This window comes from Celeribacter indicus (genome assembly GCF_000819565.1).
GTDB lineage: Bacteria > Pseudomonadota > Alphaproteobacteria > Rhodobacterales > Rhodobacteraceae > Celeribacter > Celeribacter indicus.
This window is the reverse complement of record NZ_CP004393.1, coordinates 4,294,763-4,351,955: the sequence shown is the minus strand read 5'-3', so window position 1 is coordinate 4,351,955 and position 57,193 is coordinate 4,294,763. Positions and strand designations below refer to the sequence as shown.

At 65.5% G+C, this 57,193-nt stretch carries 52 protein-coding genes (2 of these 52 cut by a window edge); 41 read left to right on the top strand and 11 right to left on the bottom strand.

The window, feature by feature from the left end; translation table 11 throughout:
• Window positions 1–633 carry the 5' portion of an ABC transporter substrate-binding protein gene (locus P73_RS21220; protein ID WP_043871114.1) on the bottom strand. Its footprint begins 375 nt before the window's first position, so the window shows 633 of its 1,008 coding nt (coding positions 1–633); it begins with the start codon at window positions 631–633; its stop codon lies off the left edge, out of view.
• Between the two features lie 353 nt (window positions 634–986).
• Window positions 987–2,954: a bifunctional 2',3'-cyclic-nucleotide 2'-phosphodiesterase/3'-nucleotidase gene (locus P73_RS21215; RefSeq protein WP_043872065.1), complete on the bottom strand. Its 1,968-nt coding sequence runs from the start codon at window positions 2,952–2,954 to the stop codon at window positions 987–989.
• Window positions 2,955–3,203: 249 nt separating this feature from the next.
• Here P73_RS21215 and nudC point away from each other — a divergent pair, with 249 nt between their 5' ends.
• On the top strand, window positions 3,204–4,154 hold the full coding sequence (gene nudC, locus P73_RS21210) for an NAD(+) diphosphatase (protein ID WP_043871113.1): 951 nt from the start codon (window positions 3,204–3,206) through the stop codon (window positions 4,152–4,154).
• 44 nt (window positions 4,155–4,198) lie between these two features.
• Window positions 4,199–4,672 (top strand): SRPBCC family protein, encoded by a 474-nt coding sequence (locus P73_RS21205; RefSeq protein ID WP_043871112.1) that lies wholly within the window; start codon window positions 4,199–4,201, stop codon window positions 4,670–4,672.
• 2 nt (window positions 4,673–4,674) lie between these two features.
• On the opposite strand, the gene P73_RS21200 is transcribed toward P73_RS21205, so the two are convergent.
• Complete coding sequence (locus P73_RS21200; protein ID WP_043871111.1) at window positions 4,675–5,505, bottom strand: prephenate dehydratase; 831 nt, start codon at window positions 5,503–5,505, stop codon at window positions 4,675–4,677.
• A 123-nt stretch (window positions 5,506–5,628) separates the two neighbouring features.
• On the opposite strand from P73_RS21200, the gene P73_RS21195 reads away from it, so the two are divergent.
• The 5 genes from P73_RS21195 (at window position 5,629) to P73_RS21175 (ending at window position 12,067) form a co-directional block, all read left to right on the top strand.
• Window positions 5,629–6,150, top strand: coding sequence for a c-type cytochrome (locus P73_RS21195; RefSeq protein ID WP_043871110.1), 522 nt, complete (start codon window positions 5,629–5,631; stop codon window positions 6,148–6,150).
• Window positions 6,151–6,360: 210 nt separating this feature from the next.
• On the top strand, window positions 6,361–8,235 hold the full coding sequence (locus tag P73_RS21190; RefSeq protein ID WP_043871109.1) for an extracellular solute-binding protein: 1,875 nt from the start codon (window positions 6,361–6,363) through the stop codon (window positions 8,233–8,235).
• Window positions 8,236–8,256: 21 nt separating this feature from the next.
• A complete protein-coding gene (locus P73_RS21185; RefSeq protein WP_043871108.1) occupies window positions 8,257–9,360 on the top strand; it encodes a microcin C ABC transporter permease YejB in 1,104 nt (367 codons plus the stop codon).
• Window positions 9,357–10,463 carry an ABC transporter permease gene (locus P73_RS21180; protein WP_043871107.1) on the top strand — a complete coding sequence of 369 codons (1,107 nt, stop codon included), beginning with the start codon at window positions 9,357–9,359 and terminating at the stop codon, window positions 10,461–10,463. Before P73_RS21185 ends, P73_RS21180 begins: the two co-directional genes overlap by 4 nt.
• Entirely contained in the window at window positions 10,460–12,067 is a 1,608-nt protein-coding gene (locus P73_RS21175) for an ABC transporter ATP-binding protein (protein WP_043871106.1), read from the top strand. Before P73_RS21180 ends, P73_RS21175 begins: the two co-directional genes overlap by 4 nt.
• Before the next feature lie 105 nt (window positions 12,068–12,172).
• On the opposite strand, the gene P73_RS21170 is transcribed toward P73_RS21175, so the two are convergent.
• Both P73_RS21170 and P73_RS21165 read right to left on the bottom strand, forming a co-directional pair.
• Entirely contained in the window at window positions 12,173–13,747 is a 1,575-nt protein-coding gene (locus P73_RS21170; RefSeq protein WP_043872064.1) for a D-alanyl-D-alanine carboxypeptidase family protein, read from the bottom strand.
• 195 nt (window positions 13,748–13,942) lie between these two features.
• Window positions 13,943–14,647, bottom strand: a complete 705-nt coding sequence (locus P73_RS21165) for an HAD family hydrolase (protein ID WP_043871105.1) — start codon at window positions 14,645–14,647, stop codon at window positions 13,943–13,945.
• 140 nt (window positions 14,648–14,787) lie between these two features.
• On the opposite strand from P73_RS21165, the gene clpS reads away from it, so the two are divergent.
• Genes clpS through P73_RS21150 form a run of 3 tightly spaced genes read left to right on the top strand, consistent with a single transcriptional unit; the run spans window position 14,788 to window position 16,957 of the window.
• Window positions 14,788–15,111 (top strand): ATP-dependent Clp protease adapter ClpS, encoded by a 324-nt coding sequence (clpS, locus tag P73_RS21160; RefSeq protein ID WP_174446931.1) that lies wholly within the window; start codon window positions 14,788–14,790, stop codon window positions 15,109–15,111.
• A gap of 18 nt (window positions 15,112–15,129) precedes the next feature.
• On the top strand, window positions 15,130–16,110 hold the full coding sequence (locus P73_RS21155) for a class I SAM-dependent methyltransferase (RefSeq protein WP_043871103.1): 981 nt from the start codon (window positions 15,130–15,132) through the stop codon (window positions 16,108–16,110).
• A 31-nt stretch (window positions 16,111–16,141) separates the two neighbouring features.
• Window positions 16,142–16,957, top strand: coding sequence for an SDR family NAD(P)-dependent oxidoreductase (locus P73_RS21150; RefSeq protein WP_043871102.1), 816 nt, complete (start codon window positions 16,142–16,144; stop codon window positions 16,955–16,957).
• A gap of 9 nt (window positions 16,958–16,966) precedes the next feature.
• On the opposite strand, the gene P73_RS21145 is transcribed toward P73_RS21150, so the two are convergent.
• On the bottom strand, window positions 16,967–17,341 hold the full coding sequence (locus tag P73_RS21145) for a hypothetical protein (RefSeq protein WP_043871101.1): 375 nt from the start codon (window positions 17,339–17,341) through the stop codon (window positions 16,967–16,969).
• 139 nt (window positions 17,342–17,480) lie between these two features.
• On the opposite strand from P73_RS21145, the gene hemF reads away from it, so the two are divergent.
• Window positions 17,481–18,362, top strand: a complete 882-nt coding sequence (gene hemF, locus P73_RS21140; RefSeq protein WP_043872063.1) for an oxygen-dependent coproporphyrinogen oxidase — start codon at window positions 17,481–17,483, stop codon at window positions 18,360–18,362.
• Window positions 18,363–18,582: 220 nt separating this feature from the next.
• Window positions 18,583–19,143 (top strand): hypothetical protein, encoded by a 561-nt coding sequence (locus P73_RS25790; protein WP_139267081.1) that lies wholly within the window; start codon window positions 18,583–18,585, stop codon window positions 19,141–19,143.
• A 17-nt stretch (window positions 19,144–19,160) separates the two neighbouring features.
• Here P73_RS25790 and hemE read toward each other — a convergent pair whose 3' ends face one another.
• Window positions 19,161–20,195 (bottom strand): uroporphyrinogen decarboxylase, encoded by a 1,035-nt coding sequence (gene hemE, locus P73_RS21130; protein WP_043871099.1) that lies wholly within the window; start codon window positions 20,193–20,195, stop codon window positions 19,161–19,163.
• A gap of 115 nt (window positions 20,196–20,310) precedes the next feature.
• Here hemE and hemC point away from each other — a divergent pair, with 115 nt between their 5' ends.
• Window positions 20,311–21,255 (top strand): hydroxymethylbilane synthase, encoded by a 945-nt coding sequence (gene hemC / locus P73_RS21125; RefSeq protein ID WP_043871098.1) that lies wholly within the window; start codon window positions 20,311–20,313, stop codon window positions 21,253–21,255.
• Window positions 21,256–21,258: 3 nt separating this feature from the next.
• On the opposite strand, the gene P73_RS21120 is transcribed toward hemC, so the two are convergent.
• Together P73_RS21120 and hemN are read right to left on the bottom strand one after the other, a co-directional pair.
• A complete protein-coding gene (locus tag P73_RS21120; protein WP_043871097.1) occupies window positions 21,259–22,653 on the bottom strand; it encodes an FAD-binding oxidoreductase in 1,395 nt (464 codons plus the stop codon).
• 112 nt (window positions 22,654–22,765) lie between these two features.
• A complete protein-coding gene (hemN, locus tag P73_RS21115) occupies window positions 22,766–24,121 on the bottom strand; it encodes an oxygen-independent coproporphyrinogen III oxidase (RefSeq protein ID WP_043871096.1) in 1,356 nt (451 codons plus the stop codon).
• Between the two features lie 66 nt (window positions 24,122–24,187).
• Here hemN and fnrL point away from each other — a divergent pair, with 66 nt between their 5' ends.
• Window positions 24,188–24,928, top strand: a complete 741-nt coding sequence (gene fnrL, locus P73_RS21110) for a transcriptional regulator FnrL (protein ID WP_043871095.1) — start codon at window positions 24,188–24,190, stop codon at window positions 24,926–24,928.
• A gap of 111 nt (window positions 24,929–25,039) precedes the next feature.
• On the opposite strand, the gene P73_RS21105 is transcribed toward fnrL, so the two are convergent.
• Window positions 25,040–25,879 (bottom strand): universal stress protein, encoded by an 840-nt coding sequence (locus tag P73_RS21105; RefSeq protein ID WP_043871094.1) that lies wholly within the window; start codon window positions 25,877–25,879, stop codon window positions 25,040–25,042.
• Here P73_RS21105 and P73_RS26055 point away from each other — a divergent pair.
• From P73_RS26055 to ccoS, 9 genes are all read left to right on the top strand, one after another.
• Window positions 25,863–26,021, top strand: coding sequence for a hypothetical protein (locus P73_RS26055; RefSeq protein WP_158401968.1), 159 nt, complete (start codon window positions 25,863–25,865; stop codon window positions 26,019–26,021). The two genes, P73_RS21105 and P73_RS26055, sit on opposite strands and share 17 nt — an antisense overlap.
• 224 nt (window positions 26,022–26,245) lie before the next feature.
• Complete coding sequence (ccoN, locus tag P73_RS21100) at window positions 26,246–27,841, top strand: cytochrome-c oxidase, cbb3-type subunit I (RefSeq protein ID WP_043871093.1); 1,596 nt, start codon at window positions 26,246–26,248, stop codon at window positions 27,839–27,841.
• 15 nt (window positions 27,842–27,856) lie between these two features.
• Window positions 27,857–28,588, top strand: coding sequence for a cytochrome-c oxidase, cbb3-type subunit II (gene ccoO / locus P73_RS21095; RefSeq protein ID WP_043871092.1), 732 nt, complete (start codon window positions 27,857–27,859; stop codon window positions 28,586–28,588).
• 12 nt (window positions 28,589–28,600) lie between these two features.
• On the top strand, window positions 28,601–28,780 hold the full coding sequence (locus tag P73_RS21090; RefSeq protein WP_043871091.1) for a cbb3-type cytochrome c oxidase subunit 3: 180 nt from the start codon (window positions 28,601–28,603) through the stop codon (window positions 28,778–28,780).
• Window positions 28,777–29,661: a cytochrome-c oxidase, cbb3-type subunit III gene (gene ccoP, locus P73_RS21085; RefSeq protein WP_043871090.1), complete on the top strand. Its 885-nt coding sequence runs from the start codon at window positions 28,777–28,779 to the stop codon at window positions 29,659–29,661. Before P73_RS21090 ends, ccoP begins: the two co-directional genes overlap by 4 nt.
• 368 nt (window positions 29,662–30,029) lie before the next feature.
• A complete protein-coding gene (gene ccoG / locus P73_RS21080) occupies window positions 30,030–31,475 on the top strand; it encodes a cytochrome c oxidase accessory protein CcoG (protein WP_043871089.1) in 1,446 nt (481 codons plus the stop codon).
• 4 nt (window positions 31,476–31,479) lie between these two features.
• Window positions 31,480–31,935 (top strand): FixH family protein, encoded by a 456-nt coding sequence (locus tag P73_RS21075; RefSeq protein WP_420836143.1) that lies wholly within the window; start codon window positions 31,480–31,482, stop codon window positions 31,933–31,935.
• Between the two features lie 9 nt (window positions 31,936–31,944).
• Window positions 31,945–34,122 (top strand): heavy metal translocating P-type ATPase, encoded by a 2,178-nt coding sequence (locus P73_RS21070; RefSeq protein WP_043871087.1) that lies wholly within the window; start codon window positions 31,945–31,947, stop codon window positions 34,120–34,122.
• Entirely contained in the window at window positions 34,119–34,280 is a 162-nt protein-coding gene (gene ccoS / locus P73_RS21065) for a cbb3-type cytochrome oxidase assembly protein CcoS (protein ID WP_043871086.1), read from the top strand. The genes P73_RS21070 and ccoS overlap by 4 nt, the downstream gene beginning before the upstream one ends.
• Here the strand turns inward: ccoS and P73_RS21060 are convergent.
• Window positions 34,277–34,864, bottom strand: a complete 588-nt coding sequence (locus tag P73_RS21060; RefSeq protein WP_338032864.1) for an arylesterase — start codon at window positions 34,862–34,864, stop codon at window positions 34,277–34,279. The genes ccoS and P73_RS21060 overlap by 4 nt on opposite strands.
• A 109-nt stretch (window positions 34,865–34,973) precedes the next feature.
• Between P73_RS21060 and P73_RS21055 the strand changes: the two genes are divergently transcribed.
• The 18 genes from P73_RS21055 to P73_RS20970 form a co-directional block, all read left to right on the top strand.
• Window positions 34,974–35,660 (top strand): ABC transporter ATP-binding protein, encoded by a 687-nt coding sequence (locus tag P73_RS21055; protein WP_043871084.1) that lies wholly within the window; start codon window positions 34,974–34,976, stop codon window positions 35,658–35,660.
• Window positions 35,657–38,182, top strand: coding sequence for an ABC transporter permease (locus tag P73_RS21050; protein ID WP_043871083.1), 2,526 nt, complete (start codon window positions 35,657–35,659; stop codon window positions 38,180–38,182). Before P73_RS21055 ends, P73_RS21050 begins: the two co-directional genes overlap by 4 nt.
• Before the next feature lie 439 nt (window positions 38,183–38,621).
• Window positions 38,622–39,848 (top strand): urea ABC transporter substrate-binding protein, encoded by a 1,227-nt coding sequence (gene urtA / locus P73_RS21045; protein WP_245629296.1) that lies wholly within the window; start codon window positions 38,622–38,624, stop codon window positions 39,846–39,848.
• A gap of 69 nt (window positions 39,849–39,917) precedes the next feature.
• On the top strand, window positions 39,918–41,873 hold the full coding sequence (urtB, locus tag P73_RS21040; protein ID WP_043871081.1) for an urea ABC transporter permease subunit UrtB: 1,956 nt from the start codon (window positions 39,918–39,920) through the stop codon (window positions 41,871–41,873).
• Window positions 41,874–41,876: 3 nt separating this feature from the next.
• The gene (gene urtC, locus P73_RS21035; RefSeq protein ID WP_043871080.1) at window positions 41,877–43,103 is read left to right on the top strand and encodes an urea ABC transporter permease subunit UrtC; all 1,227 of its coding nucleotides are present in this window, start codon (window positions 41,877–41,879) and stop codon (window positions 43,101–43,103) included.
• Window positions 43,100–43,840 (top strand): urea ABC transporter ATP-binding protein UrtD, encoded by a 741-nt coding sequence (urtD, locus tag P73_RS21030; protein ID WP_043871079.1) that lies wholly within the window; start codon window positions 43,100–43,102, stop codon window positions 43,838–43,840. Before urtC ends, urtD begins: the two co-directional genes overlap by 4 nt.
• A gap of 13 nt (window positions 43,841–43,853) precedes the next feature.
• Window positions 43,854–44,552 carry an urea ABC transporter ATP-binding subunit UrtE gene (gene urtE, locus P73_RS21025; RefSeq protein ID WP_043871078.1) on the top strand — a complete coding sequence of 233 codons (699 nt, stop codon included), beginning with the start codon at window positions 43,854–43,856 and terminating at the stop codon, window positions 44,550–44,552.
• A 183-nt stretch (window positions 44,553–44,735) separates the two neighbouring features.
• Entirely contained in the window at window positions 44,736–45,800 is a 1,065-nt protein-coding gene (locus tag P73_RS21020; protein WP_217621809.1) for a LacI family DNA-binding transcriptional regulator, read from the top strand.
• Between the two features lie 20 nt (window positions 45,801–45,820).
• Window positions 45,821–47,170 (top strand): ABC transporter substrate-binding protein, encoded by a 1,350-nt coding sequence (locus P73_RS21015; RefSeq protein WP_043871076.1) that lies wholly within the window; start codon window positions 45,821–45,823, stop codon window positions 47,168–47,170.
• Window positions 47,171–47,242: 72 nt separating this feature from the next.
• Entirely contained in the window at window positions 47,243–48,490 is a 1,248-nt protein-coding gene (locus P73_RS21010) for a sugar ABC transporter permease (protein WP_043871075.1), read from the top strand.
• Window positions 48,491–48,569: 79 nt separating this feature from the next.
• Window positions 48,570–49,781, top strand: coding sequence for a carbohydrate ABC transporter permease (locus P73_RS21005; protein WP_043871074.1), 1,212 nt, complete (start codon window positions 48,570–48,572; stop codon window positions 49,779–49,781).
• Window positions 49,782–49,917: 136 nt separating this feature from the next.
• Window positions 49,918–50,931 carry an ABC transporter ATP-binding protein gene (locus P73_RS21000; RefSeq protein ID WP_043871073.1) on the top strand — a complete coding sequence of 338 codons (1,014 nt, stop codon included), beginning with the start codon at window positions 49,918–49,920 and terminating at the stop codon, window positions 50,929–50,931.
• 286 nt (window positions 50,932–51,217) lie between these two features.
• On the top strand, window positions 51,218–52,828 hold the full coding sequence (locus P73_RS20995; protein ID WP_043871072.1) for a peptide ABC transporter substrate-binding protein: 1,611 nt from the start codon (window positions 51,218–51,220) through the stop codon (window positions 52,826–52,828).
• 64 nt (window positions 52,829–52,892) lie between these two features.
• A complete protein-coding gene (gene oppB, locus P73_RS20990; RefSeq protein WP_043871071.1) occupies window positions 52,893–53,816 on the top strand; it encodes an oligopeptide ABC transporter permease OppB in 924 nt (307 codons plus the stop codon).
• Window positions 53,817–53,840: 24 nt separating this feature from the next.
• On the top strand, window positions 53,841–54,746 hold the full coding sequence (locus P73_RS20985) for an ABC transporter permease (RefSeq protein ID WP_043872062.1): 906 nt from the start codon (window positions 53,841–53,843) through the stop codon (window positions 54,744–54,746).
• A 4-nt stretch (window positions 54,747–54,750) separates the two neighbouring features.
• Window positions 54,751–55,719, top strand: coding sequence for an oligopeptide/dipeptide ABC transporter ATP-binding protein (locus tag P73_RS20980; protein ID WP_043871070.1), 969 nt, complete (start codon window positions 54,751–54,753; stop codon window positions 55,717–55,719).
• Entirely contained in the window at window positions 55,716–56,711 is a 996-nt protein-coding gene (locus tag P73_RS20975) for an oligopeptide/dipeptide ABC transporter ATP-binding protein (RefSeq protein WP_043871069.1), read from the top strand. The genes P73_RS20980 and P73_RS20975 overlap by 4 nt, the downstream gene beginning before the upstream one ends.
• Window positions 56,712–56,878: 167 nt before the next feature.
• Window positions 56,879–57,193, top strand: the 5' end (the start) of a protein-coding gene (locus P73_RS20970) for a catalase (RefSeq protein WP_043871068.1). The gene runs 1,764 nt beyond the window's last position; the window shows 315 of its 2,079 coding nt (coding positions 1–315); its start codon is at window positions 56,879–56,881; its stop codon lies beyond the right edge, outside the window.

Below are 57,193 nucleotides of genomic sequence, written 5' to 3'. Positions count from 1 at the left end.
GTCGACACCGTAATCGCTCATCATGATCGTGGAGATGTCCTCCTCCGGCACGCCGAGCCGGGCGAGGTTCAGGTAGGAGGAGAAGTTGTAGCCCGTGACCGAATCGACCTTGCCCTCCGCGAGCATCGGCTCGCGCGTCGGGAAGCCCACCGGCTCCACCGTGATCGCCTCCATGTCGAGGTCGTTGGCGGCGGCGAAGATCGGGAACTGCGCCCAGGCGCCATCGGGCGGCGGCGCGCCGAGCACCCGTCCCTCGAGATCCTTCGGCTCCTCGACGCCCAGCGACTTGCGCCCGACGATGGCAAAGGGCGGGGCGTCGTAGATCATCATCGCCATGGTCACCGGCGCGCCGGGATTCTGGTCGAGGAACTTGATGAGGGAGTTGATGTCGGCAAAGCCCACGGGAAAGGCGCCGGTGGCCACTTTCGGGATCGCGTCGAGCGAGCCCTGGCCGGCAGAGATCTCCACCGTCAGATCCTTGTCGGCGAAATATCCCTGTTCGAGCGCCGCGAAATAGGGCGCCGCCGGGCCCTCGAATTTCCAGTCGAGGGCGAAGGACATCGCGGTTTCGGCATGGGCCGCCGTCGCGCCGAGGACGAGGGTGGCGAGGATCGGAATGGGTTTCGTGAACATTTGGCTCCCCTGGATTGTTCGGCTCCACTCTGACCGCTCGCCGGGACGGCGGCGAGATCGGCGCGGGAACTTCCCGATCCGATCCCGCGCGCTGATCAAAAAACTTGCAGAAGAGTCAAGATTTGCCCATTTGGTAAACGAAAGGCGGCCACCCGCCGGGACGGCGGGGCAGGTCCGGGACCGGCGCCGTCACGCCCGGTGCCACAGGGCGCGTGGATCATGGCCTTGAGACGGAAAGGGGGCCGCTCCCGCCGCGACAGGAACGGGCCAAGGCGCCGTCCGATGGCGGGTTCCCCGCATGTTGGAGGCCCGGCGCCGCGTCTCCAACACGCCGGGGAAACCTGCCCGGCGGATCAGAGGGCGATGCGGAACTGCGCGAAGCCGTTCGCCCCTTCCCCGGCATCCTCGATGGTGAGGCCGTCGAGAGTGGCGAGATGGGGTCGCGCCGCCGGCCCCGTCTCGAACAGCACCGTGGCTCCGCCGAGCGGGGCGAGCGACCAGTTGTTGTCCGCCTTGGGGTCGATGGTGCCCATCTCGACGATGTACCGCACGATGATGTCGCGGTTCGTGTCCGGCCCTTCAAAGACGATGGTGGAGCCGTCCGCGCCGGGAAAGCTGCCGCCGCCGCCCGCGCGATAATTGTTCGTCGCGACGATGAATTCCATCCCGTCGGTCACCGGCACTCCCTCATGGGCGAGATCGACGATCCGCGCCGCCTCCGCGTTCACCACGTTGCCGTCCCGGTCGAACCGGGCGGGCTGGCTGATGTCGATGCGATAGGTCACGCCGTCCATCACGTCGAAATTGTAGGAGGCGAAGTCCGGGTTCAGCAGCGGCGCGTCGGTCGCGCCGGGCGCGACCTGGTTGAACATGCCCGCCGACCGTTCGAGCCACCCCCTGAGCTGCGTGCCGGTGATGCGCACGGCGCGGATCGTGTTCGGATAGAGGTAGAGGTCGGCGACATTCTTGATCGCCACATCGCCCACCGGCACGTCGGTGTAATAATCCGGCCCGCCGCGTCCGCCCGCCTTGAACGGCGCCGCCGCGGAAAGGATCGGAAGGCCCTCGTGCTCCGTCCCCGCCATCATCTCGGCGATATACCACGATTGCGCGTTCGACACGATCTGGACCGAAGGATCGTCGGCCACCAGCGCGAAATAGGAATGCAGCGGTGCCGCCGTCTTCCCCACCGCGCGGCGGACATAGGCGAGGGTCTCCTCGTGCACGTCCTGCACCGAGGCGAGAACCGGCGCGACGCTCTCCACCAGCGGCGTGACGGAGCGGTCCTCGCCGCGGTCGTAGATCGGGCGCGTCTCCACCGCGCTGGTGACCACGCGCCACGTCCCGCCCTCGTATTCGAGCAGCAGGTCGAGCACGCCCAGATGCGACCCCCAGTAGCCGCCCATCACCGCGGGCTTGCCGTGGATCGTGCCCTTGGCCGCGTCCACCGCCGCCATGCCGTCGAAATCGGGAGAGGGAAAGACGAGATGCGAATGCCCCGTCATCAGCCCGTCGATGCCCGCCACCGCGGCGAGCGGGACGGAGGCGTTCTCCATCCCCTCGCGGTGTTCGGCCGCGCCGATGCCCGAATGGTTCAGCGCGATCACGATATCGGCGCCCTCCTCCTTCATCTGGGGCAGATAGGCGCGGGCGGTCTCGACGATGTCGCGCGCCTCCACGTTGCCTTCGAGGTTCTTGCGGTCCCACAGCATGATCTGCGGCGGCACGAAGCCGATGAGGCCGATCCTGATCGGATGGGTGTCGCCCGCGCCATCGGTGATCTCGCGGTCGAGGATGACATAGGGCGGCACGAGGGTCTCGTCCTCGCGCGGGCTCGCGCCCCTCTTCCTGACGACATTGGCGGAAACGACAGGATACTCCGCGCCGGCGAGCGACTTCACCAGGAAATCAAGCCCGTAGTTGAATTCGTGATTGCCGAGCGTCGAGGCGTCGAAGCCCACGGTGTTCATCGCGGCGATGACCGGGTGCATGTCGCCCTCCCTCATGCCCCGCTCATAGGCGATATAGTCGCCCATCGGATTGCCCTGGAGGAAATCGCCGTTGTCGACGAGCAGCGCGTTCGTCGCCTCCGCGCGCACGGCTTCGATATGTGCCGTCGTGCGGGCCAAGCCGACCGTGTCCACCGGCCTGTCGGCGTAGTAATCGTAGGGAAAGACATGGACATGCAGATCCGTCGTTTCCATGATCCGCAGATGGGCCTGGTTGGCGGCCGCGCGCGCGGAAAAGGGGTGAAGGGCAATCAAGGCAGTTCCTGCGATCGTACCGGAAAGAAAGTTCCGGCGGTTCATTCCTCGGGTCATGTCGTCCATCCTGCACGTCCTTTCCTGTCGCGCCCGCCCGTCTCGTGGCGGTGGCGCAACTCTCATCCGGTCACAAGACATCCCCATGACAGGCACAGGATGACCCAGGTCCCGGCGTCGCGCAAACGGTTTCGGCCCCTCCGCCGCCTGTCCGCCATGTCGCAGGACGGCAACAGCCGCGCCGGCAAAGCGTCGTCCGGACCCAGGCGCCCGCTTGGCGAGCCGCGCCCGCCCGGCCTATGCAGGAGCATGATCAGCCGACTCCCCGATCCGGTGACCTTCGCGGCCGGAACCCTTGATCGTGCCGCGCATCTGCGCGCCCGCGCGCCCCTCCTCTGGGAGGCGGCAGAGGCGCGCGCGCTCCCGTTCTGGCGCATGTTGCCCCTGCTGCGCGACGGCGGCGGCCTCGCGCTCCACGCCGCGCAGGGCCCGCTCTTCGACGGCACGGAGGAACGGGTCTTCCTCGGCCTCGCCACGGCCGGCGCGCCCGTCTTCGCCGTCGATGTGAGCCACTGGCCCGCCGCCGCAGCGCCGGCCGCGGCGGAGGCGACACCCTGGACGGCCGCGGAGATGCGCTGCGACAGGGTGCCGGACGCCGCCTTCCGCGAATTGCGCAGCGTGATGGCCCTTCTCGATCCCTGGGAGGCGGAGGTGGCGGCCACCGGCCGCGGCATCCTCGAATGGCACGCCCGGCACGGCTTTTGCGCCACATGCGGGACGCGCAGCCTGCGGGTCGAGGGCGGATGGCGGCGGGATTGCCCGGCTTGCGCCGCGCCGCATTTTCCCCGCACCGATCCCGTCGTCATCATGCTTGTGACGCATGGCAATTCCGTGCTGCTCGGCCGCAACGAGACCTGGCCGGAGCGGATGTATTCGCTGCTCGCGGGATTCGTCGAGCCGGGAGAGCCGGTCGAGGCCGCGGTGCGCCGCGAGGTGTTCGAGGAGGCGGGCGTGCGCATCGGTGCCGTGTCCTACGTCGCGAGCCAGCCCTGGCCCTTCCCCGCCTCGCTCATGCTCGGCTGCCGGGCCGAGGCGCTCGGCACGGAGATCGCGATCGACAGGACGGAAATCGAAGATGCGCGCTGGGTCCGGCGCGAGGATCTCGCCCGTGCGATGGCCGGGCGCCACCCCGAGATTGCGCCCCCGCGCCGCGGCGCTTTGGCTCAATTTCTCATGAACGCATGGCTTGCGGACCGCTGAGCCGGCGGGATACCATTGCGGGGCTGAACCACAGGTAGGCATGGATGAAATTCTCCACCCGTCAGGATATCGACGCCCCCGCCGCATATGTCTTCGAGCGCCTGAGCGACTTCGAGGGCATGGAACGCCAGGCCATGCGTCACGGGATCGAGGTCGCGCGCAAGGCGCCGCAGCAGGGGCGCGGCCTCGGCGCGGGCTGGCGGATCAGGGTGCCGTTCCGCGGCAAGCTGCGCGATGTCGAGGCGCAGGTAAGCGAATTCGACGTGCCGAACGCGATCGCCGCGCGGGCGCAGTCCGGCGGGCTCGACATGCTGCTCAGCGCCGAGCTGCTCGCCCTCTCGCCCCGGCGCACGCGGCTCACCTTCGGCTATGACGTGCGGCCACGGACGCTGTCGGCGCGCATCCTCGTGCAATCGGTCAAATTCGCCAAGAATACGTTCCAGAAACGCTTCGAACGGCGCGTCACGAGGTTCTGCGAGGCGGTGGCGGAGGACTATGCCGGGGCGCCCCGCCCCTGATCTCAGATGCGGCGCGGATCGGCGGGATAGACGCCGAGGATCTCCACCATCTCCGTGAAGAAGCGCAGCTCGTCGAGCGCGAGGCTCACGTTCTCGTCTTCGGGATGGCCCTCGATATCGGCATAGAACTGCGTTGCGGTAAAAGCGCCGTCGACCATGTAGCTTTCGAGCTTGGTCATGTTGACGCCGTTGGTCGCGAAGCCGCCGAGCGCCTTGTAGAGCGCGGCGGGAATGTTGCGCACCCGGAACATGAAGGCGGTGACCATCTTGTCCGCGCGGCGCGTGTAATCGGGCTCGCGCGCCATGATGAGAAAGCGCGTGGTGTTGAGCTCGTGATCCTCGACATGCCGCGCCAGCACGTCGAGGCCGAAGATCTCCGCCGCGAGCTCGGAGGCGAAGGCGCCGATTTCGGGCCGGCCCTCTTCCGTCACCGACCGCGCCGCGGCGGCGTTGTCGGACCAGTTGACCGTCGCCAGCCCGTGCTCGCGCACGAAGCCGCGCGCCTGGCCGAGCAGCACGGACATCGCACGCACCTCCCGGATCTCCGGCAGGGTCGTGCCCGGAAGCCCAAGCAGGTTCACATGCACCCGCACGAAGGTCTCGCCGATGATATGCAGCCCCGACTCCGGCAGGAGGTGGTAGACGTCCTGAACCCGGCCGTAGGTCGAATTCTCGACCGCGATCATGCCGAGCGCGGCCTTGCCCGAACGGACCGCCTCCAGCGCATCCTCGAAGGTGGGGCAGGGCAGCGGGTCGTGGTCGGGCCGGGCTTCGACGCAGGCCTGATGGGAATAGGATCCCGGTTCGCCCTGAAATGCGATGAACTGGCGCATGACGGCCCCTCCCTGCCCATGACAATTTGCGCGAAACTGCGCGGGAAAGGGTCTTATACCTTGAAATGAAGGAGGGGAAGCGGATACATAGCGCGCGACGAACCTATATGAACGGAACGCGACATGTTCGACACTATGACCCTTACCAAGACCGTGGGTGGCGTCTGCGGCACCCTTCTGATCTTCCTTCTTGGCAACTGGGCCGCCGACTCCATCTACGCGATGGACGCGACCGGTCATGACGGCGAGACGGTTCAGGCCTACGTGATCCCGACCGAGGAGGGGGAGGAAGCGCCGGCCGAGGAAGAGGCCGAGGTGTCCTTCGAGGAACTGCTCGCCTCCGCCGACGCCTCCGCCGGCGAAAAGGTGTTCAACAAGTGCAGGGCGTGTCACAAGCTCGACGGCAGCAACGGCACCGGCCCGCATCTCGACGGCGTGGTCATGCGCGCTGTCGCCTCGGTCGACGGCTTCGCCTATTCCGACGGCATGGTGTCGCATGGCGGCGACTGGACGCCGGATGCGCTCAACGAATTCCTCGCCGACCCGAAAGGCATCGTGCCGGGCACGAAGATGTCCTTCGCCGGTCTGAACAAGATCGAGGATCGTGCCGATGTCGTCGCCTATCTCCAGTCCCTCGGCGGCTGAGCCCTCTCCCGCCGGAGAACGAAAACCCCGCCGGAGCGCGCCGGCGGGGTTTCTTTTTGCGCCGGGGGGCGATAGGCGACGCCGGCTCACGCAATTTCGACCTCATGTAACTTGCAAATCGCGACCCGCGCGCTTTACCGTCATCCGCGAGGTGCGGGCGCAACGTCGTCCCGCCAAGGCGTTTTCAGAACGACATCCGGAGGTCCTTTCATGAACACCCGCCCCGCCCTGCGCGCTCTGGCATCCGTCGCCGCCGTTCTCGCCCTGAGTTCCGCCGCGGCAAGAGCGCAGGAGGACGAGACGACCATCACGGCCACCTGGTTCTCCGACTGGGGCGAGGCGAAATACGAAGAGCCCTTCGACCATCTCGACTATGTCAATCCCGACGCGCCGAAGGGCGGGGAGATCGTGCTGAGCACGGTCGGCTCCTTCGACAGCATGAACCCCTTCGCGACCCTGACCGGCTCGCCTGCCATGCTGTCCTCCATGCCCTACGAGCGGCTGATGGAAAGCGTGGCGGACGAGGCCAAGGCGGCCTCCTACTGCCTGCTCTGCGAGACCATCGAATATCCCGAGAGCCAGGAATGGGTGATCTTCCACCTGCGCGACGACGTGACCTTTTCGGACGGCACGCCGATGACCGCCGAAGACGTGGTCTTCACCCACAAGAAGTTCATCGCGGAGGGCACGCCCTCCTGGCGCAGCGGCGTCAGCGCGATGATCACCGATGTCGAGGCGCTCGACGCGCATACGGTGAAATTCACCTTCGCCCCGGACATCCCGCGCAACGGGCTGATCGGTCAGGCCGGTGCGACGATCGTGATGCAGAAGAAATGGTTCGACGAGACCGGCGCGCGGCTCGATGAAAAGCGTTACCAGGTCTCCCCCGGCACCGGGGCCTACATGCTCGACGGCTACGATGCCGGCCAATGGGTCGCCTATCGGCGCAACCCCGACTACTGGGGCCTGGACCATCCGCTGAAGCGGGGCAGGCAGAATTACGACCGCATCCGCATCGTCTATTTCGGCGATACCAATCTCGCCCTCGAGGCCTTCGCCGCGGGGGAGATCACCTTCCGGCTCGAGAATTCTTCGATCAACTGGGCGACGAGCTACGATTTTCCGGCGGTCCACAACGGCTCCGTGGTGAAAGCCGAGCTGCCCGACGGCAATGTGCCGAACGCGTTGGGTTTCGTGTTCAACATGCGCCGCGAGAAGTTCGCCGACCGGAACCTGCGCCTCGCGCTCGGGCTGATGTATAACTTCACCTGGACCAACGATGCGCTGCAATACGGGCTCTTTGCGCAGCGGGAGAGCTTCTGGCAGAACTCGCCGCTGATGGCCGAGGGCCTGCCCGACGGGCGCGAGCTCGACTATCTCGAAGGCGTGCGCGACCTCCTGCCCGAGGAGATCTTCACCGAGGAGGCGCAGATGCCGCACAGCTCGGGCGACCGGTCCCTCGACCGGCGCAACCTGCGCCAGGCACTCGCTCTGATGGAGGAAGCGGGCTACACTCCCGGCAGCGGCGGCAAGCTGCGCGACGCCGAGGGGCGGCCCTTCACCCTCGAATTCCTCAGCGCCAACCCCAGCTTCGACCGCATCTTCATCCCCTATGTCGAGAACCTTCAGGCGCTGGGCGTCGAGGCGCGCTATAACCGCGTGGACCCCAGCCAGTACCAGGCCCGACGCCAGGCCTTCGATTACGACATGATCTACGACGGCTACCAGAGCGGCCTCGAGGAGGGCGCGGGGATGCAGCAGAAATACGGCTCCAAGGAGGTCAACGACATCTTCAACCCGGCGGGCTACAGCCGCGAGGCCGTGGACAGGCTGATCGAGGAGGTGATCCGGGCGGAGACCTACGACGACATGACCGCCGCCGTGCGCGCCATCGATCGGGTCATGCGCTACGACTATTTCATGGTTCCGACCTACTACAACGACAGCTACTGGGTCGCCTATTACGACATGTACGACCATCCCCCGCTCGAGCAGATGCCCGCCTACGATCTCGGCTATCTGGACTTCTGGTGGTATAACGCGGACAAGGCGGCGGAGCTGCGCGCGGCCGGCGCGCTGAAATAGACCCGAGAGGACGACGCCCCTATGGGAGCCTATATCCTGCGGCGCCTGTTGCTGATCATCCCGACCCTGCTCGGGATCATGATCATCAATTTCGTGCTGACCCAATTCGTGCCCGGCGGCCCCGTCGAGCAGGTGCTCGCCAACATCCAGGGCGAGGGCGACGTGTTCTCAACCCTCTCCGGCGGCTCGGGCGATGCCGGCCGTGCCCCGCAGACACAGTCCTCCCCGAACGGCTACGAGGGAAAATACGTGGGCTCGCGCGGCCTCCCGCCCGAATTCATCGCCGATCTCGAACGCCAGTTCGGCCTCGACAAGCCGCCGCTCGAACGCTTCCTCACGATGATGTGGAACTACATGCGCTTCGATTTCGGACAGAGCTATTTCCGCTCCGAGGGCGTGCTCGATCTCGTCTGGGACAAGCTGCCCGTGTCCATCAGCCTCGGCCTCTGGTCGACGCTGATCTCCTATCTCGTCTCGATCCCCCTCGGCATCCGCAAGGCGGTCCGCGACGGCTCCTCCTTCGACAGCTGGACCTCGGGCATCATCATCGCCGCCTATGCGATCCCCGGCTTCCTCTTTGCGATCATGCTGCTCGTGCTCTTCGCCGGCGGCTCCTACTGGCAGATCTTCCCGCTGCGCGGCCTGACCTCGCCCGACTGGCACCAGATGTCGCTCCTGGGCAAGATCCTCGACTACCTCTGGCACATTGCCCTGCCGGTGACGGCCTCGGTGATCTCCTCCTTCGCGACCCTCACGCTGCTGACGAAGAATTCCTTCCTCGACGAGATCCGCAAGCAATATGTCGTCACCGCCAAGGCCAAGGGCCTGTCGGAACGCCGGGTGCTCTACGGCCATGTCTTCCGTAACGCCATGCTCATCGTGATCGCGGGCTTTCCGGGCCTCTTCCTCGCCGTCTTCTTCGGCGGCTCGGTGATCATCGAGACGCTCTTCTCCCTCGACGGGCTCGGGCGCCTCGGCTATCAGGCGGCGCTGCAACGCGACTATCCGGTGATCTTCGGCACACTCTTCTTCTTCGGCCTCATCGGCCTTCTGGTCGGGATCCTCTCGGATCTCATGTATGTCTTCGTCGATCCGCGCATCGACTTCGAGAAGAGGGACACATGAGACTGTCGCCGCTCAACCAGCGCCGCTGGCGTAACTTCCGCGCCAATCGCCGGGCCTTCTGGTCTCTCATCGTCTTCTGCATCCTGTTCGGCCTGTCGCTCTTTGCCGAATTCATCGCCAACGACAAGCCGATCCTCGTGAAATATCGCGGCGAGTTCTACACGCCGATCTTCAACTTCTACCCGGAGACGACCTTCGGCGGCGATTTCCGCACCGAGGCCGTCTATCGCTATGCCGAAGTGGAATGCCTCATCCGGACCGGCGGGCTCGTCGACTGTTTCGACGACCCGGAGGGCGTGATGGCCGATGCGGCGGACGGGGACTTCGCCGGAGAGCCGGTGGAGAAGGGCTGGCTCCTATGGCCGCTCATCCCCTATTCCTTCAACACCCAGGTGGAGGGGCCGGGCGCCGCCCCCTCGCCGCCCACGTCGCAGAACTGGCTCGGCACGGACGACACGAAACGCGACGTGGTCGCGCGGGTGATCTACGGCTTCCGCCTCTCGGTGCTGTTCACCCTCGTCGTCTCCGTCGTCTCCTCCCTCGTCGGCATCGTCGCCGGCGCGATCCAGGGCTATTTCGGTGGGCGCACCGACCTCATCTTCCAGCGGGTGCTGGAGATCTGGGGCGCAATGCCCTCGCTCTACGTCATCATCATCCTGTTCGCGATCCTCGGGCGAAGTTTCTGGCTCCTCGTCTTCGTTACCATCCTCTTCGGCTGGACGGCCCTCGTGGGCGTGGTGCGCGCCGAATTCCTGCGCGCGCGCAATTTCGAATACATCCGCGCCGCACGCGCGCTCGGCGTCGGCAACTGGACGATCATGTTCCGCCACATGCTCCCGAACGCGATGGTCGCGACCCTGACCATGCTGCCCTTCATCGTGACGGGAAATATCGGCGTGCTGGCCTCGCTCGACTTCCTCGGCTTCGGACTTCCGTCGTCCTACCCGTCGCTCGGGGAACTGACGCTTCAGGCGAAACAGAACCTTCAGGCGCCGTGGCTCGGCTTCACCGCCTTCTTCACCTACGCGATCATGCTGTCGCTGCTCGTCTTCGTCTTCGAGGGCGTGCGCGATGCCTTCGACCCGAGAAAGACCTTTCGATGAGCCTTCTGGAATACAGGGATCTGCGCGTCGGCTTTCGCCAGGACGGCGCGATCGTCGAGGCCGTGCGGGGCGTCTCCTTCACCGTCGAACGCGGTGAGGTGGTCGCGCTCGTGGGCGAATCCGGGTCGGGCAAATCCGTGACCGCACTCTCCTCGGTCAATCTCCTGCCCGATACCGCCGTGCTCTCGGGATCGGTCACCTATGACGGCGAGGAACTCGTCGGCACGCCGGAGAAGCGGCTGCGCGACCTGCGCGGCAACGACATCAGCTTCATCTTTCAGGAGCCGATGACCTCGCTCAACCCGCTCCACACGATCGAGAAGCAGCTCTCCGAAGTGCTCCTGCTGCATCAGGGCATGACCGGGAAGGCGGCGCGTGCGCGCATCCTCGAACTGCTCGATCGGGTGGGGATCTTCCAGCCCGAGGAGCGGCTCGGCTCCTATCCGCACCAGTTGTCCGGGGGACAGCGCCAGCGCGTGATGATCGCAATGGCGCTGGCCAACAATCCCAAGCTCCTGATCGCGGACGAACCCACCACCGCGCTCGACGTGACGATCCAGGCGCAGATCCTCGACCTGCTCGCCGACATCAAGCGCGACGAGGGCATGGCGATGCTCTTCATCACCCATGACCTCAACATCGTGCGCAGGTTTGCGGATCGCGTCTGCGTGATGAAGGACGGAGAGATCGTGGAAAGCGGCCCCACCGCGGAGATCTTCGACGCGCCGCAACATCCCTATACGCAGATGCTTTTGGCCGCCGAGGCGACGGGCCGGCCTGAGCCGGTGCCGGAGGGCGCGGAGGTGGTGGCGGAGACCACCGACCTGCGCGTCTGGTTCCCGATCCAGCGCGGGCTCCTGCGCCGGACTGCCGGTTATGTGAGGGCGGTGAACGCCGCGAGCTTCGCCGTGCGCGAGGGGGAGACCGTCGGCATCGTCGGCGAATCCGGCTCCGGCAAGACCACCCTCGCGCTCGCGATGATGCGCCTGATCTCGTCGGAGGGGCCGGTGGTCGTGCTGGGCCGCGACGTTCAGGGCTGGTCCAACCGCAAGCTGCAACCGCTGCGCGCGGACATGCAGATCGTGTTCCAGGATCCCTACGGCTCGCTTTCCCCGCGCATGACCGTCGAACAGATCATCGCGGAAGGGCTCGGCGTGCACAAGATTGCCGGCATCTCCTCGAAGGGGCAGGCGGTGATCGACATCATGCGCGAGGTCGGGCTCGACCCGGAGACGCGCCACCGCTATCCGCACGAATTCTCCGGCGGCCAGCGCCAGCGCATCGCCATCGCCCGCGCGATGATCCTCCGGCCGCGTCTCGTGGTGCTCGACGAGCCGACCTCCGCCCTCGACATGACGGTGCAGGTGCAGATCGTCGATCTGCTGCGCAGGCTCCAGGTCACGCACCGTCTCGCCTATCTCTTCATCTCCCACGACCTGCGCGTCGTGCGCGCGCTGTCGCATCGCGTGCTGGTGATGAAGCGGGGCGACGTGGTGGAAAGCGGCACGGCGGACCAGATCTTCGACGCGCCGAAGGATCCCTACACGCGCGCGCTCGTCGCGGCGGCCTTCGATCTCAAGGTCGAGGAGGGAGCGGGCGTCTGAGCCCGGTGCCCGACGCAAGTCGGACGGAAGTCCGACAGAAGTCTGACCACGAAAAAGGCGCGGGACGGCCCCCGCGCCTCATCTCGTTTCGGCCCTGCGCCCGGTTCAGGACGGCCCGACCGTCGCGCATTCCGCCCCCCGCGCCTCGAGCCGGCGGCAGGTCATCGCCGCGAGATCTTCGGTCAGGCCAAGGAAATTGGCATCGAACCCGCGCGGGGTGCGAACCACCTTGCGCAGCGCGCCATCGAGCATTTCGATCTCGGAAAGCGCTGTTTTCAAAAGCTCTTTTCGGGCCTCGTACTCGGTGCCATAGGTGCCGATATTGATCCCCCAGTGCCGGTCGCCCGAGGTGGAGAGCCGGGTGACGATCTCTGGCGCGGTCGACGGCACCGGATCGGCCGACACGACGGCCGCAGTCGGCTCGACGGAGGCGAGCTGCACCGTCTCCGGACGCAACGTCGGGGCAATGGCCGGGATCGGCGCAATCTGCGCCCGCGCCGTCTCCGCCCTGTCCCCTTCCTCCACCGCCGCCGTAACCTCCGCCGCCGCCGCCGCCGTGGCTTCGGTCGCCGCCGCGAGCACCACGGCCTCCTGTTCGGCCTCGGTCAGCGCGTTCAGCACGTCGTCGGACGCCGCGAGCAGCATTTCCTCGCTCTCCGGCGCGAGTTCCGGCAGCGGCCGGTATTTCGGCCAGGGGCTCTTGGCCACGGTGACGTTCACGCGAATGATTTTCGAGGCGACGCTGGGCGCCTTCTCGCCTTCGGCCACCGTGATCGTGCCGCCGCCCATCTTGCCGAGATAGGGCGGGCGTGCGGGTTTCGCGACGGCGACATTGGTCTGCGCGCGCTTGAAGCCGAGGTCCATCAGCTCCGCCACCTTCGCATTGCGCGACGCGGTCGAACGGCCGCCAAAGACGGTGGCGATGACACGTTCGTTGCCGCGATGCGCCGAGGCGACGAGGTTGAAGCCCGCCGCGGAGGTGTAGCCGGTCTTGATCCCGTCCGCGCCCTGATAGGTCTGGAGGAAGCGCGTGTTGGTGTGATGCACCGTGCGCACGCCGGCATCCGCGCTCTGCCGGGAGAAGAGGTTGTAATATTCCGGAAAGTCGTAGAACAGGTGCCGCCCGAGGACGCTCATGTCGCGGGCGGTCGAGAGGTGGCCGGATTCGGTGAGGCCATGCGCGTTCTTGAAGGTCGTGCGCGACATTCCGAGCGCGTTTGCCGTGCGGTTCATGCGCCGCGCGAAGGCCGCTTCGGAGCCTTCGATCGCCTCGCCGATGGCGGTCGCCGCATCGTTGGCGGACTTCACCGCCGCCGCGCGGATGAGATAGCGCAGCTTGATCTTCTGGCCGGCCTTCAGCCCGAGTTTCGAGGGCGGTTCGCTTGCGGCCTTGGCGGAAACGGTCACCATCGTGTCGAGCGAGATCTCACCGTGCTCTATCGCCTCGAAGGCGATGTAGAGCGTCATCATCTTGGTCAGGGAGGCGGGATGGAGGCGGGTATCGGCATTGGTCGCATGCAGCACCTCCCCGTTGCGCGCATCCATCACTAAGGCCGCATACTCTGCCGCGATTGCCCGAACGGACATCGCAAGGACCATCGCGAAGGTGATCAGAAGAAGGGGAAAAACACGTCCCGTAACGGCACGCGGAAACCGTCGCGCTTGCACGTCGCTCATCATCATAACTCTGCCTCGTCTGGTCGGATCGTGGATGCCCGACTTGTTTATTTGAGCCTAGCACGGCACTTGGAGTGAGAAAACCGTGAAATTTTTGGGCATCTCGGTCTTGCCAAAATGCAAAACCCATATCTGGTGGGGATGCAACATCTTACTACCACATGCTGAAAAGCGCCCGAAAAGAATTTTTCCCTGTGCCTACATTTCAAGCACGGAGACCAGATCTGGAAGGCGGGCGAGAGATTCGATCTGCCGAAACCGCGGGTGATCGAGGGGCGGTTCGGCATGTTCGATCTCCCAGGTGAGACCGTGCGGGACATGGACGCCCCAGGCGCCGGCCTCGATTGGCGGGATGACGTCCGACTTCATCGAATTGCCGACCATCACCGCGGCGGCGGGCGCGAGCCCGCGCCTCGAGAAGATCCCGGCATAGACCGCGGGCGTCTTCGCAGAGACGATCTCCACCCCGTCGAACAGATCGCCAAGGCCGGACTGGGCGAGCTTGCGCTCCTGGTCGAGCAGGTCGCCCTTGGTCACGAGGAGGATGTCGTGATCCTCCGCCAGCATCCGCACGGTCTCCTCCACACCGTCGAGCAGGTGGATCGGATGGCGCAACATTTCCTGCCCGGCGCCGATCAGTTCGCGGATCACCGCGGCGGGAACCTTTTCCTCCGTCACCTCGATTGCGGTCTCGATCATCGACAGGACAAAGCCCTTGATGCCGAATCCGTATTGCCCGAGGTTGCGGCGCTCGGCGGCGAGAAGCCGTTCGGCAAGATGCGCGCGCTCGGAATAATCGGAAAGGAGATCGGCAAACCGGGCCTGGGTCATGCGGAAAAATTGTTCGTTTTCCCACAGGGTATCGTCGGCATCGAAGGCGATCGTCGAAATCTTTCCCGGCATGTGGTAAGGTCTCCTTTGCCGCTTCGGGCATAACCCTCTTTATTCGGCGGCGAAAGGTTCTATATAACGAGCCGAAGCGACACCGCTTTTCGCGTAGTGCAGGAACCGGAGACGACAGCGTGTTACTCTCGCCTCTCATGATGGCCGACAAGGACAACAGCGATGACGACGGCGACGTCGGCCTCGCGCTCAAGACACGTCCGAAGACGAAGCGCCCGCCCCTCTACAAGGTCCTGCTGCTCAACGACGATTATACGCCGATGGAATTCGTGGTGCTCGTGCTCGAACGCTTTTTCGGCATTTCGCATTCCCACGCGACCGAGATCATGCTGACGGTGCACAAGAAGGGCCTCGCCGTCGTCGGGGTGTTTTCCTACGAGATTGCGGAAACGAAGGTGCAGCAGGTGATGGACTTCTCCCGCCGGCATCAGCATCCGCTGCAATGCACCATGGAAAAGGAATAGGCTGCGCGCCTTTTCGCCATGCTTTCCGACAGGCTTCCCCTCCTCCTCGGCGCGCTGCCGCCGGTCCGTCGCGTGGTGGTCTTCCGCCCGCGCGCGGGTACGGATCTACGCGTGCTCAAGGGTGCGGAGGTGCAGATCGTGCAGGGCTTCAAACCCGATTTCGACAGTTTCGCGAAAGAGGGCTACGACACGCGGATCGCGCCGGAGGGACAGTTCGATCTCGTACTCGTCGCGGTGCCGCGCGCGAAGGCGGAGGCCCGCGCGCTGATCGCGGATGCGGTCCGGCGCGGGGAGAGGGTGATCGTCGACGGACAGAAGACCGACGGCATCGACAGCCTTCTCAAGGACATTCGCAAGCGCGTGCCTGTGGAACAGGTGGTGTCCAAGGCCCATGGCAAGGCCTTCGCCTTTTGCGGCGGGGATTTTTCCGATTGGGCCGACCCCGGCCCCCTTCACCTTGTCGACGGGTTCGTCACGCGGTTCGGCGTGTTTTCGGCGGACCGGATCGACAAGGCGTCCGAAGCGCTCGTCGCGGCGCTGCCCGAACGCCTGCCGCCCACGGTCGCGGACCTCGGGGCGGGCTGGGGATATCTGTCGCGCCACATCCTCGCGCACGACGGCGTGGAGGTGCTGCATGTGGTGGAGGCGGAGGCCGCCGCCCTTGCCTGTGCGCGGGAGAATATCGGAGATCCGCGCGCCGTCTTCCACTGGGAGGACGCCACCCGCTTCACGCCGCCCCGTCCGCTCGACGCCGTCGTGATGAACCCGCCCTTCCACAGCTCGCGCGCCGCCGACCCGGCGCTCGGGCAGGCCTTCATCGCGGCCGCCGCGACCATGTTGGCGCCGAACGGCATGCTCTGGATGGTCGCGAACCGGCACCTGCCCTACGAGGCCACGCTTGCCACGCATTTCGGCACGGTTGCCGAGATCGGCGGCACGTCGGGCTTCAAGGTGCTTCACGCCACGAAACCCCTTCGCAGGACCGCAACGGGCGCCTAGTCTGGGCGTCAAAGCATCGAGGACCCTCACCATGAGCTTTTCCATTACAGGCAAGACCGCGATCGTGACCGGAGCGGCCAACGGCGTCGGTCTCGCCATCGCGCGTCATTTCGAGGCCCAGGGCGCGAATGTCATGTGCGCGGATATCGACGAGGCGGGGCTCGTTGCGCAGTACGGCGATGCGGCGGAGGCGGAAGACCGCACCGTCGCCTATTTCGCCGGCGACCTGCGCGAGAAGCTCACCATCGCCAATCTCCTTTCCGCGACCATCGACAATTTCGATGGGGTGGACATTCTCGTGAATGCCTCCCGCCAGGTGGCGATGAGCGATCCGCTGAACGTCGAGGAGGACAATGTCGCCCAACTGCTCGACCAGAACCTGATGACGTCGCTGCGCCTGACCCAGCAGGTCGCGAAATGGATGATCAAGCGCGCGGAAAAGGTGGAGGGCGAGGAAGAGGGCGTGCTCGGCTCGATCGTCAACCTCTCGTCCATCGCCGCGCGGCGCTGCCAGCCGGAGCTCCTCGCCTTCTCGATTTCCTCCGCCGCGGTCGATCAGATGACGCGGTCGATGGCCGTCGCGCTCGCCCCGCACCGGATCCGTGTGAACGCGGTCGCCTTCGGCTCGGTGATGAGCGCGAGCCTGAGGGATCTGCTGAACGAGAACCCGGACCTGCGCGAGAACATCGTCGCGAAAACGCCGCTTGGCCGCGTCGCCCCGGCGGCCGACATCGCGGAGACGGTGCAATACCTGGTTTCGGACTGCTCCGGTTTCATGACGGGACAGATCCTGACCGTCGATGGCGGGCGCACGCTGGTGGATCCGGTGCATGTGCCCAGCCACTGAGGCGGGCGGTCATTCCGGATATTGCCGGACACAGGCGGCGACGGCGGCATTCGCCTGGGTCTGAAGCTGGGCTTCCTTCTTCCTCAGCGCCCGCAGCTTGGCGGCTTCGCCATCGAGGTCGATCGACTTCGGTACGCGCCGCGTCTCCACATCGCGTTCGCGGCACATGATGATGTCGCCGTCCTTGTCCCTGCCGCAGGGACGATAGTCGTAATCGACATACTGCCGCTCCTCGATCGCATAGCCGCGGCGCAGGTTGCCTTCGGCCTCCTCGGCGAACCTCTGCACCTGGCGGAGATCCTTGGTCGCGCGGGAAATGCACATCTGTCGTTCCGAACAGGCGGCAAGCAGCGGCAGCAGGGCGAGGGGGATGAGCCAGCGCATCGGGAGTCTCCTTTTCGTCTTATATGCGACGATAGCGTGTTTCCGTCGGGAGGGAAGGGTTCTTGCGGGCAGGGAGGCATTGCTGATACCCATGAGCGCGCCGTCGATAGAGGAGGGAGAGCCCGTGACGACCGAGGAGATGGACGCCGAGAAAGCCCGCGCCGCGGCGTGGTTTCGCGCGTTGCGTGACGAGATCGTGGCCGCCTTCGAGGCGCTCGAGGACAGCCAGGCGACCGGCCCCTTCGCGGGCGCCCCCGCTGGCCGTTTCGAGGTGACGGAGACGCGGCGCAGATCCGAAGACGGCTCCGACGCCGGCGGTGGTCTCATGTCGGTCATGCGGGGCGGGCGGGTGTTCGAGAAGGTCGGCGTCAATGTGTCCACCGTCTACGGAACGCTTGGCGCGCGGGCGCAGGCGGCGATGGCGGCGCGCAAGGGCATTCCCGGCATGGCGGAGGATCCGCGTTTCTGGGCTTCGGGCATCTCGCTCGTCGCGCATATGCAGAACCCGCATACCCCCGCCGTCCACATGAACACCCGCATGTTCTGGACGCCGCATGCCTGGTGGTTCGGGGGCGGTTCCGACCTCAATCCCTGCATCGAATATGACGAGGACACCGCGGCGTTCCATGCCGTGCAGAAGGCCCATTGCGACCGCCACGACCCGACCTATTACCCCCGGTTCAAGGCCTGGGCGGACGAATATTTCTACATCCCGCACCGCGGCCGTGCGCGCGGGGTGGGCGGCATCTTCTTCGACGATCACAGCCGCGGCGACTGGGAGGCCGATTTCGCCTTTACCCAGGATGTCGGACGGGCCTTCCTTCCGGCCTTCCTCGGCGTCACGGAAAAGCGCCGTGACATGCCGTGGACCGAGGCGGACAAGGATGTGCAGCTCATCCACCGCGGCCTTTATGCCGAATACAACCTCGTCTACGATCGCGGCACGAAATTCGGGCTGGAAACCGGCCATGACGCGAATGCCGTGCTGATGAGCCTGCCACCGCTCGCGAAATGGGTGTGAGCGCGGCGCTGTTTCAACAAGGGGTTGGCGGATTTGTCATGAAGGGATTTGTCTGGCTCGCGATGGTCGCCGTCGTCGTCCTGATCGCAGTAAATGCCTATGTGGTCGTCACGCTGAACGGGCCGGCGGAATTGGGCTGGAACGGTCTCGGCGAGGCCATGGGAACGCTCAACACGCTGTTCAGCGGACTGGCCTTTGTCGGATTTCTGGTCTCTCTGGCATGGCAGCGCCAGGAGCTCGCTCTCACGCGCCGCAGTGTCGAGGAGCAGACACGCGAGCTGTCCCGTGCGGCGGATCCCATAATCAGCAGGTCCGGCAGTTCCACGCGCAGCAGGAACTGCACCTGCGCAGCCGGTTCCACGACCAGTTCCTGTTCTGGCATCAGCGATGGTTCGCGGCACATCAGGAGATACTTGCCGATGATACCCGCCGGGAGGCGCTGGCCGCCGCGGAGACCCGCGAGGCGGCGCAGCGGGTGGTGCCCGGCGCCTATTTCAACTTTCTGCGCTACTGTCTCGATGAACTCGAGGCGGCACCAGCCTCCGAGGCCGATGAGGCGGAGCGCCTGACGCGGCGCTATGCCCGCATTCTGCGTGCCGACCTGACGGATCTGGAAAAGCGCGTGCTGCTCATCGGGCAATTCGACTGGGACAGCCTGCGGGACGGATCGTTTCCCGCGCTGATCCGCAAATACGAGATCCTGCATGGCATCGCCGATTGGGCGCGGGAGCATTGTCCGGCCCAATGGCAGGTCTACACGACGGGAAGGCGCGGGGCCTGAGCCAGCGGGCAGGTCGTTCAGACGGTTTCGCGCAGCGTCTCGATCATCAGGCTGACATTGTCGGGATCCGCGTCCGGCGTGATGCCATGGCCGAGGTTGAAGATATGCGGCCCCTTCGAGAAGGCCTGCCGGATATGCCGGACTTCGTCGATCAGCGCCTGTCCGCCCGTGACCATGTGGCGCGAGGCCATGTTGCCCTGCACGCAGCCGTCCTTCTGCACATTCGCGGCGCCCCATTCGGGGGTCACGCTGTCGTCGAGGGCCACGCAATCGACGCCGGTCTTTGCATGAAAGCCGATATAGCCTTCCCCCGCCTCGCGCGGGAAGCCAATCACGGGAATGCCGGGATGGCGCGTCTTGAGCTCTGACGTGATCCGACGGGCGGGCTCCACGGCGTATTTCCCGAAAGCCTCGCCCTTGAGCGATCCGGCCCAGCTGTCGAAGATCTTCACGACCTCGGCGCCGGCGCGGATCTGCTGGTCGAGATATTCGATGGTCGCTTCGGTCAGCAGGTCGATGATCTTCTCGAACAGCGCCACATTGCCTTCGCGCAACGCATGTGCCGGACCCTGATCCTTCGTTCCGCGGCCGGCGATCATGTAGGTCGCCACCGTCCAGGGCGCGCCGGCGAAGCCGATCAGCGTCGTCTCCCGCGGCAATTCGCGGGACAGGATGCGGACGGTTTCGTAGACCGGCGCAAGCGTGTCGTGGATGTCGTCTTTCGTCGCGAGCCCGGAGAAGTCGTCCGCCGACGTGATCGTGGAAAGGCGCGGGCCCTCGCCGGTCACGAACCACAGGTCGGCGCCAAGCGCCTGCGGCAGCAGCAGGATGTCGGCAAACAGGATCGCCGCGTCGAAGCCGAAGCGGCGGATCGGCTGGAGCGTGACTTCCGCCGCCAGGTCGGAATTGTAGCACAGGGACAGGAAATCGCCTGCCTCCGCCCGCGTCGCGCGATATTCGGGAAGGTAGCGCCCCGCCTGCCGCATCATCCAGATCGGCGGAACCTTCTGTACCTCGCCTCTGAGGGCTTTCAGGATCGTCTTGTCGCTCATGCGGGCCTCCCGTTCAGACTTTCCGCACTGGTCTCTGTCCTGCGCGCTTTTGTCAAGCGGCGCGCGGCCGATCCCGGCTTGTCAGGCCCATTCGCCGCAGGTAAGCCTTGGCGTCATGACCAGACCGCTCCCGACCCCCGCCAACCCGCTGAAGATCGGCACCCGTGGCTCTCCGCTCGCGCTCGCGCAGGCCGAGGAGGCGCGCGCACGGCTGATGGCGGCCTTCGACCTTCCGCTCGAGGCGTTCCGGATCGTCACGATCTCGACGCGCGGCGACCGGGTGCAGGACCGTTCCCTGCGTGAACTCGGGGGCAAGGGTCTGTTCTCCAAGGAGATCGAGGAGCGGCTCCTGTCCGGCGAGGTCGATATCGCCGTGCATTCGACAAAGGACATGTCGGTGGAACAGCCCGAGGGACTGGTGCTCTCGACCTTTCTGCCGCGCGAGAACCCGTTCGACGCATTCATCACGCTCGACGGCAAGGCGCTTGCCGATCTGCCCCAGGGGGCTGTCGTCGGTTCCTCCTCGCTCCGTCGCAAGGCGCAGCTTCTCAACAGGCGACCGGACCTGACGGTGGTGGAATTTCGCGGTTCGGTGCAGACCCGGCTCCAGAAGCTCGAGGACGGGGTGGCCGAGGCGACCTTCCTCGCCATGGCGGGGCTCAACCGGCTCGGAAGGGACGATGTGCCGCGCCGGGCGGTGACGGCGGAGGAGATGCTGCCCGCCATCGCGCAGGGCGCGATCTCCATCGAGCACCGGGCTGCCGACACCGTGGTGGCCGAGATGCTCGCCGCAATCCATCACGAGGAAACCGGCGTTCTCATGGCCTGCGAGCGCGCCTTTCTCGCAAGGCTCGACGGCTCGTGTCAGACGCCGATCGCCGGGCTTGCGGAGATCGTCGACGGACAGATCCGCCTGCGGGGGGAGATCCTGCGCACGGACGGATCGGAAAGCCTTGCCGACGACATGACCGCACCCGTCGAGGATGGGGCGAAGATGGGGATCGAGATGGCGGCGAAGCTTCTCGAACGCGCCGGTCCGGGCTTTTTCGACTGGAAATGACCCTCAGGGCAGCGTCTTGCCCGGATTGAGGACGCCCTTCGGATCAAAGGCGGCCTTGACCGCGCGCATCATTTCGAGCGCCACGGGATCCTTTCGCCGCCGCATGGAGGGCAGTTTCGCGAGGCCGATGCCATGCTCGGCGGAGAAACTGCCGCCCATGTCCGCCACGATATCCTCCACCGTATCCATCACCGCATCGCAAAGCGCGGCGTCGCTGGGCGTCACCGTGTAGTGGATATTTCCGTCCCCGAGATGGGCGACGACGCAGGTCGAGAAGCCCGGATCGAGGCGGCGCAGCGCGGTTGCCGCGCGGTCGAGGAAGTCCTCCACCCGGTCGAGCGGCAGGCAGAGGTCGTTGATGACGACGGGAGTTTCCGCGGTGGAGATTTCCGCCGCCGCCTCCCGGATCGCCCACATCTGCGCGCGCTGCGCCTCGCTCTGTGCGAGGGCCGCGTCGGACACCAGCCCCTCCTCGAACAGCGCGCCGAGCGTGTCCTCGAGGTGGTGTGCGAGCGGCACGCGGCCATCTTCGTCCGCCTTGCAATCGCGCGGCACGCTCGAGGCGATCTCGAGGAAGATCGTGTGGTCGTGATCGTGGCCGAGCGGTGGGGTGAGGTCGGGGCGGACGCGGGCGAGGCGCGCCATATAGTCGCGCGGCATGTATTCGAACGCTTCCACCATGCCGCCGGTGCGTTCCTGGAGGGCGTTCAGAAGCCGCAGAGCCGCGGAGAGACCGGGCACGGTGACCATTGCCGTGGCATGGGCGCGCGGGGCGGGCACGAGTTTCAGGACGGCGGCGGTGATCACGCCCAGCGTGCCCTCCGATCCGATCATCAGGTCGCGCAGGTCATAGCCCGAATTGTCCTTGTGCAGCGCGCTCATGAGATCGAGCACACGCCCGTCGGCAAGCACGACCTCGAGCCCGAGGCAAAGGTCGCGCGTGTTGCCGTAGCGCAGCACATTTGAGCCGCCGGCGTTGGTGGCAAGCGTCCCGCCGATCCGCGCGGAGCCCTGCGCGCCGAAGCTCATCGGGTAGCGGAGCCCGTGTCGGGCGCTGGCCTCATGCAGATCCTGAAGGATCACGCCGGCCTCGACCACGGCCAGCCGTGCCTCTGGCCGGATGTCACGGATGCGGTTCATGCGCTCGAGCGAGAGGATCACCGCGCCTTCGGCCGCGGTCGCGCCGGTGAGGCCGGTATTGCCGCCCATCGGCACGACGGGCGTGCCGGTCTCGTTGCAGAGGGCAAGGATCGCCGCGACCTCGGCAGTCGTGGCGGGGCGGAGGACGGCCAGCGGCGTGGTGACGTGTTTCCCGATCCAGTCGCGCCCGTAGGCCAGCGTCTCCGCGCCAGTCAGCAGGTTTGGCGAAACGGCCTTCAGCCGGGCGATGATATCCATGATGCGCTCCCTCGGTCGGGCTTCGGATGTCGGCCAAAACGACGGCGAAGGCAAGGGACGAAAAGCCGCCTCCGTGCGCGGGACGGGGGCGGCGCCGGGAAACAGGCGCCGTTCAGATCGCGGCGGAATGTTTCGCCTGGGTCATCTCGTAGGCATCGAAATGGCGCGCGATCATCCGGGTGAGCGGGCGCGCCTCTTCGCGGATGACGATGGCCTCGGGCGTGATGTCGAGCATCTGTGGAAAGGCCGCCGCCACATCTGCGGCGAAGGCGTCGAATTGCGCCTGGGTGATCCCGTGGTCGCGCTCGAGCTCGGCGGCGTCGACACGGAAATCGCACATCAGCGCCTCGATGATGCGTCCGCGCAGGCGATCCTCGGGGGTGAAGCTGTGCCCTTTCGCGATCGGCAGGCGACCGGCGCGCACCTCCGCCTGGTATTTCGAGGTGGAGGGCTGATTCTGGGCGTAGCCCTGCGGATATTTCGCGATGGACGACGCGCCGACGCCGACCATGGTGGGGCATTTGTCGTCGGTATAACCCTGGAAATTGCGCCGCAGCTTGCCGGTACGCAGCGCGACTTCGAGCCCGTCGCCCTTCCGTGCGAAATGGTCGATGCCGATTTCGGCATAATCGTCCCAGACGAAGAGGTCACGGGCGATGTTGAACAGTTCGAGACGTTCCTCGGGCGTCGGCAGGGCATCGGTCGGGATCATGTTCTGACGCCGCGCCATCCAGGGCACATGGGCATATCCGAACAGCGCCACGCGGTCGGGCGTGAGCGAGAGCAGCTTCTGGACGCTCTGGGCGATCTTCTCGGGGGTCTGTCCCGGCAGCCCGTAGAGGATGTCGGCGTTGAGCGAGCGGATGCCGCGCGCGCGCAGCCCCTCGACGGCCTGTTTCGTGGTCTCGTAGGACTGGATGCGCCCGATCGTCTCCTGGATTGCGGGATCGAAATCCTGCACGCCGATGGAGGCCCGGTTCATTCCTGCCGCCGCGAGTGCGTCGAGCCGCGGATCGTCGATCTCGTTCGGATCGACCTCCACGGAAAATTCATATTCGGGCGCGAAGGGGGCGACCTCGCGGATGGCGGCGGAAAGATCCGCGATCAGCCCGGCATCGAGCAGCGTGGGCGTGCCACCGCCCCAGTGCAGATGGCCGATCTCGATGCCCTCGGGAAGCCGCGCCTTCAGAAGCGCCAGCTCGGCTTTCAGCGTTTCCACGTAGGTCGCGACCGGGCCGAGGGTGCTGGTGCCCTGCGTGCGGCAGGCGCAGAACCAGCACAGCCGCCGGCAGAAGGGCACATGGACGTAGAGGGAAATCGGTTGGGACGGGTCCAGGGCTGCGAGCCAGCCTTCGACATCCTCCGGCTGCGTGAGGTCGGAGAAGTGGGGGGCGGTCGGATAGCTCGTGTACCGGGGCACGCGAGCGTCAAAAAGGCCCAGCTTACGGAGTTGCGCGTGTGTGTTCATGGATATACGCTCTAGACGAACGAGGATCTGACGCCTTGACGCAGATCAAGAATGCAAGAGCGCACGATGAACGATATCATATTCGACCACAAGGAATGCGGAGCCTGCCCGATCCGCCACAGAGCGGTGTGCGCCCGCTGCGATGCCGACGAGCTCGAGGAGCTGGACGCGATCAAGTATTATCGCTCCTACGAGGCCGGCCAACCTATCGTATGGTCCGGAGATCGCATGGATTTCGTCGCCTCCGTGGTGACGGGCGTCGCCTCTCTCAGCCAGGCGATGGAGGACGGGCGGACGCAGATGGTCGGCCTGCTCCTGCCCTCCGATTTCCTCGGTCGGCCGGGGCGGGAAACTGCGCTTTACGACGTGGTGGCGGTGTCCAACCTCACGCTTTGTTGTTTTCGCCGCAAACCCTTCGAGGCGATGATGGTGCGCACGCCCCACGTCGGACAGCGGCTTCTGGAGATGACGCTCGACGAGCTGGATGCCGCACGGGAATGGATGCTGATTCTCGGACGCAAGACCGCGCGGGAGAAGATCGCCTCGCTGATCGCGATCATCGCGCGGCGCGAGGCGTCGCTCGCGCTCGAGACGACGGGCGACGGGATGAGCTTTGAACTGCCGCTGACGCGGGAGGCGATGGCGGATTACCTCGGGCTGACGCTGGAGACGGTGTCGCGGCAGATCTCGGCGCTCAAGCGCGACGGCGTGATCGTGCTCGAGGGCAAGCGCCGGGTGGTCATTCCCGATTTCGACCGGCTTCAGATCGAGACCGGCGACGACGCCGACGGCGGCCTGATGGCCTGAGCGGGCGGCGCCGTTCCGCGGCTCGGCCACAGGTCCGGCGGATGTTTTCGACACACGAACCAAGAAAAGCGCGCCCTGAGGCGCGCTTTCCGTTTTTCCGGCGGGCGGCGCTCAATGCGACATGAGCACCGGGATTTCCGCCAGTTCGAGCATGTGACGCGTCGCGCCGCCGAGGATCGATTCGCGGAACCGCGAATGGCCGTAGGCGCCCATCACCAGAAGATCGGCATCCTTGTCGCGGATCTGGCGGCAGAGCACGTCGGAGACGCGCGGCATGGTCTTTGCCAGCACCGACACTTCGGCGCGCACGCCGTGACGGACGAGCATCTGGCACAGCGAACCACCCGGATCCGAGCGGTCGGGCCCGTGCTGCGGCGGGTCGATGATCGTGACGTCGACGAGATCCGCCTTCTGGAGAATCGGCAGGGCGGCACGTACCGCGCCGAGCGCCTCGGCGCTTTCGTTCCAGGCGACGACGACGCGCTCGATCTTTTCGGGAACGCTGGTGCCGTCAGGGACCACGAGGACCGGCACATGCCCGGAAAAGAGCGCGGCTTCGAGGATTTCCTCATGCTCGTGGCCCCGTCCCTCGCCGTAGGGGCGGGGCAGGACGACGACGTCGGAGAAGCGCAGGAAATGCGCAAGCTGCGGCGTGAGACCGGCCATCTGGGCCGTCAGCGGATTGGTGACCCAGGGAATGTCCTCCGCCTTGAGATACGCGCTCACCTGGTCGTCGATCTCGCGGCTTTCCGCCTGGGCCTGTTGCAGGTTGTCCTGAAGCGCCATGGCGTTGGTGCCGGCGTAATAGAATCCCGGCTGCGTGCGGTCGAGGCCGAGGCAGATCACGTCGAGATGTCCCTCGTCGTGGCGGGCGAGCGACACTGCGGCATCGAGCGCGTGGCGGTCGGCCTGCATGTCGCAGATGATGGTCGTGATGGACTTGAAAGGCATGCTGGCCTCCCCTTCGGATGAGATGTCGTTTCGCGCTGAAGGATGCGCCGTGGTGATGATAGCGGCTTTGATTGAGATCAACAAATTAACGGGCGCGGCGTTTTGCGCCAGTCCGTTCGTACAAATTTCCTTTATATTCTGAGGTGATCGTCGCACAATTATGGCGCGAACGGGCTTGTGACGGTTCCATCCGGCCGCTCCGTCCATCTTGAGCAGATGCCGGGAAATCATCCGATTTCAGGGCATTTTGACTCAGATCAAGGAGGATCGACAGGATGTCGTCCAAACCGCACGCTGTCGGAACTCGTGTCCAAGCACGGGGCGACGATGCCTTTTGCCACGGGCAGCAGAACGAAGGGACGCAACATGTGGAATTACATCAAGCTGGCAGTGCTGGGGGTCGCCGTCGTCCTCCTTGGCCTTGCCGCCAACTACGGGCGTGACTTTGCCTACCAGGTGCACGCCCTCATCTTCATGGCCGCTGCGGCCATCGCTTTCATCTACGCGCTGCGCACGACCGGCGATGTCAGACCCGCGCCGTCCGGCTATTTCGACGGCGTCGTGCGGTACGGCGTCGTTGCAACGGCCTTCTGGGGTGTGGTCGGCTTTCTCGTCGGGACCTTCATCGCCTTCCAGCTCGCCTTTCCGGAACTGAACTTCGAGTTTCTGCAAGGACACGGCAATTTCGGACGTCTGCGTCCGCTGCACACCTCCGCGGTGATCTTCGCCTTTGGCGGCAACGCGCTGATCGCGACGTCCTTCTATGTGGTGCAACGCACCTCGGCGGCGCGCCTCTGGGGCGGCGGCCTCGGCTGGTTCGTGTTCTGGGGCTACAACCTCTTCATCATCCTCGCGGCGACCGGCTATCTGCTGGGCGTGACCCAGTCGAAGGAATATGCCGAGCCGGAATGGTATATCGACCTCTGGCTGACGATCGTCTGGGTGGCCTATCTCGTGGTCTTCATGGGCACGATCTTCACCCGCAAGGAAAAACACATCTACGTCGCCAACTGGTTCTACCTGTCCTTCATCATCACCATCGCGATGCTCCACATCGTGAACAACCTCGTGGTGCCGGTCTCCATTCTCGGCTCGCGCTCGGTGATGGTCATGTCCGGCGTGCAGGATGCGATGACGCAATGGTGGTACGGCCACAATGCGGTGGGCTTCTTCCTGACCGCGGGCTTCCTCGGGATGATGTACTACTTCATCCCGAAACAGGCCGAACGCCCGGTCTTCTCCTACAAGCTGTCCATCATCCACTTCTGGGCGCTGATCTTCCTCTACATCTGGGCCGGTCCGCACCACCTGCACTACACGGCGCTGCCGGACTGGGCGTCGACGCTCGGCATGGTCTTTTCCGTGATCCTCTGGATGCCGTCCTGGGGCGGGATGATCAACGGCCTGATGACGCTCTCGGGCGCCTGGGACAAGCTGCGCACCGACCCGGTGATCCGGATGATGGTGATCGCCGTCGGCTTCTACGGCATGTCCACCTTCGAAGGGCCGATGATGTCGATCCGCGCGGTGAACTCGCTGTCCCACTACACCGACTGGACCATCGGCCACGTCCATTCCGGCGCGCTGGGCTGGAACGGCATGATCACCTTCGGCGCGCTCTACTTCCTCGTGCCGCGCCTGTGGAACCGCGAACGGCTCTATTCGCTGGGTCTTGTGTCCTGGCACTTCTGGCTCGCGACCATCGGGATTGTGCTCTACGCCGCCTCGATGTGGGTCACGGGCATCATGGAAGGCCTGATGTGGCGCGAAGTCGACAGCCAGGGCTTCCTCGTGAACGCCTTCGCCGACACCGTGGCCGCCAAGCACCCGATGTATGTGGTGCGGGGCCTCGGCGGGGCGCTCTACCTCGCTGGTGCACTCATCATGTGCTACAACCTCATCATGACCGTCCGCCGCAGCCCCGTTCGGGCCGACGAGACGATCATGGCTCCGGCCGAATAAGGGAGGGGTCTGACAATGGCTCTCATCGACAGGCACAAGATCCTTGAAACCAACGGCACCCTGCTGATGGTCTCGGCCCTTCTGGTCGTCACCGTCGGGGGTATCGTGGAGATCGCGCCGCTCTTCTACCTCGAGAACACGATCGAGGATGTCGAGGGCGTGCGCCCCTATTCGCCGCTCGAACTCACCGGCCGCGAGATCTACATCCGCGAGGGCTGCTATGTCTGCCATTCGCAGATGATCCGGCCGATGCGTGACGAGGTGGAGCGGTACGGACATTACTCGCTGGCGGCGGAAAGCAAGTACGACCACCCGTTCCAGTGGGGCTCGAAGCGGACGGGGCCAGACCTCGCCCGCGTGGGCGGCCGCTATTCCGACGAATGGCATGTCGACCACCTCACCAACCCGCAATCCGTGGTGCCGGAATCCGTGATGCCGAAATACGGCTTCCTCGCGGATCGCTACATCGAGCCCGAATATATCCAGGACCTGATGAGAACGCATCGCATCGTCGGTGTGCCCTATACCGACGAACAGATCGAAGTCGCGCGGGAGGATTTCATGGCCCAGGCCGATCCCGACGGTGACTATGACGCCGACGGTGTCGTGGAGCGCTATCCCGGCGCACAGGTGCGCAATTTCGACGGGCAGGACGGGATCACCGAAATGGATGCCCTGATCGCCTACATGCAGATGCTCGGTACGCTGGTCGATTTCTCGACCTTCACGCCGGACGCGTCGCGCTGAGGAGGCGGAGAGATGGACTATCACATCCTCCGCGAATTCGCCGACAGCTGGGTGCTGCTTGCCATGTTCGTGTTCTTCGTCGGCGTGGTGGTCTGGGTGTTCCGCCCCGGCTCGCGCAAGGAGCATCGCGACACGGCGGAGATCATCTTCCGGAATGAAGACAAACCCGCCGAAAAGGAGGCGAGGACATGAGCAAGAAGAACGACGTGGAAACGACGGGCCATTCCTGGGACGGGATCGAGGAATACAACAATCCGCTTCCGAAATGGTGGCTCTGGACCTTCTACCTGACGATCATCTGGGGCATCGGCTATACGATCGCCTTTCCGGCCTGGCCGATGGTCGAGCGGGCGACGGGCGGCCTGCTCGGCTGGTCCACGCGGCACGAGGTCGCCGAAAGGATCTCGGCATTCGAGCGCATGAATGCCGCCGTGGAAGCCGAACTCGCCGCGGCCGACGTGACAGAGGTCAGCGTGGGCTCCGACGTCTACAACTACGGCGTCAACATGGGCGCGGCTGTGTTCCGCGCGAATTGCTCGCAATGCCACGGTTCGGGTGCGCAGGGCAACGTGGGCTATCCCACCCTGCTCGACAACGACTGGCTCTGGGGCGGCACGATCGACGAGATCGTCTATACCGTCCAGCACGGGGTGCGCAACGACACCGACGACGACGCGCGCTATTCCGAGATGCCGCGTTTCGGCGCGGACGAGCTGCTTCTGCCCGAAGAAATCGACCAGGTCGTCGAATACGTCCTGTCGCTCTCCGATCCGGATGGCGACGGCACGAATGTGACGGGCCACAGCTACGATGCGGAACTGGCCGCGGCGGGGGCCGAAGTCTTCGAGTTCAACTGCGCGTCCTGCCATCTCGAGGACGGCACCGGCGACATCTATCAGGGCGCGCCGAACCTGACCGATGCGATCTGGCTCTACGGCGGCGACCGCGAGACGGTGCACGAGACAGTCCATTACGCCCGCTTCGGGGTGATGCCTGCCTGGGGTCAGCGTCTGAGCCAGGCGGAGGTGAACGCCGCCGCAATATATGTTCACCAGTTGGGCGGCGGTCAGTAAGCATCACGGGATCCGGACGGAAACGTCCGGGTTGCGGCGCCGGCCCCTGATCCTGTTCGCGCGTTTCTTCGGGGCCGGTGCCTACATCATCGCGAGACACCGCGTGCTCCGCCGATGCGGTGTCTTCCTCTCGCGCGGGGCCGCCTTCGGCCGCCCACGAGTCGCTTTGCGGAGGGGACCCAATCGCCGCAGGAGGGCCGCCGAGGCAGTCTGTCGCAGGATCGGGGCGGTGTGTCGCAGGAAAAAGGAACCTATTTGATGCATGTTTCCGCCGTGAGTCGAAAAACCTTGATTCACATCAATGCTCCCGGCAGGTCGCGAGACCGATAAGGGGCACAGGCGAACCGTGCACGAAAAGGCAACGCTCCATGAGCTCTACCGACAACTCCCCCGAACAGAAACTCTATGCCGCGCGCGAGCCGATCTTTCCGCGCCGCGTGAGGGGGCGGTTTCGCAACCTGAAGTGGGTGATCATGATCGTCACCCTGGGGCTCTATTATCTTGCGCCCTGGATCCGGTTCGACCGCGGACCGGAGCTTCCCGATCAGGCAATTCTCGTGGACCTCGCCAACCGCCGCTTCTTTTTCTTCTGGATCGAGATCTGGCCGCATGAATTCTACTTCATTGCGGGCCTGCTCATCATGGCGGGACTCGGGCTCTTCCTGTTCACCTCGGCGGCCGGACGGGTGTGGTGCGGTTATGCCTGTCCGCAGACGGTCTGGACCGATCTCTTCATCCTGGTCGAACGCTGGATCGAGGGCGATCGTAACGCCCGCCTGCGCCTGCATCGCCAGAAGAAGACCGATTTCAGGAAATTCCGCCTGCGCACGATGAAATACCTCGCCTGGCTGCTGATCGGGCTCGCGACGGGCGGGGCGTGGATCTTCTACTTCACCGATGCGCCGACCCTGCTCGTCGATCTCGTGACCGGGCAGGCGCATCCGGCGGCCTATATCACCATGGCCTGCCTGACCGCGACCACCTTCTTCTTCGGCGGCTTCGCGCGCGAACAGATCTGTATCTACGCCTGCCCCTGGCCGCGCATCCAGGCAGCGATGATGGACGAGGATACGCTGGTCGTCGGTTATCGCCACTGGCGCGGGGAACCGCGCGGCAAGCATCGCAAGAGCGAAGGCGCGGCGGAACTCGGCGACTGCATCGACTGCATGGCCTGCGTCAATGTCTGTCCGATGGGGATCGACATCCGCGACGGACAGCAGCTCGAATGCATCACTTGCGCGCTCTGCATCGACGCCTGCGACGAGATGATGGCCAAGGTCGGCAAGCCGCGCGGCCTGATCGACTACATGGCGCTGACGGACGAGCCGCGCGAGATCTCCGGCCAGCCGCCGAGGCCGGTGTGGAAACACGTCTTTCGCCCGCGCACCATCCTCTACACCGGGCTCTGGGCGGCGGTGGGCATCGGCCTGCTGTTCGCACTGTTCATCCGCTCGGATATCGACATGACGGTGGCCCCGGTGCGCAACCCGACCTTCGTCGTGCAATCGGACGGTGCGATCCGCAATATCTATGACCTGCGCATCCGCAACAAGCATGGCGAGGAACGGGAGTTCCGTGTAAATGTGACAGGTGACGAGACCCTCTCGGTCACGTTGCAGGATTCGGACAGCCCGGCCGGCGACACGATCGCGGTGCGGGCGGACGAAATGCGCATCGTGCGCGCCTATGTCGAAGCTCCGGTCGGCTCGGAGGCCGCGATGTCGGATCGCACGGACTTCACCTTCTGGGCCGAGGATCTGGCGGGCAGTTCCCGCGTCGGTGTCGAGACGGTGTTCAACGGAAGAGGACAGTGACATGATGCGCGAGATTACCGGAAAGCACGTTCTGATCGGCATGGTGGGGACCTTCGGGATCATCATCGGGGTGAATGTCTTCATGGCCGTTCAGGCGGTGAAGACCTTCCCCGGCCTCGAGACGGCGAATTCCTACGGCGTGTCCCAGACCTTCAATCGCGACAAGGAGGCGCAGGAAGCCCTGCGCTGGACGGTCGAGGCGGTGGACGATCAGGAAAACCTCTATGTCTATATCCGCGACGATGCCGGACGGCCGGTCGAGGTCGCGGAGATCGGCGGCACGCTCGGCCGGGCCACGACGGTCGCGCAGGACCAGCAGCCTGAATTCCGCTTCGACGGCGAGGCCTATGTGGCGCAGACCGGGGTGCTTGATGAGGGCAACTGGAACTATCGGATGACGGCAACGGCGCTTGACGGCACGGCCTTCACCCAACGCATCGTCATCCACGTCAAACGGTAGGCAGAGGCCATGTCCGAGGTCCAGATTTCCGCCTGTCCGGCCTGTGTGGCCGCTCCCGCCGCCGAAGAGGCCGCGCATGCGCGGGACGTGCAGGACATCCGCTTCGTCCTCTCCCTGCCCGCGATCTATTGCGCGGCCTGCATCTCCGGCGTCGAACGCGAACTGATGCGGCAGCCGGGCGTGCGCGCGGCGCGGGTCAACCTGACGCTCAAGCGCGCGCAGGTCGAGGCGGATCCGGCCGTGTCCGTCGACGATCTGATCGCCGCGCTGACGAAGGCGGGCTATGAGGCTTACGAGCTCGACGCGAGCGCGATCTCCGCGACGGAGACGGACCGGAAGGGCCGGGCGATTCTGACCCGCATCGCCGTGTCGGGTTTCGCGATGATGAACGTGATGCTCCTGTCGGTCGCGGTGTGGTCCGGCGCGGCGGATGCGACGCGGGACATGTTCCACTGGATCTCGGCGGCCATCGCGCTCCCGGCCATCGCCTATGCCGCGCAACCGTTCTTCGTATCCGCCTGGACGGCGCTGCGGGCAAGACGGCTCAACATGGACGTCCCGATCTCGCTCGCGATCCTGCTCGCGGGGGGCATGTCCCTGTTCGAGACGATGGAATCGGGCCGGCATGCCTATTTCGATGCGGCGCTCTCGCTGACCTTCTTCCTGCTGGCCGGACGCTATCTCGACTACCGCACGCGCTCGGTGGCCCGCTCCGCCGCCGAGGAGCTCGCCGCGCTCGAAGTGCCTCGCGCCACGCTCGCCGACGGCACGGTCGTGCCGATCAGGGAGGTGGTCCGGGGCGCGCTGGTGCGCGTCGTGCCGGGGGCCCGCGTGCCGGTGGACGGTATCGTGGTCGACGGCGCGTCCGAGCTCGACCGCTCGCTTCTGACCGGAGAGAGCCTGCCGGTGGCGGCGGGGGTGGAGACCGTCGTGTCCGCGGGCGAGGTGAACCTGACCGGCCCGCTCATCATCAGGGTGACGGCGGCGGGCGAGGAGAGCTCGCTGCACCGCATGGCCGATCTCGTCGCCATGGCCGAGACCTCGCGCAACCGCTACACCTCGCTGGCCGACCGTGCGGCGGGGATCTACGCCCCCGCGGTGCACCTCCTGGCGCTCGTGGCCTTCGCCGGCTGGGTGATCTACTCGGGCGATATCCGGCTGTCGCTCAACATCGCCGTTGCCGTTCTGATCATCACCTGTCCCTGTGCGCTCGGTCTCGCCGTGCCTGCCGTGACCACCTCCGCCTCCGGGCGCCTGTTCCGTGCGGGGATGCTGATCAAATCCGCCACCGCCCTCGAACGCCTGGCGGAGGTCGATACCGTCGTCTTCGACAAGACCGGCACCCTCACCGAGGGCAAGCCGGAGCTGTCGAACCTAGCGGAAATTCCGCCGCGCGCCCGAGGCATCGCCATGGCCCTCGCCGCCGGATCTGCGCATCCGCTTTCCGCCGCGCTCCACGAGGCCGCGCGTGCCGCCGATGTCGTGCCCGCGAGGCTTTCCGGGATACGCGAAGTGCCTGGGCAGGGGATCGAGGGTGTCTGGGACGACCAGCCCGTGCGGCTCGGCCGCGCCGGCTGGCTCGGGGCGGAGCCGCTCGCCCAGACTGCGACCTATCTGAAGATCGGCGATGCGGCGCCGGTCGCCTTCACCTTCGCCGATCACCTGCGGGAGGGTGCGGCCGAGGCCGTCGCCGCGCTCCAGCGGCAGGGCAAGGATGTCGTGCTTCTGTCCGGGGACACACCCGCCGCCGTGGCCGATATCGCCCGGCGGATCGGCATCTCCGCCTGGGCGGCCGAGTGCCTGCCGGAGGCGAAGGCGCTGCGCGTGGCCGAGCTGACGCGGTCGGGGCGCAAGGTGTTGATGGTCGGGGACGGGCTCAACGACACCGCCGCGCTCGCCGCCGCACATGTGTCGATCTCGCCCGCCTCCGCGCTCGAGGCGACGCGGGTCGTCTCCGATATGGTGCTTCTGGGCAAATCGCTCGCCCCCCTCGGAGAGGCGACCCAGGTCGCCGTTTCCGCCACGCGCCGGATCAAGGAAAATTTCAGCATCGCCGCGCTTTACAACCTGATCGCCATTCCGATCGCGCTGGCGGGCTTCGCCACCCCGCTTGCCGCGGCGCTCGCGATGTCGACCAGTTCGGTCACGGTGTCGCTCAACGCGCTGCGCCTGAGGGGAAAATCATGAACGTTCTCGTTTACCTGATCCCGATTTCCGTCTTTCTCGGCGGGCTCGGTCTGGCCGCGTTCTTCTGGTCGATCCGGTCGCGTCAATATGACGACCCCGAGGGTGATGCGAACCGCATTCTGACGGGCGATTACGACGACCACCCGAAGGAGGATTAGTCGCGCGCCCGCTCCACAAGTTCGGCGACCTTCGGCCCCATGGCTTCCACGATCAGCTTCACCCCCTCGGCATTCGGATGGATTCCGTCGGCCTGGACGTAGCGGGCCATCACCTCGCTCATCTCCCCCAGATCGGTGAGCGGTGCGAGGAAATTCGGAAAATAGAGCGTGTCGAACTCTTGCGACAGGTCGGGATAGATCGCCTCGAACGACTCGCGATAGGCGGCGCCATAGTTGTTCGGCGCGGCGATCCCCACAAGCAGCACGGGCACGTCCTTTGCGCGGGCGGCCTCAAGAATCCCGGTCAGATTCTCGCGCGCGGTCTCGGGCGCGATCCCGCGCAGCACGTCGTTGCCGCCCAGGGCGACGATCATCGCACCGACCTCGGGAGAGAGCGTCCAGTCGACCCGCGACAGCCCGCCGGCTGTCGTGTCCCCGGAAACGCCCGCGTTCAGAACCGTCGCATCGACGTCATGCGCGTCGAGCCAATCCTGGAGCCGTGCGGTGAAACCCTCCTCCCGCATCAGCCCGTAGCCCTGGGTGAGACTGTCGCCCAGCGCCGCGACCGTAATCGTCTCTGCCATAGCCGCCGGAGCGGCCATCAACAAAACGTTAGCACTCAGCATGGCAAGAAGGTTGCAGCGGCTCGCCCCGCACCCATATGAAACGGAAAGAGATTTCAGGACCTGCCCCATGACCGATCCGATCATATCGCTGAAAGACGTCAGCCTGTCCCTCGAGGGCAATGCCGGACGGGTCGAGATCCTCCACGGGATCACGCTCGATGTGGCGCGGGGGGAAACGCTGGGGCTCATCGGGCCTTCTGGATCGGGCAAGTCTTCGCTCCTCATGCTGCTCGGCGGTCTGGAAACGGCCAGTTCCGGCCGCGTCTCTGTTCTGGGGCGCGATCTGACCGCGATGGACGAAGACGAACTCGCGCGGTTTCGCAGGGATCATATGGGGGTGGTCTTCCAATCCTTCCACCTCCTGCCGACGATGACCGCACTCGAAAACGTCGCCGTGCCGCTCGAACTCGCCGGAGTGCCGGACGCCTTCGAACGCGCCCGCGCGGAGCTCGAGGCGGTGGGGCTCGGATCGCGGCTCGATCATTACCCTGCCCAGATGTCGGGCGGCGAGCAGCAGCGCGTGGCGCTTGCCCGCGCCGCCGCGCCGCGTCCGGAGCTCCTGCTCGCGGATGAGCCGACGGGCAACCTCGACGGTGTCAACGGCGCGGCGATCATGGAGCTTCTGATGACCCTGCGGGACCGTCACGGCGCGACGCTCGTGCTCGTGACCCATGCGCCGGAGCTTGCTGCGCGCTGCGACCGGGTGATCCGGTTGCGCGACGGCCGGCTCGACACCGACGAGGCCGCCGCGTGAGGGCGCGCCTGGCCTGGAGCTTTGCGCGGCGGGAACTGCGGGCGGGCGTCGCGGGGTTCCGTGTCCTCGTGATCTGTCTCGTGCTCGGCGTCGCGGCCATCGCCGCGGTGACCTCCGTGCGGGAGGCCATCACGCAGGGGCTGTCGCGCGAGGGCGCCGCCCTGCTCGGCGGCGACGCGGAAATGGAATTCACCTACCGGTTCGCGACCGGGGCGGAGCGCGCCTGGATGGACGAGACGGCGCGCGGCGTGTCCGAGGTCGCCGATTTCCGCTCGATGCTGAGCCTGGGCGACGACCGCGCGCTGACCCAGGTCAAGGCGGTGGACGCGGCCTATCCGCTGGTCGGCACCGTGCTCCTGTCTCCCGACATGCCGCTTTCGGAGGCGCTTGCGGGGCGGGCGGGCGTGCCGGGGATCGTCCTCGACCCGATGCTGTTCGAGCGGCTCGGCCTGTCGGTCGGGGATGAGGTGACGCTCGGCGGAGAGCGGTTCGTGGCGATGGCGGAACTCACACGTGAACCGGACGGGACGGCGGGCGGTTTCACCCTGGGGCCACGGTCCATCGTTTCGCTCGCCACGCTGCGCGACACTGGCCTGCTCGCGCCGGGCACCCTGTTCGAGGCGGCATATCGCCTGGACCTGCCCGAGGGCGCGGATCTCGATGCGGTCAAGGCGCGGGCGGAGCGCGAGGTGGCCGAAGGTGCGTTCCGATGGCGGGATGCACGCAACGGCGCGCCCGGCGTGAGCCGCTTTGTCGACCGTCTCGGCGCCTTTCTCGTGCTCGTCGGTCTCGCCGGTCTCGCCGTCGGCGGTGTCGGGGTCTCCTCGGCCGTGCGCGCCTATCTCGACCGCAAGATCGCGGTGATCGCGACGCTGAAGACGCTCGGGGCGGATCGCGTGACGATCCTGATGATTTACCTCATGCAGGTCGGTGTGCTGTCCCTCATCTCGGTCGCGCTCGGCCTCCTGCTCGGCGGCCTGCTTCCGCTGATCGCCCTGCCGTTCGTGGAAACGCTCCTGCCGGTCCCGGTCGAAGGCGGCGTCCACCTGCGCCCGCTTCTCGAGGCAGGGATCTATGGTGTGCTGGCGAGCGCGATCTTCGTGCTCTGGCCGCTTGCGCGGGTGGAAAAGATCCGGCCCGCCGCGCTCTATCGTGATGCGTTCTTCGGCCTCTCCGGCCGGCCGCGGTGGCCCTATGTCGTGGTGATCGCGCTGCTGCTCGCGGCGCTGGTCGGGGTGACGGTGCTCCTGTCTGAAAGCCGCGAACTCGTGCTCTGGACATTCCTTGGCCTCGCGCTCTCCTTCCTCGCACTCGTGCTCGCGGGCCGCGGTATCGGCGCGCTGGCCCGCTGGCTTTCCCGGCGCGGCTGGGTGCGCGGGCTGCTTCCCCTGCGTCTCGCGCTCGGCGCGGTCGGCGGACCGGGGGGCGAGACCGTCTCCACCGTGCTGTCCCTGGGGCTCGGGCTCACCGTGCTTTCCGCCATCGGGCAGATCGACGCCAATCTCCGTGGCGCCATCGACCGGGACCTGCCGGATGTGGCGCCCTCCTATTACGTCGTGGACATCCAGCCGGACCAGATCGACGGCTTCCTTGCGCGGGTGGGCAGCGATCCCGGTGTCTCCCGGTTCGAGACGGCGCCGATGCTGCGCGGCAACATCACCCGGATCAATGGCGAGGACGCGGTGTCGGTCGCCGGGCCGCATTGGGTGCTGCGCGGTGATCGCGGGATCACCTATTCCGCGACCCGGCCCGAAAACGCCACGGTGACCGAGGGCGCGTGGTGGCCGGAAGATTACGACGGACCCCCGCAGATCAGCTTTTCCGCCGGTGAGGCGGAGGAGATGGGCCTGCATCTGGGCGACCGGATGACGGTCAATGTGCTCGGCCGCGACATCACGGGGGAGGTCACCTCCTTCCGCGAGGTCGATTTTTCCGGCGCGGGCATGGGCTTTATACTGACGATGGATCCCGCCGCGCTGGAGGGCGCCCCGCACAGCCATATCGCGACGCTCTATATCGCGCCGGAGGCCGAGGCGGCGCTGATCCGCGATCTTGCCAGGACCTATCCGAATATCACCACCATTCGCGTGCGCGACGCGATCGACCGCGTCGTTTCCCTCCTTGAGGGCATCGCCGCGGCCACGACGCTCGGCGCTGTGGCGACGCTCGTGACCGGGGCGGTGGTGCTGATCGGCGCGGCGGCGGCGGGAGAGGAACGGCGGCGCTTCGAGGCCGCGGTTCTGAAGACGCTCGGCGCCTCCCGCGGCCGCATCCTCGCGGGGTTCGCGCTGCGGTCCCTGATCGTCGGCGCGGGGGCGGGGGCCGTGGCCTTCGTCGCCGGGGCCGCCGCCGCCTGGGCCGTGATCCATTTCGTGATGGAGGCGGATTTCGTGCTCTCAGTGCCCTCTGCCCTGTTCGTGATCGCCGGCGGCGTGATCGTCACGCTTGCCAGTTCGCTCCTGTTTTCCTGGCGCGCGATGGCGGTGCGTCCCGCACGCATCCTCCGGGCGAGCGAGGGCTGAGAATCGCGGAGGGCGGAGCGGCGGCATTAACGGCCTGCCCCTTTTCTTGGCTGTCATGCCGATGGTTGCCCATTTATTGACCTCGCCAAGCCTTTCCCTCACTTCCTCTTTTCCCCACAAGCATAAAACTTGTGCGCCACGGCGCGCAGGTGAAACCTGACGCTGCGGAAGGGATACGTGCTGCTACAGACAGGATGGCCGGACCGCATGGGACAAGTGCGAGCGAGAGACCTTCGCGGCGCTTGAAGGTGCAACACAGCAAGGCTGCAAAGGGGAATCCGACGTTTTTCCGACACATGTCAGACGCAGAGTCGAGCACCGACAGAGGATGAACGCCGCGGGACCGCAGCTTCCAACAAGGGGAAAACACGTGAAAATCAAACTCAAGGCGACTCTGGTGTCGGCTCTTTTCGCGACCACCGCTCTGGCCGGCGGCGCGATGGCTCAGGACGTGAGCTGTCCGATCAAGATCGGCGTTCTCCATTCGCTCTCCGGCACGATGGCGATCTCGGAGACGACGCTGAAGGACACGATGCTGATGCTCGTCGAGCAGCAGAACGAGAAGGGCGGTCTTCTCGGCTGCGACCTGGAGGCGGTCGTGGTGGACCCGGCCTCCGACTGGCCGCTTTTCGCGGAAAAGGCGCGCGAGCTTCTGACGGTTCAGGACGTGGATGTGCTCTTCGGGGCCTGGACCTCCGTGTCGCGTAAGTCCGTGCTTCCGGTGCTCGAGGAACTCAACGGCCTGATGTTCTATCCGGTGCAATACGAGGGCGAGGAAAGCTCGAAGAACGTCTTCTACACCGGCGCCGCCCCGAACCAGCAGGCGATCCCGGCGACCGACTATTTCCTCGATGAACTCGGGGTGGAGAAATTCGCGCTCCTCGGCACGGATTACGTGTATCCGCGGACCACGAACAACATCCTCGAAAGCTACCTGAAGGACAAGGGCATCGCGCCCGAAGACATCTTTGTCAACTACACGCCCTTCGGTCATTCCGACTGGTCGAAGATCGTGTCCGACGTCGTCGCGCTCGGTGCGGACGGCAAGAAGGTGGGCGTGATTTCCACGATCAACGGCGATGCCAATATCGGCTTCTACAAGGAACTCGCGGCCCAGGGCATTTCCGCCGATGACATCCCCGTTGTCGCCTTCTCGGTCGGCGAGGAGGAGCTCTCCGGTCTCGACACGTCCAACCTCGTCGGCCATCTCGCGGCCTGGAACTACTTCATGTCTGCGGACACTCCGGAGAACGAGGAATTCATCGCTGCCTGGCACGAATTCATCGGCGACGACAGCCGCGTGACGAACGATCCGATGGAAGCGCATTACATCGGCTTCAATATGTGGGTGAACGCGGTGACCGAGGCGGGCACCACCGATGTGGACGCGGTGCGCGAGCACATGTGGGGGCAGGAATTCCCGAACCTCACCGGCGGTACGGCCGTGATGGGCGTGAACCACCACCTGTCCAAGCCGGTGCTGATCGGCGAGATCCTCGAGGACGGCCAGTTCGACATCGTCTCCGAAACCGATCCCGTGCCGGGCGATGCCTGGACCGACTATCTGCCGGAATCCGCCGTGCTGGACTCCGACTGGAAGGATCTCGGCTGCGGAATGTACAACACCCAGACCGAGACCTGCGTTCAGATCAAGTCCAACTACTGATCCCACACGCGTCGGAGGGCGGCCGCATCGCCGCCCTTCATTCCTTCCCCAACGACAAAGCCAACGCATATGAGCCGTCTTCTGATCGCGGCCGTCCTGCTCGTGGTCGCGCTTTCGCAAGCCGCGTCCGCGCAGGACGGCTCCATCCAGACCGTCCTTCAGGATCACAGAGAGGCGATCGAGGCGTCGTCGCGCCGCACTATCGGACCCGCCATCGACGCCATCGCCAATTCAGGCCTTCCCGCCGCGCGCGGCGTGCTGCGCGAATGGCAGGACCGCAACATGTGGCAGCGTGAGGAGGACGGCCTCTTCTTCCATGCCGAGGAGGTGGACCGCGACACGCTCCGCATCTACGACTTCGACACGGGCGAGGTCGTGGGGGAGTTCCCGGAAGACGATTTCGACCAGCTCCGGCCGAATTCCGGCATCCGTGCTCTGCTCGGCGCGGCGCTGGTGCAGTTCCAGCTCAATGATCCCGATCCCCGGATCCGGCGCCAGGCGCTTGCCTCGCTCGAACGCAACGGCGACGAGAGCCATCTCGCCCCGCTGCGCGCCTCCATCGAGACCGAGGAGGATCCGGCGATCCGCGCGCGCAAGGCGCGGCTCGAACGGCTGCTGACCGCACGGTTCGGGGAGAGCGAGGCCGAGCGGGTCGCGGCGATCGAGAGCTTTCGTGGCACGCTGGCGCTCGACGCCCGCGCGGCGCTCAATCCGCTTCTGGCGACACGCATCATCTACGGGCCGGACCTTTCCGAGGGGGCGAATGTGAAGAACGAGGTCCGGCCCGGATCGGAGGCGCTGTCCGTCGCCGACGCCTTCGCGCGCATGGTCGCCGCCGGCGACGCCACCGCGCAGCCGACGCCCGCAGAACGCAAGGCGGCGCTCCAGGCACATATCGCCGACGGCGCGGTCGCCGGCGTTCCGCTGTCCGAGCTCGGTACGGAGGAGGCGCGCGATCGCGCCTATGCGGCGCTCGCGGAGGAGGGGACCGTTCCGCCCTTCGATCCCTCCTTCTCCATGGAGGAAGTGGTGCGGGATGCGGAGTTCTTCGTGGTCTATTCCGAGCCCTCCGCGGCCGTGACCGAGGCCGCGGAGGCGACGCTCGCCTCGATCCACCGCACGGTGGGGCTGAGCCAGTTCCTCGACCTGTCGCTCGACGGGCTGTCGCTCGCCTCGATCTATTTCCTGGCTGCCATCGGGCTCGCCATCACCTTCGGCGTGATGGGGGTGATCAACATGGCCCATGGCGAGTTCATCATGATGGGCGCCTATACCGGATACGTCATCCAGCAGCTCGTGCCCGATTACACGGTCTCGATCCTTCTGGCGATCCCGGTGGCCTTTGCCGTCACCTTCGCCGCCGGTGTGGCGATGGAACGGCTCATCATCCGCTGGCTCTACAACCGCCCGCTCGAGACGCTTCTCGCCACCTTCGGCGTGTCTATCGCCTTGCAGCAGCTCGCCAAGAACATCTTCGGCACCCAGGCCCGTCCGCTCACCTCTCCGGGCTGGCTCGACGGCGCGCTCGTGTTCAACGATGTCGTGGGGATCTCCTATATCCGCATCGCGATATTCGTGCTCGCGCTCGTCTTCCTCGGCATTTTCCTCTTCATCATGAAGAGGACGCGCCTCGGGCTCGAGACACGGGCGGTGACGCAAAACCCGCGCATGGCGGCCTCCATGGGGATCAACCCGGACAAGGTGAACATGCTCACCTTCGGTCTCGGCTCGGGCATTGCCGGGATCGCGGGCGTGGCGATCGGCCTCTATGCAAAGGTGACCTCGGAGCTGGGGCAGGATTACATCGTTCAATCCTTCATGACCGTCGTCGTCGGCGGCGTCGGCAATATCTGGGGCACGCTTCTCGGTGCCACGATGATCGGATTCCTGCAAAAGGGCATCGAATGGATGAACCCGTCGAACACGCTCGCGGCGCAGACCTACATGATCGTCTTCATCATCATCTTCATCCAGTTCCGCCCCAAGGGCATCATCGCCCTCAAGGGCCGCGCGGCGGGAGACTGAGCCATGGATTTCATCCGCAAGACACCCTCCGTGAAGATCTTTCTCGTCCTGCTCGTGATCTTCACCCTCGCCGTCACCTTCCTGTCGGAAGCCTATGGCACCGGTGCGATCTCCACCTCCTTCGTCAAGACTCTGGGCAAGACGCTCTGCCTTGCCCTGGTCGCCATCGCCATGGATCTCGTTTGGGGCTATACGGGCATCCTGTCGCTCGGGCATTTCGCGTTCTTCGGCCTCGGCGGTTACATGATCGGCATGTGGCTCATGTATGCGCGCACGGAGATCATCGTGACGCAGAGCATGGCCGGGGCGGCGATCCCGCCGACGCCGTCGGAAATCTCCGATGCCATCGGAACACAGATCTTCGGTGTCGTGGGCTCGTCGGATTTCCCGCTGGTCTGGATGTTCGCGCATAGCTTTTGGGCGCAGATCGCCCTTGTCGTGATCGTGCCCGGCCTGCTTGCGCTGATCTTCGGCTGGCTGGCTTTCCGCTCGCGGGTCACGGGCGTGTACCTTTCGATCCTGACGCAGGCGATGACCCTGGCCCTGTCCCTCTATCTGTTCCAGAACGACAGCGGGTTGCGCGGCAACAACGGGCTTTCCGGGCTCCAGAACCTGCCCGGCGCGGACGGGATCTCGCAGGATTACATCTCGATCTGGTTCTTCTGGGGGTCGGCCTTCGCTCTGCTCGTGACCTATCTCATCGCCGCCTTCGTCGTCTCCGGCAAATTCGGTTCCGTCATCCGCGGGATCCGCGACGACGAGGCACGGGTGCGGTTCCTCGGCTATTCGGTCGAGGGGTTCAAGCTCTTCGTCTTCACCCTCACGGCGGTGATCGCGGCCATCGGCGGCGCGCTCTATTATCCGCAGGCGGGGATCATCAACCCGGCCGAAATCGCCCCCATCGCCTCGATCTACCTCGCGGTCTGGGTCGCGATCGGCGGGCGCGGGCGGATCTATGGCGCGGTGATCGGGGCGGGTTTCGTCTCCCTCGTCTCCACCTGGTTCACCGGCGGACAGGCGCCCGATGTGAACCTCGGGTTCTACACGATCAAATGGGTCGACTGGTGGCTCGTGCTCCTCGGCCTGTCCTTCGTCCTCGTGACGCTGTTCGCGCCGAAGGGCATCGGCGGGCTCGTGGATCTCGTGACCCATCGCATGTCGCCCGACCGGCATGGCGCATCGCTCGGCCCCGACACCGGTTCCCTGCGCGAAGAGGAGGCGGAGAAATGAGTCAGCTTCTCGAGGTGTCCGGCATTTCCGTCAGCTTCGACGGGTTCAAGGCCATCAACAACCTGTCCTTCTCCATCGGCCAGGCCGAGCTGCGTGCGATCATCGGGCCGAACGGGGCGGGCAAGACGACCTTCATGGACATCGTGACCGGAAAGACGAAACCCGACGAGGGCGCGGTGCTCTGGGGCGAGATGTCGCGCAACCTGATCGGCATGAACGAGGCGAGGATCGCGCGCATCGGCATCGGGCGCAAGTTCCAGCGCCCGACGGTCTTCGAGGATCAGACGGTGTTCGAGAACCTTCTGATGGCGGTGAAGAACGACCGCAATCCTCTCGCCGTGCTGTTCTTCAAGCCGAAGCCGCCCGATCTCGCGAAGGTCGAGGACCTGGCCGCCGAGATCGGCCTGTCGGATCATCTCGCGCGCAAGTCGGGCGAGTTGAGCCACGGTCAGAAACAATGGCTGGAGATCGGCATGCTGCTCGCGCAGGACCCGAAATTGTTGCTTGTCGATGAGCCGGCCGCGGGGATGACCCTCGGCGAGCGCGAGCATACGACGGATATCCTGAAGGAGGCGGCAAAGACGCGCGCCGTGGTGGTGGTCGAACACGACATGGAATTCGTGCGGCGGCTCGAGTGCAAGGTGACGGTGCTGCACGAGGGAGCGGTTCTGGCGGAGGGCTCCCTCGACCATGTGACGCAAAACCAGGACGTGATCGACGTCTATCTCGGGCGCTGAGGGGAAAGAGACCATGCTGGATGTCAAAGACCTGTCCCTTCACTACGGCGGCTCGCAAATCCTCTATGACGTGGACATTTCCGCGAAGGCCGGGGAGGTGACCTGTGTCATGGGCACGAACGGGGTGGGCAAGACCTCCCTTCTGAAGGCGATTTCCGGTACGCATCCGCGCTCGGGCGGGACGATGACGCTCGACGGCGAGGACGTGGGGCGCGTGCCGGCCCATGAGCTTGCCAAGAAGGGCCTCGCGGTCGTGCCGCAGGGGCGGATGATCTTCCCGCTTCTGACGGTGAAGGAGAATCTCGAGAGCGGCTTCGCCTGTCTGCCGAAATCGGAGCATGTCATTCCCGATGAGATCTTCGAGCTTTTCCCCATCCTCAAGCAGTTCATGCACCGGCGCGGCGGCGATCTGTCCGGCGGACAGCAGCAGCAGCTCGCCATCGCGCGCGCGCTGATCATCAAGCCGAAACTCCTTCTGCTCGACGAGCCCACCGAAGGCATCCAGCCCAATATCATCCAGCAGATCGGGCGCGTGATCTCGCTTTTGCGGGACCGCGGCGACATGGCGATCGTGCTCGTGGAACAGTATTTCGAATTCGCCTACGATCTCGCGGATCAGCTCGTCTTCATGGAGCGCGGTCGCGTGACCTCGCGCCATGCGAAATCGGAGATCACGAAGGAGGAGGCGGCACGCGTCTTCCGCATCGCCTGAGCGCCGCTCCTGGCATGGCTGTCCTCACGACCGGGTCTGCGCAGGCGTTTGCCGTCTCGCGGAACCGGACTAACTGATAAAAAATCTTGCCGAAACCGGTTTCGGAAGCGCAGGCTTCCGCGGAGGAGGACGATTTTGCGGTCAGGAGTGGAAACGGTCCGTCGGTCCCGTGACAATGCGCGGGTGACGATCAGCGATCTGTCGCAGGCCCTGAGCCTGACGAAAGGCACGATTTCGCGGGCGCTGAACGGCTATCCCGATATTTCGGAGGCCACGCGTATCCGCGTGATCCGTGCGGCTCAGGCGATGGGCTACAGGCCCCTCAGCCATGCTCAGGCGATCCGGACCGGGCGCAGCCAGTCGCTCGCCCTCGTCATCCACCTGGCGGAACCCGACGCCTACCGGCCTTTCCTCGCGGAATTCCTCGCCGGGCTGACGCAGGCGGCCTCCGCCGAGGGCTGGACCATCACCATTGCCACCGCGGATACCGAGGCGGACAGCCTGCGCCTGATGCGCGACCTCGTGCAGGAGCGCAAGGCGGACGGATTCATCCTGCCGCGCGTTCACCGGGACGATCCCCGGATCGCGGCTCTGGCGGCGCTGGACACGCCGTTCATTTGCTATGGACGGCCGAAGGACGCCGAAAGGATGTCCTTTTTTGATATCGACAGCGAAGCCGCCATGAGTGAGGCGGTCGGAAAGCTTGCCGCGCTCGGCCATCGCCGGATCGGCTATATCGGCAGCGCGCAAAGCTACGCCTTCTCGCATCACCGGCACGCCGGCTATCGCGCGGGCCTGGCGCTGGCGGGCATGGATCCGGCGCCGGAGCTCGTCGAGGCAGCGGTGAGCCGGGAGGAGAGCGTCGCGGCGGCGGCGGCGCTTCTGCGACTGGCACGCCCGCCCACCGCCATCCTCTGCGCCACCGATGTGCTGGCGAGCGGTGTCTACGATGCCGCGGCGGCGGCCGGTCTCGAAATCGGGGCCGATCTGTCGGTGATCGGCTATGACAACGCGCCGGAGGCGCAGGCGATGTGGCCACGGCTCGCGACCTTCGCCGTCGACAATCGCGCGGCGGGCGCTGCGCTCGGCCGCATGCTGATCGCCCGGATCACCGAGCCGGAGCACCCGCCGTCGCAGATGATCCTTCCGGCCGAGTTCCGCCCCGGCGGTTCAATCGGCCAGCCCGCAAGAACGCCGGAACAGCTGGCGCAGCACCTTGCCCGCCGCCGGGAGGGCATGACGTTCTGACATATCACAGGGAGAAAGAGATGAGATTTCGACACCCATTGCTTTTGACGGGCGCAGCCGCGGCCGTTGCGCTTTCAGGCATCGCCGCTTCCGCCGAGACCTTGCGCTTCTGGACCACCGAGGAGCAGCCGGACCGGCTGGCGAAACAGGAGGAGATGGCGCGCGCCTTCGAGGAACAGAGCGGTAACACGGTCGAGGTGATCCCGGTGACGGAGAGCGAACTCGGCACCCGTGCCACCGCCGCCTTCGCGGCCGGCGACCTGCCGGACGTGGTCTATCACACGCTGCAATATGCCCTGCCCTGGGCGGAGGCGGGCATTCTCGATCCGGATGCCGCGACCGATGTGATCGAGGAGCTGGGCGAGGACACCTTCGCCCCCGGTGCGCTCGGCATGGCGACGTTGGGCGACGGCTATGCCTCGGTGCCGGTGGACGGCTGGACGCAGATGATCCTCTATCGCAAGGACCTGTTCGACGAGGCCGGGCTGGAGCCGCCGACGACCTATGCGGCAGTGGAGGCGGCGGTGGAGGCGCTGCACAATCCGCCGGAGATGTACGGCTTCGTGGCCGCAACGCGGGTGGACGAGAACTTCATGTCGCAGGTGCTCGAACATATCTTCCTCGCCAACGGGGTGAGCCCGGTGGACGAGAACGGTTTCAAGCCGCTCGACGAGGCGAAGACGACCGAAGTTCTTGAATTCTACAAGACGCTCGCCGATGCCTCGCCGCCGGGCGATCTTTACTGGGACCAGTCGCGCACGCTCTATTTCTCCGGCAATGCCGCGATGATCGTCTGGTCGCCCTTCATCCTCGACGAGCTTGCAGGGCTGCGCGACAGCGACCCGCCCACCATCAACGACGACCCGACCTCGACCGAGCTTGCCTCGAGGACCGGCATCGTGACGACCTTCGCGGGGCCGTCCAACCCTGAAGGCGCGGCCTGGGCCGAAATCCACTATTTCGGCATCACCTCGGACGCCGCCACCGACGAAGCGATCGACTTCGTGCTCTATGCGATGGACGAAGGCTACATGCAGACGCTCTCCATCGCACCCGAGGGCATGTTCCCGGTGCGGCGCGGGACGGCGGATGAGCCGGAGATTTTCGCGCAGGAATGGGCCGCACTGCCGGTGGGCGTGGACCGCCAGGCCCCGCTCGGGGATCTCTACGCGCAGGAGATGATCGACGAGATCGTCGGCGGCCTCGACGCGGCGCGGCGCTGGGGGGTCGAGGAGGGCCAACTCGCCCTTGCCTCCAGGATGATCAATTCCGGCGTGATCAACCGCGTGGTGCGGGACTATATCGACGGCCGGATCGACGTCGCCGAGGCCTACACGCGGCTCAACGACGAACTCGGTGCGATCGACTGACTCCAGCCGGGATTTCGCGGGGCGGCAGGACCGCCCCGTTCCCTCTCATTTCACACCGGACAGGGAGCGTCCATGTCGGATATCGGACCGCCACGCGGCTCTGGCCCGCTCGCCCGCACCGAGGCGCGGCTCGCCTGGGGCCTGCTCGCCCCCACGCTCATCGCGGTCTCGCTCGTGGTGATCCTGCCGCTCCTGGCGGTGTTCTGGATCTCGGTGAAACCCGTGTCGCTGGCCGATCTTCGCGCGCCCGAGCCCGTGGTGCGCGAGGACCTGCGCGGCCGGCCGGAGGCGGCGGGCGACGAGGCGGTGCTGCGCTACCGCTTGCGGAATTCCTCGCCTAGGTCGGAAATCACCGGCGTCACCCTGCGCGACCGGTGGCCGGAGGGGCTGACGCTCGCCGGGGATCTCGACCCGAGATGCACCCTCGGGGGTGAGGAGTTGTCCTGCGATCTCGGCACATGGGAGGGCGGCTATCGCGAGACGCTCGAGATCCCGGTGACGGTGGATCAGGGCTTTCTCGATGCGGAGCGGGACGTCGACGAGGATCCGGTCGCCGTGAACGGGAGTGCCTCCTCGGTGCTCACCGACACGACCTTCACCCTCGCCAATTTCCGCGCGGTGTTCGACGGCGGGCAGTTCTGGCAGGTCCTGGGAGCGACGCTGTTCTACACGGTCTTCGGCACGATCGGCGCGCTCGTCATGGGGCTGTTCGCCGCCTTGCTGCTGAACCATTCCTTTCGCGGGCAGGGCATACTGCGCGGTCTCTACCTGTTTCCCTATGTCGCCCCGGTGATCGCGGTCGCCTTCACCTGGATCATCCTCTTCGATCCCTTCTCCGGCTCGGCCAATGCGCTGCTGGTGCAGATGGGGGTGACGGATCAGGCGATCAATTTCTTCGGCGCCCGTCCGCTCGCGCTCGTGATGGTGACGCTGTTCGAGATCTGGCGCTATTTCCCGCTGTCCTTCCTCTTCATCCTTGCGCGGATGCAGTCGATCCCGACGGACATGTACGAGGCGGCGGAGATGGACGGGGCCTCGCCATTCCAGCAGTTTCGCTACCTCTCCATGCCGCAGCTTCTGGGCATCCTGTCGGTCCTGTTCCTGCTGCGCTTCATCTGGACCTTCAACAAGTTCGACGACATCTTCCTGCTGACGGGCGGGAATGCGGGAACGCGGGTGCTGACGGTGAGCGTCTACGAACAGGCCTTCGCCCTGTCGAACATCGGCGCGGGGGCGGCGGTCGCGGTGGTGATCTTCGGCTTCCTGCTGCTGTTCTCGATCGTCTTCTTCGGCATAATTTCGCGGGAGGAAGGGCTATGAAGACGGTTTCGGGGGCGTTGCCCCCCGCGCCTGCGGCGCTCCCCCCAGGATATTTCCGAGCAGATGAAGGAGGGGCGCCATGAGGCACCTGCGGTTCAGCTTCGTGGCGGGTCCGCTGCTCGGGGCGTTCTGGACCTTCGTCGTCGCGGTGACGGTCTCGGTGGCGATGAGTTTTCCGACGGGCGAGGCGTTCCGGCCCTCCGGCCTCTGGTCGGCGGGGTTCGGCATCGTGGCGGGTCTGGCGCTGGTGGGGCGCGGACGAGCCGCCATCGCCTCCGCCGTCCTCGTGGTGGCGGTCTTCGCGGCCTTTCTCGCAGGGGTCGGACCGGTGCTTGCGGGAGAGACCTCCCTCGTGGCGCTGGCCGTGGCCTCCATCCTTCTGGGCGTCGGGGTCGGCTGGCCGCTGGCGCGCATCCTCGGAGCCCTGCCCATGGGCGCGCTCACGCGGCACGAGTTCGAGGGTGCCGTCATTCTCGCGCTCAGGGGGGTCGGCTATATCTTCTTCACGGCGATCGTGGTCATCCCCTTCTACGTGATGGTGATGACCAGCCTGAAGAACCAGTCGGAGCTGATGCGCAACCCGCTCGATTTCTCCATCGACCTGTCCCAGGGCTGGGGGCTGTTCCGCTCCTATGTCGAGCTGCTGACCCGGTTCGATTTCGGCAGCTATCTCTGGACGTCCTTCTACGTTTCCTTGCTGACCGTGCTGATCACGCTCCTGTTCGCGATCCCCGGCGCCTATGCGGTCGCACGGCTCCGGTTCCGCGGGCGGGCGGCGTTCTCGCGCTCGATCCTGTTGATCTACATGGTGCCGATGATCGTCCTGGCGCTGCCGATCTATATCGCCTTTTCCATGGCCGGGCTCAGGAATTCCATCGCCGGCATCGTGATGATCTATCCGGTCACGACCATTCCTGTCGCGCTCTACATGCTCCAGGGCTATTTCAGGGGGTTGCCTTCGGAGGTCGAGGAGGCGGGGCTGATGGATGGGCTGTCGCGGCTCCAGGTGATCTGGAAGATCACGCTGCCGCTGTCGCTTCCGGCGCTTGCGTCCGTCTCGCTCTATGTCTTCATGATCGCCTGGAACGAGTTCCTTCTCGCCTTCATGCTGCTGGACGATCCCTCGAAATTCACTCTCACGCGCGGCATCGCCTCGCTGAATTCCTCGGAGATCCCGCGCCAGCATCTCATGGCCGGGTCGGTGATCGCGACCGTGCCGATCATGGTGCTGTTCCTTGGGCTCGAGAGATTCATGACGAAGGGTCTTACGGCCGGGTCGGTCAAAGGGTGACGCGATGAGGACGACCGGAGAAAACCCGATGGATCAGACCGCGCGCCGCGCGCGCCTTCCGGAGGACCGCGCGCGGCTGCGTGCGCGATGTGGCCACGGGCGTGCGGCGAGAGCGGCGGCAGGAAAGGAGTAGGACATGGCGAGTATCGAGCTTCGGGCCGTCGAGAAATGGTTCGGCACCGTCCAGGTGATCAAGGGCGTGGATCTTCGGGTCGAGGAGGGAGAATTCATCATCTTCGTCGGGCCCTCGGGCTGCGGGAAATCGACGCTTCTCAGGATGATCGCGGGGCTCGAGGAGACCTCCCGCGGGCAGATCCTGGTCGGCGACCGCGATGCCACCGCCGAGCCGCCCTCGAAGCGCGGGCTTGCGATGGTGTTCCAGTCCTACGCGCTCTATCCGCATATGTCGGTGCGCGACAACATGGGCTTTGCGCTGAAAGCGGCGGGAGAGCCGAAGGACCGGATCGCCGCGAAGGTGGAGGAGGCTGCGCGTGTCCTCAAACTCGGAGACTATCTCGACCGGCGGCCGAAGGACCTGTCGGGCGGGCAGCGCCAGCGGGTCGCGATCGGCCGGTCCATCGTGCGCGATCCGACCGCCTTTCTCTTTGACGAGCCGCTTTCCAATCTCGATGCGGCCCTCAGGGTGGAAATGCGCTATGAGCTGGCGAAGCTGCATCAGAGCCTCGGTTCCACGATGATCTACGTCACCCATGACCAGGTGGAGGCGATGACGCTCGCCGACCGGATCGTGGTGCTCGAGGCGGGGCGGATCGCGCAGGTGGGCACGCCAAAGGAGCTCTACGAACGGCCCGCGAACCTGTTCGTCGCGCAGTTCATCGGCAGTCCGAAGATGAACGTCATTCCCGCGAGCGCCGTGGGGCAGGGCGGCGGCGCGGCACAGGACTTCGGCATTCGGCCCGAGCATGTCGACATCGTGCCGCCGGGGCAGGGCGATCTCGATGCGCGGGTCGATGTGGTCGAATACCTCGGTGCCGACACCTATGTGATCGTGGAGGCGGAAGGTGGCGCGGGGCGCATGACGTTGCGCGACCTGGGCAATGCGCCGCATCGTCCGGGACAGGCCGTCGGGCTTCGCTTTGCCGAGGGGCGCGGGCACCTGTTCGATGCCGCCGGAAAGGCGCTTCGTTAGCGCACGGGCCGGCGGGTCCCGCTGTGGCGGGCGCGAGGGCGGCGCCGGAGTGGTTCTCCGGGGCTGGAGCAGGCGCACCGTTCTTGCAATTTGCAAAGCCTGTGCGGCGAAAAGTCCCGTTGCGGGAAATGTGATGGGTGACGTAACGGAAGTCGCGTGTTGCGGGCTTGTTTCAGCCCGGTCGATCGTCTTTCCTGTGCGTCATCATCGCGCCCGGACCCCGCGCCGGCCGGACGCGAGCCTATCCATACCGGTCCAAGAAGACGAACCCGACAAGGAGGTTTTCATGAAATTCACCACAGCCCTGTCTGCGCTGGCCTTGCTCGCGGCAACTCCTGCCGCCTTTGCCGCGAATGTGCCCGACGGCACCCAGCTTTCCGAGAACCAGACCTATACATTCTGGCTGCTCGACGCGATCAAGTCGATGGATCCGCAGATCAACACCGATGTCGAGGGTTCCGATATCCTGCGCAACCTCTTCGAAGGGCTTTACAACGAGGACTCCGACGGCAATCTCGTGCCCGGCGTGGCGCTCGATCACACGCTGTCCGAGGATGGGCTGACCTATACGTTCAACCTGCGCCCGGAGGCGGTCTGGTCGGATGGCGAGCCGGTGACGGCGCAGGATTTCGTCTACGCCTGGCAACGTCTCGTGGATCCGGAGACGGCCTCGGAATACGCGTGGTACATGGAGCTCATGCAGGTGAAGAACGCCTCCGCGGTCACCGCGGGCGAGGTGGAGCCCTCCGAGCTCGGCGTGACGGCGCTCGACGATCACACGCTCGAGGTGACGATCGCGACCCCGCTGCCCTATTTCCCGCAGATGCTGGTGCATGGCTCGACCTTCCCGGTGCGCCAGGACGTGATCGAGGAGCATGGCCAGAACTGGACCCGGCCCGGCAATCTGATCGGCAACGGTGCCTATACGCTGACCGAGCATATCCTGGGCGAGCGGGTGGAGATGGACAAGTCCGACACCTATTGGGATGCCGGGAATACGGTCATGACCCATCTCACCGCGCTCACCATCAACGACGTCAATCAGGCGCTGACCCGCTATCTCGCCGGAGAGCTCGACCGGGTGGACATTCCTGCCGGTCAATATCCGCGTCTCAAGGAGCAATATTCCGATGAGGCGGTGTCGCTGCCCTATTCCTGTTCCTACATCTACATGATGAACCTGTCGGACAAGGGACCGGAGGCGCTGAAGGACGTGCGCGTGCGCAAGGCGCTGTCCTATGCGATGAACCGCGACGTCGTCGTCAACAACATCCTCCAGGGCGGCCAGCATCCCGCCTATAACTGGACGCACTGGGCGACTGCCGGTTTCGAGATGCCGGAGATCGACTACGCCGGCTGGACGCAGGAAGAGCGCAACGAGAAGGCGCGCGAGCTTCTGGCCGAGGCGGGCTACGGTCCCGACAATCCGCTGAGCCTGACGCTGAACTACAACACGTCGGAGGATCACAAGAAGATCGCCATCGCGGCGCAGCAGTTCTTCAGGCCCTTCGGCATCAACCTGACGCTCAACAACATGGAATGGAAGGTCCACACCGACCGGATGCAGAACCAGGATTTCGACCTGGCGCGCTACGCGTGGTGCGGCGACTACAACGAGGCCTCGACCTATCTCGACCTGCTGACCTCCTATTCGGGCCATAACAGCGGCGAATTCTTCAACGACGAATACGACGCGCTGATGGCGGAGTCGAAGACCGCCGAGGATCCGCAGCCGCTCTATACCCAGGCGGAACAGATTCTCGCGGCGGAAATGCCGATCATCCCGATCTATCACTATGCCCAGGTTGACATGATCTCGTCCGACATCAGGGGCCTGCCCTTGGACAATGTGATGCAGACCTGGTACGGCAAGGATCTTTACCGCGTCGCGGAATAACCCACATCGAGACAGGCCGGCGCGGTGGCATTGACCGCCGCGCCACCCAGCCGGGGACCCATCCATGACCGTCTATATTCTCAAGCGTCTGGCGATCGCCATTCCGACGCTGCTCCTGCTGATCATCTTCTCCTTCCTGCTGATGCACGCGGCTCCCGGCGGGCCGTTCACGCAGGAACGCCAGCTGCCCGCGCAGGTGCTTGCGAACCTCAACGCGAAATACGGTCTCGACCAGCCGCTGTGGAAGCAGATCACCACCTATATCTGGGGCATCGTGGCACATTTCGATTTCGGTCCCTCCTTCGTCTACAAGGACCGCACGGTGAACGAGATCATCGCGCAGGGCTTTCCGGTGACGCTGACCTACGGGGCGGTCTCCTTCGTGCTCGCGGTGCTCGTCGGTGTGACGCTCGGGGCGGTGGCGGCCGTCCGGCACAATTCGATCCTCGACTATTTCGCGGTCGGCATCTCCATCGGGGCGCAGGTGTTGCCGAATTTCGTCATGGCGCCGATCCTCGTCATCGTCTTCACGCTCATGCTCGGCTGGCTTCCGGGCGGCGGCTGGCGGTTTACCGATCCGTCTTACTGGATCATGCCGGTGATCGCGCTCTCGACCTCCTACATGGCCTCCATCGCACGGATCATGCGCTCCTCGATGCTCGAGGTGCTGAACTCCAACCACATCCGCACGGCGCGCGCCAAGGGGCTGCCGGCGCATCGCGTGATCCTGCGCCACGCGCTCAAGCCCGCGCTGCTGCCGGTGATCTCCTATCTCGGCCCGGCCTTCGTCGCGATGATCACGGGGTCGGTGATCGTGGACATCTATTTCTCCACCGGCGGCATCGGCAAGGCCTTCGTCGACAGCGCGCTCAACCGCGACTACGCGGTGATGATGGGCGTGACGATCCTCGTCGGCGCGCTCACCATCCTGTTCAACCTCCTCGTCGATATCGTCTACGGATGGATCGACCCGAAAATCCGGTATTGAGCGATGGTCATCGACAGTCAGAAAATGCGATCCCTGGCCGACGCCACCGCGCGCGAGGAGGTGGCGGGCCGCTCGCTCTGGGCTGATGCGCGGCGGCGCTTCTTTCGCAACAGGGCGGCGCTGTTCGGGCTTTTCCTGCTCGTCTTCGTCGTGCTCTTCGCGCTGTTCGGCAATGCACTCGCCCGGTGGAGCAACGAGGAAATCGACTTCGGCGTGATGGGCATGGTCGCGCAGGAGGGCGGGCCCTCGCTTGCCAACGGCCATTACTTCGGCACGGATGACCTGGGACGCGACCTCTTCGCGCGCACGGTGCAGGGCACGCAGATCTCGCTTGCGGTGGGCATCATCGGTTCGGCCATCGCGGTGATCGTCGGCACGCTCTGGGGCGCGACCGCGGGCTATTTCGGCGGACGGCTCGACAACCTGATGATGCGCGCCGTCGATATCCTGCTCGCCATTCCCTACATGTTCGTGCTGATCCTTCTGCTCGTGATGTATGGCCGCTCGATCACCATGCTCTTTGTCGGGGTCGGACTGATTTCGTGGCTCGAGATGAGCCGGATCGTCCGCGGGCAGACGCTGACGCTCAAGAACCGCGAATATATCGAGGCCGCGCGCGCCATCGGCGTGCCCGCGCCCGTCATCATCCGCCGGCATATCCTGCCGAACCTGATCGGTGTGGTGACGGTGTTCGCCACGCTTCTGGTGCCGAACATGATCCTCACGGAGAGTTTCATTTCCTTTCTCGGCCTCGGCGTGCAGGAACCCATGACCTCGCTGGGCGCGCTGATTTCCGAAGGTGCGGGGACGATCAACTACGGCACCTACTGGCAACTCGCCTTCCCCCTGTTTTTCTTCATCGTCACGCTGTTCGGCTTCTTCTTCGTCGGCGACGGGCTGCGCGACGCTCTGGACCCGAAGGACCGCTAGACATATGGCACTTCTGGACGTCAAGAACCTGACCGTTCGCTTCGAAACGCCCGAGGGCGACATCCATGCCGTGAACGGCGTGAGCTTCTCGCTCGAGAAAGGCGAGACGCTCGGCATCGTCGGCGAATCCGGCTCGGGCAAGAGCCAGCTCAACTTCGCCATCCTCGGCCTCCTGGCGCGCAACGGGCGGGCCGGGGGATCGGTGAGCTTCGACGGGCAGGACATCCTCAACATCTCCGAGCGCAAGCTCAACAGGATCCGTGCGGACCGCATCGCGATGGTGTTTCAGGACCCGATGACCTCGCTCAACCCTTACATGCGCATCTCCGATCAGATGACGGAGGTGCTGCGGCTCCACAAGGGCCTGACCAGACGGGAGGCGCTGGCCGAGAGCGTGCGCATGCTCGACGCGGTGAAGATCCCCGACGCGAAGAACCGGGTGCGGCTCTATCCGCACGAATTCTCCGGCGGGATGCGTCAGCGGGTGATGATCGCCATGTCGCTCTTGTGCCGTCCCGAACTGCTCATCGCCGACGAGCCGACCACCGCGCTCGACGTGACGGTGCAGGCGCAGATCATGGAGCTTCTGGGCGAACTGCAACGCGATTTCGGCATGGCGACGATCCTGATCACCCATGACCTCGGCGTGGTGGCGGGGTTCTGCGAACGCGCCATCGTGATGTATGGCGGGCGGATCATGGAAGAGGCGGCGGTTGATCCGCTCTTCGAGCGTCCGACCCATCCCTATACCAAGGGCCTGCTCGAGGCGATTCCGCGGGTCGATGAGGCGCAGGACAGCTTGCGGGCCATCCCCGGCAATCCGCCCAATATGGCGGGCGTGCCCGTGGGGTGTCCGTTCGCGCCGCGCTGTGGCTATTCCGACGAGCGCTGCCGGCGCGAGACACCCGCGCTCCTGACCGAGGAGGGTCGCGCGCGTGCCTGTTTCCGTCCCGTCGCGGAGGTTGCCGCATGAGCCGCCCGCTTCTCGAGGTCCGCGATGTGCGGGTCAGCTTCGACATCCGCCGCCCCTCCGACCTGCCCTGGACGCCGCCGGCGCAGCTTCATGCCGTCAATGGCGTGAGCTTCACCCTCGCGCGCGGACAGACGCTCGGCATCGTCGGGGAATCGGGCTGCGGGAAATCCACCCTCGCCCGTGCGCTCATCCGCATGCTGCCCGCGACGGGACAGGTGCTTTGGGAGGATGGCACGGATCTCCTGACGCTCGGCCCGCGCCAGATGCTCAGATACCGTTCCGAGATCCAGATGATCTTTCAGGATCCGCTCGCCTCGCTCAACCCGCGCATGACGGTGGGGGAGATCATTGCCGAACCGCTGCGTACCCACCGCCCGAAGATGGGCGCGAAGGAGCGGCGCGCGAAGGTGCGCGAGGTGATGGAGCGGGTGGGGCTCCTGCCGAACCAGATCAACCGCTATCCGCACGAATTCTCCGGCGGCCAGTGCCAGCGGATCGGCATCGCCCGCGCGCTGGTGGTCGAGCCGAAGCTCCTGATCTGCGACGAGCCCGTCTCCGCGCTCGACGTCTCCATCCAGGCGCAGGTGATCGGCCTGCTGGAGGAGTTGCGCCGCGATCTCGGGCTGACGATCATCTTCATCGCACATGACCTGTCGGTGGTGAAACACCTCTCCGACGAGGTGATGGTGCTCTATCTCGGGCGGATGATGGAAAAGGCATCTTCCGACGCGCTCTTCGCGGATCCGCGCCATCCCTATACGCAGGCCCTTCTCTCCGCCGTTCCGGTCCCCGATCCGAAGGTCGAGCGGGGCAAGAAGATCATCTCCCTCGCGGGGGATCTTCCCAGCCCGATGAACCCGCCCTCGGGCTGCGTGTTCCGCACGCGCTGTCCCCTGGCGCAGCCCGTCTGCGAAACGCAGCCTCCCGAGGAGCTGCGCGGGGATCATCGCACGAGCTGTCATTTCGCGGGCATGCCGGTCCCGGCCGAATAGGCGCGCCCGGACCCGCAGGACGCCGTCCCGCCCTCGCGGCCGGGCGGCGTTTCGCCGTGCGCCGCATTTTTTCCGCCCCACCCGGAACCACCCGGTTCCGCTCCCGTTGGCTCTGCATGGCCGGACGTTGCGACCGTGCCTCGGTGAGTGTGTGACAGGAGGAAGTTATGTCATCCGAGAAGACCCAGTCCGGGATCGAAATGACCACCGGATCAGGCGGCGAACCGCAGCAGCGGGGCGGGGAGCCCCTGACCACCAATCACGGCGTTCCCATTCCCGACAACCAGAACAGCCTCAAGTCCGGGGAACGCGGGCCGACGCTGCTCGAGGATTTCGTCCTGCGCGAAAAGATCTTCCACTTCGATCACGAGCGCATTCCCGAACGCATCGTCCACGCCCGCGGCACGGGGGCGCACGGCTATTTCGAATGCACCGATCCGATCCCCGAGCTGACCATGGCCCAGCCGTTTCAGAAGAAGGGC

Bases quoted from the DNA above. Each gene is read 5' to 3' on its own strand.
- hemN (WP_043871096.1), bottom strand. From the start codon at position 24,121: ATGAACACACACGCGCAACTCCGTAAGCTGGGCCTTTTTGACGCTCGC.
- ccoG (WP_043871089.1), top strand. From the start codon at position 30,030: ATGAGCTCTACCGACAACTCCCCCGAACAGAAACTCTATGCCGCGCGC.
- P73_RS21015 (WP_043871076.1), top strand. From the start codon at position 45,821: ATGAGATTTCGACACCCATTGCTTTTGACGGGCGCAGCCGCGGCCGTT.
- P73_RS21000 (WP_043871073.1), top strand. From the start codon at position 49,918: ATGGCGAGTATCGAGCTTCGGGCCGTCGAGAAATGGTTCGGCACCGTC.
- P73_RS21190 (WP_043871109.1), top strand. From the start codon at position 6,361: ATGAACACCCGCCCCGCCCTGCGCGCTCTGGCATCCGTCGCCGCCGTT.
- P73_RS20995 (WP_043871072.1), top strand. From the start codon at position 51,218: ATGAAATTCACCACAGCCCTGTCTGCGCTGGCCTTGCTCGCGGCAACT.
- P73_RS21175 (WP_043871106.1), top strand. From the start codon at position 10,460: ATGAGCCTTCTGGAATACAGGGATCTGCGCGTCGGCTTTCGCCAGGAC.
- hemC (WP_043871098.1), top strand. From the start codon at position 20,311: ATGACCAGACCGCTCCCGACCCCCGCCAACCCGCTGAAGATCGGCACC.
- P73_RS21005 (WP_043871074.1), top strand. From the start codon at position 48,570: ATGAGGCACCTGCGGTTCAGCTTCGTGGCGGGTCCGCTGCTCGGGGCG.
- hemF (WP_043872063.1), top strand. From the start codon at position 17,481: ATGGACGCCGAGAAAGCCCGCGCCGCGGCGTGGTTTCGCGCGTTGCGT.
- P73_RS21060 (WP_338032864.1), bottom strand. From the start codon at position 34,864: ATGGCAGAGACGATTACGGTCGCGGCGCTGGGCGACAGTCTCACCCAG.
- P73_RS21120 (WP_043871097.1), bottom strand. From the start codon at position 22,653: ATGGATATCATCGCCCGGCTGAAGGCCGTTTCGCCAAACCTGCTGACT.
- P73_RS20980 (WP_043871070.1), top strand. From the start codon at position 54,751: ATGGCACTTCTGGACGTCAAGAACCTGACCGTTCGCTTCGAAACGCCC.
- urtA (WP_245629296.1), top strand. From the start codon at position 38,622: ATGGCTCAGGACGTGAGCTGTCCGATCAAGATCGGCGTTCTCCATTCG.
- ccoS (WP_043871086.1), top strand. From the start codon at position 34,119: ATGAACGTTCTCGTTTACCTGATCCCGATTTCCGTCTTTCTCGGCGGG.
- P73_RS21170 (WP_043872064.1), bottom strand. From the start codon at position 13,747: ATGATGAGCGACGTGCAAGCGCGACGGTTTCCGCGTGCCGTTACGGGA.
- P73_RS26055 (WP_158401968.1), top strand. From the start codon at position 25,863: ATGGACTTGAAAGGCATGCTGGCCTCCCCTTCGGATGAGATGTCGTTT.
- P73_RS21200 (WP_043871111.1), bottom strand. From the start codon at position 5,505: ATGCGCCAGTTCATCGCATTTCAGGGCGAACCGGGATCCTATTCCCAT.
- P73_RS25790 (WP_139267081.1), top strand. From the start codon at position 18,583: ATGGCAGCGCCAGGAGCTCGCTCTCACGCGCCGCAGTGTCGAGGAGCA.
- fnrL (WP_043871095.1), top strand. From the start codon at position 24,188: ATGAACGATATCATATTCGACCACAAGGAATGCGGAGCCTGCCCGATC.
- P73_RS21205 (WP_043871112.1), top strand. From the start codon at position 4,199: ATGAAATTCTCCACCCGTCAGGATATCGACGCCCCCGCCGCATATGTC.
- oppB (WP_043871071.1), top strand. From the start codon at position 52,893: ATGACCGTCTATATTCTCAAGCGTCTGGCGATCGCCATTCCGACGCTG.
- urtC (WP_043871080.1), top strand. From the start codon at position 41,877: ATGGATTTCATCCGCAAGACACCCTCCGTGAAGATCTTTCTCGTCCTG.
- urtD (WP_043871079.1), top strand. From the start codon at position 43,100: ATGAGTCAGCTTCTCGAGGTGTCCGGCATTTCCGTCAGCTTCGACGGG.
- P73_RS21155 (WP_043871103.1), top strand. From the start codon at position 15,130: ATGCTTTCCGACAGGCTTCCCCTCCTCCTCGGCGCGCTGCCGCCGGTC.
- P73_RS21150 (WP_043871102.1), top strand. From the start codon at position 16,142: ATGAGCTTTTCCATTACAGGCAAGACCGCGATCGTGACCGGAGCGGCC.
- hemE (WP_043871099.1), bottom strand. From the start codon at position 20,195: ATGAGCGACAAGACGATCCTGAAAGCCCTCAGAGGCGAGGTACAGAAG.
- P73_RS21185 (WP_043871108.1), top strand. From the start codon at position 8,257: ATGGGAGCCTATATCCTGCGGCGCCTGTTGCTGATCATCCCGACCCTG.
- P73_RS21215 (WP_043872065.1), bottom strand. From the start codon at position 2,954: ATGACCCGAGGAATGAACCGCCGGAACTTTCTTTCCGGTACGATCGCA.
- P73_RS20985 (WP_043872062.1), top strand. From the start codon at position 53,841: ATGCGATCCCTGGCCGACGCCACCGCGCGCGAGGAGGTGGCGGGCCGC.
- ccoP (WP_043871090.1), top strand. From the start codon at position 28,777: ATGAGCAAGAAGAACGACGTGGAAACGACGGGCCATTCCTGGGACGGG.
- P73_RS21165 (WP_043871105.1), bottom strand. From the start codon at position 14,647: ATGCCGGGAAAGATTTCGACGATCGCCTTCGATGCCGACGATACCCTG.
- nudC (WP_043871113.1), top strand. From the start codon at position 3,204: ATGATCAGCCGACTCCCCGATCCGGTGACCTTCGCGGCCGGAACCCTT.
- ccoN (WP_043871093.1), top strand. From the start codon at position 26,246: ATGTGGAATTACATCAAGCTGGCAGTGCTGGGGGTCGCCGTCGTCCTC.
- P73_RS21055 (WP_043871084.1), top strand. From the start codon at position 34,974: ATGACCGATCCGATCATATCGCTGAAAGACGTCAGCCTGTCCCTCGAG.
- ccoO (WP_043871092.1), top strand. From the start codon at position 27,857: ATGGCTCTCATCGACAGGCACAAGATCCTTGAAACCAACGGCACCCTG.
- P73_RS21075 (WP_420836143.1), top strand. From the start codon at position 31,480: ATGCGCGAGATTACCGGAAAGCACGTTCTGATCGGCATGGTGGGGACC.
- P73_RS21105 (WP_043871094.1), bottom strand. From the start codon at position 25,879: ATGCCTTTCAAGTCCATCACGACCATCATCTGCGACATGCAGGCCGAC.
- P73_RS21090 (WP_043871091.1), top strand. From the start codon at position 28,601: ATGGACTATCACATCCTCCGCGAATTCGCCGACAGCTGGGTGCTGCTT.
- P73_RS21010 (WP_043871075.1), top strand. From the start codon at position 47,243: ATGTCGGATATCGGACCGCCACGCGGCTCTGGCCCGCTCGCCCGCACC.
- P73_RS20975 (WP_043871069.1), top strand. From the start codon at position 55,716: ATGAGCCGCCCGCTTCTCGAGGTCCGCGATGTGCGGGTCAGCTTCGAC.
- urtE (WP_043871078.1), top strand. From the start codon at position 43,854: ATGCTGGATGTCAAAGACCTGTCCCTTCACTACGGCGGCTCGCAAATC.
- urtB (WP_043871081.1), top strand. From the start codon at position 39,918: ATGAGCCGTCTTCTGATCGCGGCCGTCCTGCTCGTGGTCGCGCTTTCG.
- P73_RS21145 (WP_043871101.1), bottom strand. From the start codon at position 17,341: ATGCGCTGGCTCATCCCCCTCGCCCTGCTGCCGCTGCTTGCCGCCTGT.
- P73_RS21195 (WP_043871110.1), top strand. From the start codon at position 5,629: ATGTTCGACACTATGACCCTTACCAAGACCGTGGGTGGCGTCTGCGGC.
- P73_RS21070 (WP_043871087.1), top strand. From the start codon at position 31,945: ATGTCCGAGGTCCAGATTTCCGCCTGTCCGGCCTGTGTGGCCGCTCCC.
- P73_RS21180 (WP_043871107.1), top strand. From the start codon at position 9,357: ATGAGACTGTCGCCGCTCAACCAGCGCCGCTGGCGTAACTTCCGCGCC.
- clpS (WP_174446931.1), top strand. From the start codon at position 14,788: ATGGCCGACAAGGACAACAGCGATGACGACGGCGACGTCGGCCTCGCG.